The 57025-nt window shown below is 68.5% G+C and carries 54 protein-coding genes and 2 pseudogenes (1 of these 56 cut by a window edge); 27 read left to right on the top strand and 29 right to left on the bottom strand.

The window, feature by feature from the left end; genetic code table 11:
* Positions 1-830 precede the first annotated feature (830 nt).
* The 8 genes from J7I98_RS02550 to J7I98_RS02585 all read left to right on the top strand — a co-directional run bounded on the left by J7I98_RS02550 (position 831) and on the right by J7I98_RS02585 (position 11255).
* On the top strand, positions 831-3950 hold the full coding sequence (locus J7I98_RS02550; protein WP_214915779.1) for a toxin glutamine deamidase domain-containing protein: 3120 nt from the start codon (positions 831-833) through the stop codon (positions 3948-3950).
* A complete protein-coding gene (locus J7I98_RS02555) occupies positions 3931-4782 on the top strand; it encodes an immunity 49 family protein (protein ID WP_214915783.1) in 852 nt (283 codons plus the stop codon). The genes J7I98_RS02550 and J7I98_RS02555 overlap by 20 nt, the downstream gene beginning before the upstream one ends.
* 38 nt (positions 4783-4820) lie before the next feature.
* On the top strand, positions 4821-5147 hold the full coding sequence (locus tag J7I98_RS02560; protein ID WP_214915786.1) for a hypothetical protein: 327 nt from the start codon (positions 4821-4823) through the stop codon (positions 5145-5147).
* A 64-nt stretch (positions 5148-5211) separates the two neighbouring features.
* Complete coding sequence (locus J7I98_RS02565; protein ID WP_214915790.1) at positions 5212-7116, top strand: ATP-binding protein; 1905 nt, start codon at positions 5212-5214, stop codon at positions 7114-7116.
* Between the two features lie 92 nt (positions 7117-7208).
* Positions 7209-7757 (top strand): hypothetical protein, encoded by a 549-nt coding sequence (locus tag J7I98_RS02570; RefSeq protein WP_214915793.1) that lies wholly within the window; start codon positions 7209-7211, stop codon positions 7755-7757.
* Positions 7758-7782: 25 nt separating this feature from the next.
* Positions 7783-8544 (top strand): hypothetical protein, encoded by a 762-nt coding sequence (locus J7I98_RS02575; RefSeq protein ID WP_251020049.1) that lies wholly within the window; start codon positions 7783-7785, stop codon positions 8542-8544.
* Between the two features lie 2 nt (positions 8545-8546).
* The gene (locus tag J7I98_RS02580; protein ID WP_214915807.1) at positions 8547-9749 is read left to right on the top strand and encodes an immunity 49 family protein; all 1203 of its coding nucleotides are present in this window, start codon (positions 8547-8549) and stop codon (positions 9747-9749) included.
* Positions 9750-10649: 900 nt separating this feature from the next.
* Positions 10650-11255: an SUKH-4 family immunity protein gene (locus tag J7I98_RS02585; protein ID WP_308377658.1), complete on the top strand. Its 606-nt coding sequence runs from the start codon at positions 10650-10652 to the stop codon at positions 11253-11255.
* Positions 11256-11400: 145 nt separating this feature from the next.
* On the opposite strand, the gene J7I98_RS02590 is transcribed toward J7I98_RS02585, so the two are convergent.
* Positions 11401-11820, bottom strand: coding sequence for a hypothetical protein (locus J7I98_RS02590; RefSeq protein ID WP_214915810.1), 420 nt, complete (start codon positions 11818-11820; stop codon positions 11401-11403).
* A 228-nt stretch (positions 11821-12048) separates the two neighbouring features.
* Between J7I98_RS02590 and J7I98_RS02595 the strand changes: the two genes are divergently transcribed.
* Positions 12049-12693 carry a hypothetical protein gene (locus J7I98_RS02595; RefSeq protein WP_214915823.1) on the top strand — a complete coding sequence of 215 codons (645 nt, stop codon included), beginning with the start codon at positions 12049-12051 and terminating at the stop codon, positions 12691-12693.
* Between the two features lie 176 nt (positions 12694-12869).
* On the opposite strand, the gene J7I98_RS02600 is transcribed toward J7I98_RS02595, so the two are convergent.
* From J7I98_RS02600 to J7I98_RS40740, 3 genes and pseudogenes are all read right to left on the bottom strand, one after another.
* Positions 12870-13301, bottom strand: coding sequence for a hypothetical protein (locus J7I98_RS02600; RefSeq protein WP_214915836.1), 432 nt, complete (start codon positions 13299-13301; stop codon positions 12870-12872).
* Between the two features lie 145 nt (positions 13302-13446).
* Positions 13447-13914 carry a hypothetical protein gene (locus J7I98_RS02605; RefSeq protein ID WP_214915838.1) on the bottom strand — a complete coding sequence of 156 codons (468 nt, stop codon included), beginning with the start codon at positions 13912-13914 and terminating at the stop codon, positions 13447-13449.
* Positions 13915-14141: 227 nt separating this feature from the next.
* A pseudogene (locus J7I98_RS40740) lies at positions 14142-14335 on the bottom strand (hypothetical protein).
* Between the two features lie 436 nt (positions 14336-14771).
* Between J7I98_RS40740 and J7I98_RS02610 the strand changes: the two are divergent.
* The 5 genes from J7I98_RS02610 (at position 14772) to J7I98_RS42830 (ending at position 18227) form a co-directional block, all read left to right on the top strand.
* Positions 14772-15125: a type VII secretion target gene (locus J7I98_RS02610; protein ID WP_308377659.1), complete on the top strand. Its 354-nt coding sequence runs from the start codon at positions 14772-14774 to the stop codon at positions 15123-15125.
* A complete protein-coding gene (locus tag J7I98_RS02615; protein ID WP_214915841.1) occupies positions 15122-16513 on the top strand; it encodes a DUF4407 domain-containing protein in 1392 nt (463 codons plus the stop codon). The genes J7I98_RS02610 and J7I98_RS02615 overlap by 4 nt, the downstream gene beginning before the upstream one ends.
* A 62-nt stretch (positions 16514-16575) precedes the next feature.
* The gene (locus J7I98_RS02620; RefSeq protein ID WP_214915844.1) at positions 16576-17040 is read left to right on the top strand and encodes a hypothetical protein; all 465 of its coding nucleotides are present in this window, start codon (positions 16576-16578) and stop codon (positions 17038-17040) included.
* Positions 17040-17714: a hypothetical protein gene (locus J7I98_RS02625; RefSeq protein ID WP_214915847.1), complete on the top strand. Its 675-nt coding sequence runs from the start codon at positions 17040-17042 to the stop codon at positions 17712-17714. The genes J7I98_RS02620 and J7I98_RS02625 overlap by 1 nt, the downstream gene beginning before the upstream one ends.
* Before the next feature lie 156 nt (positions 17715-17870).
* A complete protein-coding gene (locus J7I98_RS42830) occupies positions 17871-18227 on the top strand; it encodes a transposase (RefSeq protein ID WP_374225060.1) in 357 nt (118 codons plus the stop codon).
* Between the two features lie 115 nt (positions 18228-18342).
* Here the strand turns inward: J7I98_RS42830 and J7I98_RS02635 are convergent, their stop codons facing one another.
* Together J7I98_RS02635 and J7I98_RS02640 are read right to left on the bottom strand one after the other, a co-directional pair.
* Positions 18343-18528, bottom strand: coding sequence for a DUF397 domain-containing protein (locus J7I98_RS02635; protein ID WP_214915853.1), 186 nt, complete (start codon positions 18526-18528; stop codon positions 18343-18345).
* Positions 18529-18532: 4 nt separating this feature from the next.
* Positions 18533-19337 (bottom strand): annotated as a pseudogene (locus tag J7I98_RS02640) (helix-turn-helix domain-containing protein).
* A 309-nt stretch (positions 19338-19646) separates the two neighbouring features.
* Here J7I98_RS02640 and J7I98_RS02645 point away from each other — a divergent pair.
* Complete coding sequence (locus tag J7I98_RS02645; RefSeq protein ID WP_214915858.1) at positions 19647-20057, top strand: ATP-binding protein; 411 nt, start codon at positions 19647-19649, stop codon at positions 20055-20057.
* A gap of 282 nt (positions 20058-20339) precedes the next feature.
* Here the strand turns inward: J7I98_RS02645 and J7I98_RS42140 are convergent, their stop codons facing one another.
* The 9 genes from J7I98_RS42140 to eccB all read right to left on the bottom strand — a co-directional run bounded on the left by J7I98_RS42140 (position 20340) and on the right by eccB (position 28495).
* Positions 20340-20462, bottom strand: coding sequence for a hypothetical protein (locus J7I98_RS42140; RefSeq protein WP_285437981.1), 123 nt, complete (start codon positions 20460-20462; stop codon positions 20340-20342).
* Between the two features lie 296 nt (positions 20463-20758).
* Entirely contained in the window at positions 20759-21247 is a 489-nt protein-coding gene (locus J7I98_RS02650; RefSeq protein ID WP_214915861.1) for a hypothetical protein, read from the bottom strand.
* A 29-nt stretch (positions 21248-21276) separates the two neighbouring features.
* On the bottom strand, positions 21277-22509 hold the full coding sequence (gene mycP, locus J7I98_RS02655) for a type VII secretion-associated serine protease mycosin (RefSeq protein ID WP_251020050.1): 1233 nt from the start codon (positions 22507-22509) through the stop codon (positions 21277-21279).
* Positions 22510-22713: 204 nt separating this feature from the next.
* Positions 22714-24171, bottom strand: a complete 1458-nt coding sequence (locus J7I98_RS42145; protein WP_214915867.1) for a hypothetical protein — start codon at positions 24169-24171, stop codon at positions 22714-22716.
* 38 nt (positions 24172-24209) lie between these two features.
* On the bottom strand, positions 24210-24563 hold the full coding sequence (locus J7I98_RS02665) for a hypothetical protein (protein ID WP_214915871.1): 354 nt from the start codon (positions 24561-24563) through the stop codon (positions 24210-24212).
* A 52-nt stretch (positions 24564-24615) separates the two neighbouring features.
* On the bottom strand, positions 24616-25884 hold the full coding sequence (gene mycP, locus J7I98_RS02670) for a type VII secretion-associated serine protease mycosin (protein WP_214915874.1): 1269 nt from the start codon (positions 25882-25884) through the stop codon (positions 24616-24618).
* A gap of 143 nt (positions 25885-26027) precedes the next feature.
* The gene (locus J7I98_RS02675) at positions 26028-26312 is read right to left on the bottom strand and encodes a WXG100 family type VII secretion target (RefSeq protein WP_214915877.1); all 285 of its coding nucleotides are present in this window, start codon (positions 26310-26312) and stop codon (positions 26028-26030) included.
* 76 nt (positions 26313-26388) lie between these two features.
* Positions 26389-26700, bottom strand: coding sequence for a WXG100 family type VII secretion target (locus tag J7I98_RS02680; protein WP_214915890.1), 312 nt, complete (start codon positions 26698-26700; stop codon positions 26389-26391).
* A 205-nt stretch (positions 26701-26905) separates the two neighbouring features.
* Positions 26906-28495, bottom strand: coding sequence for a type VII secretion protein EccB (gene eccB / locus J7I98_RS02685; RefSeq protein ID WP_214915892.1), 1590 nt, complete (start codon positions 28493-28495; stop codon positions 26906-26908).
* 303 nt (positions 28496-28798) lie between these two features.
* Between eccB and eccE the strand changes: the two genes are divergently transcribed.
* The 4 genes from eccE to J7I98_RS02705 all read left to right on the top strand — a co-directional run bounded on the left by eccE (position 28799) and on the right by J7I98_RS02705 (position 34553).
* On the top strand, positions 28799-30133 hold the full coding sequence (gene eccE, locus J7I98_RS02690; RefSeq protein WP_214915896.1) for a type VII secretion protein EccE: 1335 nt from the start codon (positions 28799-28801) through the stop codon (positions 30131-30133).
* Positions 30133-30972, top strand: a complete 840-nt coding sequence (locus tag J7I98_RS02695; protein ID WP_214915899.1) for a hypothetical protein — start codon at positions 30133-30135, stop codon at positions 30970-30972. Before eccE ends, J7I98_RS02695 begins: the two co-directional genes overlap by 1 nt.
* Positions 30973-31233: 261 nt before the next feature.
* Positions 31234-34203, top strand: a complete 2970-nt coding sequence (locus J7I98_RS42510; RefSeq protein ID WP_214915902.1) for an SCO5717 family growth-regulating ATPase — start codon at positions 31234-31236, stop codon at positions 34201-34203.
* 116 nt (positions 34204-34319) lie between these two features.
* Positions 34320-34553 carry a DUF397 domain-containing protein gene (locus tag J7I98_RS02705; RefSeq protein ID WP_214915906.1) on the top strand — a complete coding sequence of 78 codons (234 nt, stop codon included), beginning with the start codon at positions 34320-34322 and terminating at the stop codon, positions 34551-34553.
* An 81-nt stretch (positions 34554-34634) separates the two neighbouring features.
* On the opposite strand, the gene J7I98_RS02710 is transcribed toward J7I98_RS02705, so the two are convergent.
* Positions 34635-35267 (bottom strand): hypothetical protein, encoded by a 633-nt coding sequence (locus J7I98_RS02710; protein WP_214915909.1) that lies wholly within the window; start codon positions 35265-35267, stop codon positions 34635-34637.
* A 292-nt stretch (positions 35268-35559) separates the two neighbouring features.
* Between J7I98_RS02710 and J7I98_RS02715 the strand changes: the two genes are divergently transcribed.
* The 5 genes from J7I98_RS02715 to J7I98_RS02735 all read left to right on the top strand — a co-directional run bounded on the left by J7I98_RS02715 (position 35560) and on the right by J7I98_RS02735 (position 41683).
* Complete coding sequence (locus J7I98_RS02715; RefSeq protein ID WP_214915922.1) at positions 35560-37416, top strand: ABC transporter substrate-binding protein; 1857 nt, start codon at positions 35560-35562, stop codon at positions 37414-37416.
* Between the two features lie 3 nt (positions 37417-37419).
* On the top strand, positions 37420-38490 hold the full coding sequence (locus J7I98_RS02720) for an ABC transporter permease (protein ID WP_251020051.1): 1071 nt from the start codon (positions 37420-37422) through the stop codon (positions 38488-38490).
* Entirely contained in the window at positions 38487-39401 is a 915-nt protein-coding gene (locus J7I98_RS02725; protein ID WP_214915925.1) for an ABC transporter permease, read from the top strand. Before J7I98_RS02720 ends, J7I98_RS02725 begins: the two co-directional genes overlap by 4 nt.
* Positions 39398-40375, top strand: a complete 978-nt coding sequence (locus tag J7I98_RS02730; protein ID WP_214915938.1) for an ABC transporter ATP-binding protein — start codon at positions 39398-39400, stop codon at positions 40373-40375. The genes J7I98_RS02725 and J7I98_RS02730 overlap by 4 nt, the downstream gene beginning before the upstream one ends.
* A gap of 276 nt (positions 40376-40651) precedes the next feature.
* On the top strand, positions 40652-41683 hold the full coding sequence (locus J7I98_RS02735; RefSeq protein ID WP_214915941.1) for an ABC transporter ATP-binding protein: 1032 nt from the start codon (positions 40652-40654) through the stop codon (positions 41681-41683).
* A 9-nt stretch (positions 41684-41692) separates the two neighbouring features.
* Here J7I98_RS02735 and J7I98_RS02740 read toward each other — a convergent pair whose 3' ends face one another.
* From J7I98_RS02740 to rimP, 8 genes are all read right to left on the bottom strand, one after another.
* Positions 41693-42646, bottom strand: a complete 954-nt coding sequence (locus J7I98_RS02740) for a bifunctional riboflavin kinase/FAD synthetase (RefSeq protein WP_214915944.1) — start codon at positions 42644-42646, stop codon at positions 41693-41695.
* 374 nt (positions 42647-43020) lie between these two features.
* Complete coding sequence (gene truB / locus J7I98_RS02745; RefSeq protein WP_214915947.1) at positions 43021-43920, bottom strand: tRNA pseudouridine(55) synthase TruB; 900 nt, start codon at positions 43918-43920, stop codon at positions 43021-43023.
* Complete coding sequence (rbfA, locus tag J7I98_RS02750; protein WP_214915950.1) at positions 43917-44384, bottom strand: 30S ribosome-binding factor RbfA; 468 nt, start codon at positions 44382-44384, stop codon at positions 43917-43919. Before rbfA ends, truB begins: the two co-directional genes overlap by 4 nt.
* Before the next feature lie 33 nt (positions 44385-44417).
* The gene (locus J7I98_RS02755) at positions 44418-44711 is read right to left on the bottom strand and encodes a DUF503 domain-containing protein (protein WP_214915953.1); all 294 of its coding nucleotides are present in this window, start codon (positions 44709-44711) and stop codon (positions 44418-44420) included.
* 163 nt (positions 44712-44874) lie between these two features.
* The gene (gene infB, locus J7I98_RS42515) at positions 44875-47994 is read right to left on the bottom strand and encodes a translation initiation factor IF-2 (RefSeq protein WP_214915967.1); all 3120 of its coding nucleotides are present in this window, start codon (positions 47992-47994) and stop codon (positions 44875-44877) included.
* A 147-nt stretch (positions 47995-48141) separates the two neighbouring features.
* On the bottom strand, positions 48142-48420 hold the full coding sequence (locus tag J7I98_RS02765; RefSeq protein ID WP_214915970.1) for a YlxR family protein: 279 nt from the start codon (positions 48418-48420) through the stop codon (positions 48142-48144).
* A gap of 74 nt (positions 48421-48494) precedes the next feature.
* Positions 48495-49499 carry a transcription termination factor NusA gene (nusA, locus tag J7I98_RS02770; RefSeq protein WP_214915973.1) on the bottom strand — a complete coding sequence of 335 codons (1005 nt, stop codon included), beginning with the start codon at positions 49497-49499 and terminating at the stop codon, positions 48495-48497.
* A gap of 2 nt (positions 49500-49501) precedes the next feature.
* Complete coding sequence (gene rimP, locus J7I98_RS02775; protein WP_214915984.1) at positions 49502-50008, bottom strand: ribosome maturation factor RimP; 507 nt, start codon at positions 50006-50008, stop codon at positions 49502-49504.
* A gap of 154 nt (positions 50009-50162) precedes the next feature.
* Between rimP and J7I98_RS02780 the strand changes: the two genes are divergently transcribed.
* From J7I98_RS02780 to J7I98_RS02790, 3 genes are read left to right on the top strand one after another with little or no spacing between them, the layout of a single operon-like run.
* Complete coding sequence (locus tag J7I98_RS02780) at positions 50163-50702, top strand: twin-arginine translocation signal domain-containing protein (protein WP_214915987.1); 540 nt, start codon at positions 50163-50165, stop codon at positions 50700-50702.
* Between the two features lie 32 nt (positions 50703-50734).
* Positions 50735-51157, top strand: a complete 423-nt coding sequence (locus J7I98_RS02785; protein WP_214916126.1) for a ferritin-like domain-containing protein — start codon at positions 50735-50737, stop codon at positions 51155-51157.
* Between the two features lie 53 nt (positions 51158-51210).
* A complete protein-coding gene (locus J7I98_RS02790) occupies positions 51211-52107 on the top strand; it encodes an aminoglycoside phosphotransferase family protein (protein WP_214915990.1) in 897 nt (298 codons plus the stop codon).
* Between the two features lie 108 nt (positions 52108-52215).
* Here the strand turns inward: J7I98_RS02790 and J7I98_RS02795 are convergent, their stop codons facing one another.
* The 5 genes from J7I98_RS02795 to J7I98_RS02815 all read right to left on the bottom strand — a co-directional run.
* A complete protein-coding gene (locus J7I98_RS02795) occupies positions 52216-53922 on the bottom strand; it encodes a proline--tRNA ligase (protein ID WP_214915993.1) in 1707 nt (568 codons plus the stop codon).
* 69 nt (positions 53923-53991) lie between these two features.
* The gene (locus tag J7I98_RS02800) at positions 53992-54564 is read right to left on the bottom strand and encodes a GNAT family N-acetyltransferase (protein ID WP_214915996.1); all 573 of its coding nucleotides are present in this window, start codon (positions 54562-54564) and stop codon (positions 53992-53994) included.
* Positions 54565-54590: 26 nt separating this feature from the next.
* Complete coding sequence (locus J7I98_RS02805; RefSeq protein WP_214916011.1) at positions 54591-55436, bottom strand: GNAT family N-acetyltransferase; 846 nt, start codon at positions 55434-55436, stop codon at positions 54591-54593.
* A 148-nt stretch (positions 55437-55584) separates the two neighbouring features.
* Positions 55585-56763 carry a flavodoxin-dependent (E)-4-hydroxy-3-methylbut-2-enyl-diphosphate synthase gene (gene ispG / locus J7I98_RS02810; protein ID WP_214916014.1) on the bottom strand — a complete coding sequence of 393 codons (1179 nt, stop codon included), beginning with the start codon at positions 56761-56763 and terminating at the stop codon, positions 55585-55587.
* A 139-nt stretch (positions 56764-56902) separates the two neighbouring features.
* Positions 56903-57025, bottom strand: partial view of an RIP metalloprotease gene (locus tag J7I98_RS02815; RefSeq protein WP_214916052.1) — the 3' portion only. It continues 1179 nt past the right edge of the window; the window shows 123 of its 1302 coding nt (coding positions 1180-1302); its start codon lies off the right edge, out of view — the gene reads right to left on this strand; it ends in the stop codon at positions 56903-56905.

Below are 57025 nucleotides of genomic sequence, written 5' to 3' on the forward strand. Positions count from 1 at the left end.
GCCTCGCCGCAAGCACCCCCACAGTCTCGAATTCCGCACCCCCACCCACCACGGCCGACACTTCCTCCACCGCCCCCCGGTCGGACGGCAACTCCCCCATGCCGACCTCACCCACCTCCCCCACAACAGCGGACGGTGCGGCAGGCGCCCGTACAAGCACAAACACCCCAGGCAACTCCCCCTCCGGCACCAGCCCCACAAGCCCAAACCCCACATCGGGCCCGCCCAGGACCCCCTCCACCACCACCCCGGGAACCCCCAACCCCACCGGAACCGGCCCCGCTTCCACACCGAACCCGACTCCTTCCACGCCCCCGCGCAGTACGCCGACACCATCGACGGACGGCCGCACTCCTGGAACAACGGACGGGCGGCCCTCGAACCAGCATGCTCCCGGGGCTACGCCGCCCGGACGCAGTCCGGGGCCCAACCAGAACAGCGCGGGCTCGCCCGGCGGACGGACCCCCAGCCCGAGCCCCAACACCCCTGGTACGCCGGACGGCCGTACCCCCACGAACCAGAACCCGAGTCCGACCAACCCGGACCCGAGGCAGTCGGCCCCACCCAGGAGCGCAGCTCCTACCGCCAACCCCTCGACGTCGGCACCGGCCCACGGCACACCCGACGCCAACTCAGCTGGTCGTACACCGGGCCGGGCATCAGCTCCGGCCGGCAACCCCACGCCCCAGTCGCAGCCGGGTTCAGGCAACGCCCCCGCCAAGCCTCACCAGCCGTCAGGCGGTACGCCCAACACCCCGCAGCAGCCGAGCAGCAGCGCAAACCCCGGCACGCCGTCGAACACCCCGAACCAGCAGCAACAGCCGACGCCGGTGCCCGTACCCGTGCACACGGTCACGCCGACGCCGAGCCCCGCACAACAGACGCCGAACGGGAACCCGTCCACCGGCCCCGCGGCCCCCGGCTCACCCCAGAGCAACCCAGGGAACGACGCGAAGAACGACAATCCCAAGACCGACAGCGTCGAAGACATCCGCAACGACATGGATCACGAGCCGGGCGGCCTCGGCGAGGTCCACCCCGACGACCAGGACCGGCTGGAGGATTCCTTCCCCCAGAACCCGGACGGCACCCCGCAGCGGTTCCCCGACCCCTTCGGGGCGTGGGTCGGTCTGCAGAATGACGGCGGCGACGAGGTCCCGGGCCGCAGCAACAACTGTGCGGACTGCTCACGTTCATTCATCGAGAGTTACCGCGGCAACCCACAGGTCTCCGCTCCGCGCACGCTCGACACCGACGAACACGGCGTGCTGGACACCAGGCGCCCCGAGGACGACGCGAACGCCAACCAGATCCGTTGGGCAGGCGCCCCGCACACCTATGCCGGTACCGGGAGCGACCCCGACACCGCCGCCCGTATCGAGCAGGACCTGCTGCAGGCGGGGCACGGCTCCACGGCCATCGTGCAGGTCGACTGGCCAAATGGCGGCGGTCACGCCTTCGCCGCCATCAACCACAACGGCACCGTCGTCTGGGTGGACTCCCAGGGCGGCGAGGTCAGCTATGACCCGCTGCACCTCGCCAACGCCGACCACGTTTGGCACATCCCCATGGACCCCGACGGGAATCCGCTGCATCCCGTGCAGAACACTGCGGATGACTCCGAGGGCCAGAACGACGAGTCGCAGAACCAGAACAACGACGCGTCCCAGCCTGAGAACTCCGAGAGCAGCGGGCAGCCGGAAAGCTCTGAGAGCAACCCGCAGAACGACACCTCGAGCGACATCCCGAAGCAGGGCGACGCCCCCGACACGGACACCAACTCCCCCGCGACGGATCCGGCAACCCCGGACGCATCGAACAACGGGGTCCCCGAGCAGTCGTCCACGGCCGACCCGAACCCGACGCCGGACCCGACGAACGACAAGCCCGAGAGCGAGACCGGCCAGCTCCAGGGCGAGAGCGACAAACCGTCCCAGCCGGACAGCATGCCGGACGGCCAGGAGCCGTCCCAGGACACCGCCGACAGCCCTAAGTCGTCTCCGGACAACGGCAACGCTGATGCGCAGCCACAGCAGTCGCCCTCCCCCGAGACTCCCTCGGAGCAGAACCACCCGACGCCGGCCGAGACACCGAGCAGCACCCCCGACCAGCAGTCACACCCCGACGATCCGACACGTCCCGACGAGCAAGGCCGGGCCCCCGACAAGGAGTCCCAGCAGCCGACCTCCACGACGGACAGCACGGCACCCCCGCGGACCACGCCGGACAGCCAGAGCGACCCCACGACCAACCGGGACACGCCTCACCAGACCACCACGCCCTCGGACCCGCGTACGTCCATTCCGCATCAGCAGACCGGGGACCCGAGCACCACCGACCCTCGCGCCGCGGACCCCCGCACGACGGATCCGCGTACGTCCGATCCCCGCACTTCGGACCCTCGTACGCCGGACCCGAATCGGGACACCCCCACGCAGCAGAAGCCGGAGACCGGCGAGTGGCCCGACGGCCGGGACCCGAACACCTCGCCGCGGCCGGACCAGACGCGTCCAGATCACCTGGATGACCCGCGGTCTGAGACTCCGGACAAGGACCCGTCGGAGACCCCGGACCAGACACGGCCCGACGACTCGAACCGGCCGCCGGCCGAGGACCACCGCGACCGGCCGAGCGACATGAACAAGGACTCCGCGGTGCCGACGCGCGAGAGCCTTCCCGACGGCAAGAACGCCGACGCGGCCAACTACGTCAAGGACTCCGTCAACGGGAAGAAGCCGCTGTACGGGGACATCGCGCCCGAGAACCCGGCAGAGAATTCCCGGCCGAACCCCGAGCGTCCCTCCGGTCCTGCGGAGCCCGCGGGCAGCAGCCCCGACAATCAAGCGAGCCGTCGGCAGCGTGATCTGGACATGCTCGCGCGTGCCAACGAGGGAATGCGCGCGCGCAACAATGACGAGCAATCGGCCGCCAGAACCTGGTTCGAGAAGTACTACCACCCGAACAGCGGCCGCCGGCAGAGCCAGACAAACCCCGCGGAGGACGGTCGCCCCGTACCTCAGCTGCATCCCACGAACGACCCCAACGCTCCGTGGATGCTGGCCAACGACGCACCGGACGCCGACCCCGAGTCATACATCGACGACGGTGCAGGTTCCGGCAAGCGGCACGAAGGGATCTCTCAGAAGAACCTGGAGCATCTCGATGAGGCGGCGCTGGCCCGCCAGGAGGCGATCGACGCTGACGATCAGCCGCACAAGGACCGGCAGGCGGCGAAGGAAGCCTACGAGAAGAACAAGACCGAGGAGAACGAGAAGAAGTTCGAGGAAGCAGACGCGAAGCACAGCCCACTGCACGGAGAAATGGGAAGAGCCAGCGAGGAGTACGGCGAGCAGGTCGCCGAGTTCCACGCCATGCCCCGGCACTTCCCGACCTACACACGGATCGACGACCGGGGCACCGGAAGAGACCGGTTCGACCAGATATGGATGGACCCGAACACCGACCCGCCCGAGTTTGTCGTCGTGGAGGCCAAGGGTTCACTGAAGACGGGGCTCGGCGACCGGCGCGGACTCCCCGAGCACGCCGGCCCCGATCCCTCCGCCGGACAGGACAACAGCCCGGGCCAGGATCAGGGCGACAGCGATCAGAACGACCAGAATGACGACAGCGGGCAGGACGCACCAACCCCGAGCGTCCCGAAGGTCAAGCAGGGCACCCGTGCATACTTTGAGACGATCCTGCATGTAATGGAGGAGCGCGCAGACCGGAACGAGGACAAGGCCAAGACTGACGCCGAGCGGGAGGCCGCCAAGGCGGAGCGGAAGCTGGCACGCGACCTCAGGAAGGCTCTGGAAGCGAACCCGCCCAGAGTCAAGTACATACTCGTCAAGGGAAATTCCTCCGGAGGCCAGCACCAGGGCTACGAGATGAAGCAGTTCGATACCAGAACGGAAGCCGAGAAGCAGAGCGATGCAGATTCCACGACATGAGTTCCCGACACGAAACCTCGTAGGTATTCTCGAGTCCCGGACCGAGTATTTCTGGGAGGACGTTGAAGAGCTGCGAACCCAACCCGGGTGGTTCGCGAAACTTCCGGCCGACGCCATCAATCTCTTCGCCCGGCGTTGCGTCTTGGACCCTGAATCCGACAAGCTCGAGACGTGGGAAGCCTGCGTCATCGCCATGCAGGTCAGCTCAGCTCTCTTCGCATCGGCTCAGGCCACGACCGACAGCATCGAGTGTCGCATCGGCGACGAGATGCGCACCGTCCGTGCCGGTACCTTGCAGTGGGCCCACGCCGGTAAATGGCTCAACGCGTTCTGGCTTGCCTGTATCTGCCGCGAGAAGAAGCGGTTGAACGAGCTGTGCCAATTCCCGGTCGCACGGCTGCGGGAAGCCGACGGAGTTTTCGACGAGTACATCTACAACTGGGTGGAAGCCCTGCAGGCCTACTGGCTCAAGCGCCCCGACTTCGGCGACAAGCTGGTGGCCGCGGTGGACGGAACCGACCCCGAGGTCCTGAGGCATGCGCCACGCGACGGCGTCCTCAAGATCATGTATCCCCCCATGAACCTCCTCACTCAGCTCGCGCGCGGCGACGAGGAGAAGTTCAACACCGAGCTGGCCAAGGCCCTGGAGTGGCACAAGAGTTACTGGACCCGCGACGAGGACCGCGCACTGACCGCCGAAGGCCTGATTGCTTTGGGCCCGCTGGGCGTCACCTGCCTTGCCGTTCAGGCCGGCTTCACCATCACCGTCGAGTCCGAGTACCTGCCCAAGCATCTCGTCGCCGGTGCGTGGATCAACGAATTCCCCACGTAAGCCCCGGCCGGACACCGCAACAACAGATAAGGGAACCCATGGCCCCGGACACCCCCGCCCCAGCACCGCAAGGCCCACCCACCACACCCGACCAAGCCCTGGCCATCGTCCGCAGCCGCTACGCCGAGCCCAAACTCCCCGACGGCACCCCCATCGAGCTTCGCGTCCAGGAGTTCGACATCGGATACCTCGTGTACACGGTCATCCCACGCCGCACCGACCCTACGCCCCCTTCAGAACCCGCCCCACCCGGCGGCGCCAACATCGTGGTGTCCAAGGTGACCGGCGAAACCGTCGCCGTCCCTAACCTGCCCCCCGAGCTGGCCATTGCGCGCTACCGCAAGAAGCGCGGACTCGGGGCCTGACTCACACCCCACGCAGAGCAACTTCCCATCGCCCGCCATCCCCGGCACCCGAGGACCCCTGCTCATGACCGCCCCACCCAACGGCTACGCACCCCATCCCCACATAGGCGGCCGCGCCACCGTGCTGCGCGCTCTCTCCGCCTGGCGGATGGAGTGGCCGGGTGCGCCGCGTGTCGTCGTCCTCACCGGAAGCCCCGGCAGCGGGCGCTCGCACCTGCTCACCGGCTTCCTCATGCTGTGCGACCCGGAGTTCCGCAGGCGGCTTCCGCTGGCCGATCTCGACCCGTCGACCGTGCCGCCAGGGCTTCCCGCTCCCGCGGTCCCGAGCGCTGCAGGGCTGACCGCGGCGCAATTCGGGTGGCTGCTCGCCGGTCATTACGGTCTGCAGGCCACGCGCATCGAGGACGTGTACGCCGAACTGGCCGCCCTCGACCGGCCCGTGACCGTCGTCGTGCCGGACGTCGACCGGGCAGGCCCGGTACGGGCCACGGGCGAGCCCGCCCGCCTCGTACAGGAAGCGCTCAGGCCACTCGCGGGCACGGAAACCGTCCGGCTTCTCGCTGACGTACCGCGTGAGCTCGCCGCAAGCCTGGTTGAAGGGTTGCCGCCCGGCACCGCGCAGATCATTGACCTCGACGATCCGCAGTGGGCCGACCCTCATAGTCTGGTGCTGCAGGCCGAGGCCCTGCTCAGCCCCGAATTCGGGGCGCCGGAGCTGCCCTTCACCACCGACGCTCCCACCCGGCGAGCCCTCGCCGAGGCGATCGGCCGTCGTGCCGGGACCAGCCCCCTCACCGTGCAGCTCGCGGTCCAGAGCATCCTGTCGAATCCGTCGGGCGTCGTACCCATCGACGAGAGTCAACTGCCCACGTCTCTGGGCGAGGTGCTCGACCTGCACGCACGCCGCCTCGGAGCCGACCCGCAGACGCTACGCCAACTGCTCGTGCCCTTGGCCCTCGCCGAGGGAGAGGGTCTACCGGCCGAGCTGTGGGTACGGCTCGTCAGCACTCTGGCGGGCAAGGACATGACCGAGGCGATCGCGGGCAGTGGAGCCTTGGCCCGCCCCTTCGTGCAGTCGCTTCGAACGGGGGCCAACGGCGAGCGCACACTGCTTCAGCTACTCCACCCCTCCATTGCCGACGAGATCCGCTCCGGCCTTCCCAACGCCCGCGCCACTCAGTCCCAGATCGCCATGGCGCTCCTGGAATCCGTGCCTGGGCAGGACTGGAGCAAAGCCGATCCCTACGTACGCGACTACATCGCCGGGCACACCTTGGAAGCGGGTCTGCTTCCCCAACTCCTCACTGACCCGGGCTTGTTCGTGTACGCCGCCCCGGTGCCGCTGCGCGCGGCGGTCGAGGCCGTCCCAGAGCAAGCACTCGGCGCTCCGGCGCGTACGTATCTGCGTATCGCCCCCTTGCTGACTCGCACGCAGGCGCCCACACTGGCCCGCGCCGCCCTGTTGGAGAGCGCGTTCGTCGAGGACCAGCTGCCGGATTTCGCAGCAGCGGTGCACCGGCTCGGCCTGGATCTGCCCTGGCAGACCCTGTGGAGCATCCGCCTCCGCGACATCAGCGAAGTCGCTATCGGCACGCTCCCACGCCCTGCAGAAACCCCCGCGCCCATCGCCGCCCTCTCGGTACCGACCGGCACTCCCGGCGCCTTCCCTGTGGCCGGGAACAGTGATTCCGCGCTGCTCATGCACAGCCTCGTACAGCCGGCGCTCTTCAACGAGCCAGGACCGGAACAACTGCTGCCGCTCTCCGAGCAGGACCGCGCAGCCGCCCCGCTCGCACTCCGCCGAGGCACGGACCAGCTGCGGGTGTGGGACCGGTCACGCGAGACAGTCGTGGCTGCCCTCATCTCGGACTCCCCCTTCACCGGCGCCGACCTGTCGCCCGACGGCATCCTGGTCGCAGCGACCGAGTTCGGGGCGAGGGCTCTGCGAATCCGGCAGCAGCAACGCTGACTGGCGCCACCGTGCCGGTCCCCCTTCACTGCGGTGCCCAGCTGCCCTGGCGGTGAGGAACCATCAACGATCTTCAAGGCGTTACGACAAGCATGGACGAAATCCCACCGCAGCCGTCGCAGAGCCGCCCTGCAGCACCCGACAACTGGGAAGAGCTGCTCGAGGACTGGGAGGACCTACACCAGGGCTACTACCTCGGTGACAAGGACGAGGCCGTACTCGACTGCGTGCGGCAGCTGGACGCGGACACCACCGGTGAGCAGGCCCTGTTCTGGACCTTGGGGCTGGCGCTTCTCTCCCCGTACGTCGTCTGGGGCCACCCAGGCCCCGGAGTCGAGGCCGCTGTGGTCGAGGCACTCGCGAAGGTCGAGCGTGCCCTCGGCGCGTACACATGCGAACGCGATCGGCACCCGCACGAAGACGGGCTCGAAGCCCAGCTGAAGCTTCTGCCCCGCGTTCTCACGGCCCTGAGCAACCCCGGCGAGGCGGAGCTGGACGATCTCGCGATGGCGAAGGCCGGGAGGTCGAAGCCCGCAGCCCCCGAGGGTCAGCGTGCCGAACTGCTGAGCCACTGGGCTTGCCCACGAAACGTCGCAGGGTTCGCCCGCGCGATCATGGCGCATGTAGGCCCCGCACACTGACCGCCTCCCACATCTGGGATCCGCCGTGCCCGACACCATCGACGCTCTCGTACGAGGCCTCTCCGACGACGAGAGGAGCGTTTCGAGCGCCGCGGAGGACGGCCGGGTCGCACTGCGCCTGCGGGAGATCCGGCGGCAAGGCCCGGCGAGTCTGCGCAGCAGGGCCTTGGAGGTCCTCGTAGACCTGGACGGCGAAGAGTTCCTGGACGAGGCCCGACCAACGTTCCGTGGAACGCCTTGTGCAGATCAAGCTCCTGGACGAACATCCGCTCTCGGGCTGCACGATCTCCGGCCTGTCACGACCGCCATGGGCGTGGGCGCCGCCACTGAAGCCACCAACTCCCTGGAGTTCCAGGATTCCCAGGGTGAGACACAGACGGCCTACCGGGTCTTCATCACCCCGGAGTTCGAGAGCTGGCGCTCGAGCACGCGGATCAGGGAAGCCGCCATAGACGAGGACGAGGCCGAGGAGTACGGCGAGGGCGTTCCCTGCGCGAGCTCGGCAGCCGACAACCTCTCGGTCGAACCCGGCCCCATGCTCTCGGCCCCTACCCACGAGCACGGCTGGCTCGCCACCACCCACCCCGACGTACCCAACTCACGCTTCAAGGGCGCCCTGCCCATCTGCCCCCCTGATGCTCACCGCACCAAATACAACGCTGCGCTGCGCGAGGGCGCAACGGGAACAAGGCGCACACTCGCCAATGCCGCGCGAGCCATGACACAAGGGCCTCGCCCCGTTGGCAAACGTTCATCGGCCCACTGTCAAGCCCCTCGCGAAGGATGAAAATGATCAAGATTCGACGTCATGAATTCCCCACGGGGGCATTGCCTCAGGTGCTGAAGGTGCTGGAGCGAAGGCTGAACGGAGAGCTGGAGGACCTCAAGGAGAACGCCGAGTGGTTCTCCATGGCTCTGAGCTCTGCGACCACTGCCCTTGACAGGCGCTGCTCGGGGGATCCCAAGGCCGACAAGCTGGAGACCTGGGTGGCCTGTGTCACCGCGATGCAGATCGGCCACGCCCTCTTCGTCTCGGCCCGCGCGACGTCACCTACCGTCACCTGCCAGGTCGGCCATGACGAGCACGTCTTCCGTTCCGGCGCCGGTCCCTGGGCCCACGCGGGCAACTGGCTCACGGCCTTCTGGCTGTCCTGCGTATGCCGTGACAGGCAGCGTACGGACGACCTGTGCCAGGTACCCGTCTCCCTGCTGCGCGAAGCGGGTGGCTTCGACGAGTACATCTACTCCTGGGCCGAAGCACTACAGGCGTACTGGCTCAAGCAGCCGGAACTCGGCGACAAACTGCTCGCTGCCGTGGACGGCACCGACCCTGAAGTACTCCGGCCCGCCTCGCGAAGCGCCGTACTGAACCTCATGTATCCGCCCATGAACCTCTTGACCCAGGTGGTGCGCGGAGACCAGGACAGGTTCACCACTGAGCTGGCCAAGACCGTCGAATGGCACAAGGACTACTGGACCCGCGACGAGGAGCTGGAGCGCGATTCCGACGGGCTCATCGCGCTGGGCCCCCTGGCCGTCGCCTGCCTGGCCCTGGACTCGGGTTTCACCGTGGAAGTCGAATCGGAGTACCTGCCCAAGTACCTGCTCGACGGTGGTTGGGTGGGCGAGTTCCCCACATCGTCAACGCGCTGCCCCAGCACAGTCCAACCGACGAACAGGACCCGTATGACCCCCGGCGCCCCACCCACCACGCCTGACGAGGCCATCGCCATCGTCCGCGCCCGCTACGCCCAGCCCAAGCTCCCGGACGGCACCCCCGCCGAACTCCGCGTCCACGAGTTCGACATCGGCTACCTGGTGTACGCCGCCTTCCCACCCCGCACCGACGCGGCGGGCCGCCCGGAGCCCGCCCCGCCCGGCGGAGCCAAGATCCTGGTGTCGAAGGAGACGGGCGAGACCGTCACCGTCCCCAACTACCCGCCCGAGCAGGCAATCGCGCTCTACCGCAAGAACCTCGAACACAACGCCTAGCCTTCGTCCGTATCCCCGGCACACACAAAGACGCACACCCATGACCGCTCCGACCACCGGCTATGCACCACATCCCCACATAGGCGGCCGCGCCACCGTGCTGCGTGCCCTCGCCGCCTGGTGGATGGAGTGGCCAGGAACGCCGCGCGTCATCGTCCTCACCGGGAGCCCGGGCAGCGGGCGTTCGCGCCTGCTCACCGGCTTCCTCATGCTGTGCGACCCGGAGTTCCGTAACCGGCTTCCGCTGGCCGACCTCGACCCGTCGACCGTGCCACCCGAGCTCCCCGCCCCCGCGGTCCCGAGCGCGGCAGGGCTGACCGCTGCACAGATCGGATGGCTGCTCGCAGACCATTACGGCCTGCAGGCCACGCGCATCGAGGACGTGTACGCCGAACTGGCCGCCCTCGACCGGACCGTGACCGTCGTCGTACCGGACGTCGACCAGGCAGGGCCGGTACGGACGACCGGCGAACCGGCCCGGGTCGTACAGGAAGTACTCAAGCCGCTCGCCACCACGGCCAACGTCCGGCTTCTGGCCTGCACCTCAGCCTGCTCCCCGGCGGCTACACCGCCTGGTCGCACTCGGAGGAGCCAGGTCGTTGACCGCCTGCTGCCTTTGATCCGCGACGGCAAACCGGCTCATCCGCGTGCCGAGTCCGCCTTCCAGCGCATGGCCCCAAGGACAATGCCACGCTTCCGAGAAATCCGACGCCGGGGTCCACAGCACGGCCGGCTCGCCACCACTCATCCCCAGATCCCGAACTCGCGCTTCGAGGGCGCCCTGCCCAAGGGAACGGGTGATCCTCTTCGCAGCGTGCCCGGCCGGGGGGCTGCGTCCCGTTGTCAGTGCTGTGCGGTTGACTGGTTTCATCGTCAGAGCGTGAGCCCCGGGGGGAACCAGTGCACAAGACCGAGCTGCTCGCCAAAGCAGAGGAGCCGACCGCCGAATGGCTCGAGTCCATTTTCGGCGTGGGATCGCTCTGGCGTCCCACGGAGACAGAGATTCCGGTTCGCCTTGAGGACAAGGAAGCCAGGAAGTTTCTGACCACGGTGGGCTTCCCGGCCGTGCGGATCGACTTCATAGATTTCACGTCGGCGGGCCTGCCCAAGGACGGACTGTGGGAAGAGGACCCCGACGAGCTGTTCGGCCGTAGATACCCCGACGATGACACTCCGCCGACGAGCTACTGCTACGGCTTCGGGACGTACGGCGGCGGATTCCACGTGCTGCTGAACGGCCCCACCGGAGATGTCGACGTCTACGACCCCAACGGCTGGGATCACGCAGCTGGTTACGCAGGCTGGGCGGTCTCCTCCCTGCCCAAGCTCGCGGGTGCACTGGGACTGCTCAAGGCCTACGAGGACCGGCTGGCAGGCCCGGAGCCGGCGGTAGCGGCGCAAGAGCTGCGCTTGCTCGTCGAACAGCTGGAAGCAGGCGGGGAGTCGGCCTTCTGGGAGCACGTCTTGGAGCAGTTGGAAGACGAGTACGGGCCCTGGGAGGACTAGGACGTCCCACGTGCAAAGGGGGGTCGGAAGCCGGACGAGCCGATGAAGCCCGTCCGGGCGCCCCACCGGTCCCGTCCCACCAGCCCTCTCTACCGGTCCCCGCACCGGCCGGTCGGTGAGGGGACGTGGCACACGGGCTGCGTGCTCAGTACAGAGAGAAGCCGCCGCTGTGCCGGCCCTTGCTCGTCTTGGGGGTCTGCGAGGGCTCTCCCTGGGAGCGTCCGGGCTCGGACCCGTCCGAGGACGGGTCGCTGTTCGCCGGTACCTCACCGTGCCGGATCTCGTCGCGCTCGTCGTCGGACAGCGACTCCCACTCGCTGCGCAGGGATGCCAGACCGCCGCCCAGGGCGCGTGACGCCGAAGGGTCGTCCATGGCGTCGCGCAGGGTGATTTGGCCGGACAGCATCTTCTTGGCCATGTCCTGCATTTCCTTGCTCGCGTTACCGTTGTCGGCCAGCTTGCGCAGCGCGGAGTTCACTGAGCGGACCTGCTCCGGTTCGAGCGCTTCGTCCCACACGCCGCGGTCGGAGGACGGTCCCTGGGGTTTCTGGGGTTGCTGGGCCATGTCGCTTCTCCTCACCTCTCGTCCCCTCAAGTATCTCTCGTCACCCGAAGTCGCTACGGATACGGTCGGTTGTTGACACATCCGGGACCCGGAGGCCGCTCGTTGGGCAGCCCATTCCGTCGCGGCGTAGCGCACCGAAGTGATAGGAAAGCCTTTCGAATAGCGCTTGAGCTAGCGCCCGAATGGCGCGCGCCTCCCCTCCACACGGAAAAGACAGACACAGTCGCCATGCCCCGCTCGCAGCCCGCAGGGATCGACCGCTGGCTCCGAGGCCTCGTCGGAAGCACCCTCGGCCGACTCGGGCGCGCGGGCGGTGTCGTGTTTCTCCTCGCGGGCCTCGCCTTGACCGGCGTAGGCGCGTACCAAGGGGCGTACGCAGCAGGGTGGGCCGGTACGCACGGCACCCTGACGGTCGAAAGCTGCGAGGTGACCTCCCCGCACAATGTCTCTCGGAGCAGCCGCAAGAACCGCAGCACCATCCGCTGCTGCGGCACTTTCGCGTCCGACGACGGCAAGGCCAAGGACATCAACGCCGCGCTGGAGGGCAAGCGCGGGTATCTCCAGGGCACAGAGGTCTCCGTTCAGCAGACGGACGCTCCGACGGCTGACGCCGACACAGACGCCGACTACGTCGTCGCAGGCCTGAACCGAGCCATGCACTGGTTCGCGGCCTTCTTCGCAGGCTGGGTCCTCACCGGCCTCGGCGTCTTCTGCGTCGCCACCGGCTACGCACCCTTCGGCAGCAGCCGGATCTCGTACGGCGCGGCATGGGACGCGGCGGGACGGAATGCGACGCGGCCGACCACGATCGGGATGATCGGCGTGGGCATCGTGGGGGCTGGACTGTCGTACTTGGTCAGTCTCTTCATTTGACGGGTTGTAACCCCTCGGCAGCAGCTCCACAGCACGGGTCTGGGACCGCATCTGGAGGTCAAATGGCGATGCTTGCAGTGGACTCGGCGGCATGCTGGCCGGGCTTGGGCGTCGGGTGTCATCTGGCCCGCTCCAAGCACTGGCGCTTCCGATACGTGCGTTTCACAACCTTGCGGTCACTGCCGATGCAGAGTCATCAGCCCGTGCCCGCCCGGCAGGGCGATGACGCCACCCCGGTCAGCGTTGCCCGCGAACCAGGCCCCGTGCTCGAACTCTCCCGACCAGCGCGTGCGCCGACGCCACGTACGAGCGGCCAGCACCGGCGTCCAGTCCGCGTCGTCACCCCCGTCACCGAGCCTGAGCTGCACGGCGGTACCCGCACCGGCTTTGGCGTCCGGCCTGCGGACCGCGGAGCAGTACCGCCAGGGGCCGGACTTCAGAACGCTCTCGACGGCGCGCAGCCAGCGCAATGCCTTGGCTGGCCCCGCCAGCAAAAAGGCAGCGGGTATCAGCAGAAAGGATGCGGTGCCCGAGACAAGCTGCGTCTCCTCTTCCTTGAACGCCTTCGCCACGATGAGCAGAGCAAGGAACACGGCGACCCTGATCAACAAACTGACGAGAGCCCTGCGTCGGGCATTCTCATACGCCTGCCGGGTGGCGGGATCGTCGAAGGCACACTTGGCCAAGGGGAGGGGGACAGAGAGACCGGACTTCACGCGGACAACTCCTCGTCATTTGATTCAGCAAACGAAATTATGGGCGAAGGCCCGCACTCAGAGTTCCGATACCGGCCCTCTTGGCCCGCGCCATGCGGTCCTTGTCGCGGGCGATCTCCCGGTACTCCTCAACGGGCGTCCGGCTGCCACGCTCAAGAGTCATGAGGTCCCTGCCCCCGGGCACCGCGATCACACCACCGAATTCAGGGTCACCGGCGAACCAGGCACCCTGCTCCATCGCCCCCGTCCAGCGCTTCCTCCGCAGAGGGTTGACCGCCCGCATGGTCTTGGACCAGTCGCTGTCCGCGTCAGCCTTGAGCTGCACAACGAGCGCCATCGTGTCCTTGACATCGTGGCAAGGACGTACGGAAGAGCGGTACTCCCAGGGATACTCGCGGAGCACCTTCCGGATCCTGCGCAGCCGGAGGACCGGCCCAAACGAGTACAGCACGAGGGCGAAGATGAGCGGAGCCGCGATCACGCACACGAAGCCCGCGATGCGCATCCACATAGGCTGCGCTCTGGGCCGATCCCCCAGCATCCCCATCACCACCAGGGTCGCCAACAGCAGAATCATGACCAGCGGCAGAACCACTACCGCGCGCAGTCGTGCTCGCCTCCAATTTCGCCTCGTCTGAGGTTGATCGAAGGCGCACTTATCCGGTGGGACCTGGACTGCGGGTGTCATCTGGCTGGCTCCTGCTTCGGGGTCCCGAGAGTGTAGGCCACCCGTCACCGCAGCAGATGATCGGCCTTACCGGCCTTGATGTCGCGGATCAGGGTGCGGAGGGCTTCGCAGGTTTCGGTGAGTAAATGGTCCTCCTGGTCGGCGATGGCGCTGCAGCTGTGCCGTGGCTGTCGGTTCCTATGCGGAAGTAGTCGTTGCCTCGGCTGCAGTACGGCTCTTCCCAGTTGATGTCCGTCACGGTGACCTCGCGAGAGAGCGATTGCGATGCTGTGGATGACGTCGTGCGAAGCTGTGGACCAACAGCACCGCATCCTCCATCAGGCCCAAGTGCGTGCGGTACGCCTCGTCGACATTGAGCATCCTGTGCACCACCAAGCCCGTGTCGAACTAGAGCTGCAGGTGCCGTACTGGGGAGAAGCGCCCGCCATGCGTTCCACGACGCGCATCCCAACACAGCCAGAGCCGCTGGGCTTTCGTCCTCCCGACGACGCCGGTGCGACAACGCTGCCACGAGTCGCCGGGCAAGGTGGCGCCGATCGCGTCGGGCGGACGCCTGTTCCTCGCCGGGCGTCGAGTACGTAACGAACGTTGTGGAGCGCCGGATGCTGCACTGTGAAGGTTTGGCGAACGGGCAGGCCCCCCTTGCCGACCCCATGTCACCTGCTGATTAACGTGTGACCAGGGTTGACGACTGCAAAATCCGAGACAACGGGGAGTACGGCGCGATGGGGGCAGGCTTCAAAGTCGAGATTACCGAGCTCGACGGGCTCGTCAGGGAACTCCACCGGAGCCAGGAGGAAATGCGCTCGGCGCTTAACGCGCTGCGCGACACCGGCCCGAAGACCACAGGCAGCAAGGAACTCGACAACGCCTGTGATGAGTTCCACGACAGCTGGGACGACGCGATCAAGAAGATCGCCGACGGTACGCAGACCATCGAGGACAAGCTCAAGCAGACCCGTGACGTCTACCGGGATGTCGACGCGGCCATCCGCGACGGCTTCGGCGGGAAAGGTGGCGGGAAGTGAGCGACAAGTACCCCTCCCTCGGCTTCGACCCGGCGCCGGGCGACGTTGGCAACGTGGGGACGCTCGCGGACCGTACCAAGAAGGCGGCGACCGCGCTCGACCATGCGCAGGACAGCATCAAACGCCTCACCGGGAACGTGAGTTGGGCCGGAGATGCCGCCTCCGCGTTCTCGAAGAAGGTCGGGGAGCTGCCGCGCTATCTGAAGGACAGCCACGAGGCAATGCAGACCGCGTCGTCGGAACTGTCGAAGTGGCGCGAGGGACTCACCCACTACCAGAGCGCGGCCCGTACGTACGAGGTTCGGGCCAAGGAAGCCAAAGGCAAGGTGGCTTCGGCGGAGAAGGCCAACGACGCCGCGGCCGGCCGCTACAACCAGGCCGCGGCCGACCCCGCGTTCCGACTGAGCGGCCAGGTCTTCACGGGCCCCGCGCTGCAAGATGCCCAGGCGAAGGTCGATGCGGCGAACGCGCGGCTGAAGCAGGCGGACGGTGACCTCTCGGGAGCCTCCGCGCAGTTGGAGCAGGCGCAGCGCGAGCTCGAGGAGATCATCAAACGGGCTGAGCAGCTGCTGGAGGACCACCAGGCCGAGGCCCGCGGGATCGCGGGGCACATACGCAAGGCAACTGACGGCGCCCCCGATCCGGGGTTCTGGGAGCGGCTCGGCGACAAGTTCAAAGAGATCGGGCACTCGATCCAGGAATGGTGCGCCCGGCACAAGGACCTGCTGAACAAGATCGGCGACTGGCTGAGCAACATCTCCGCCGTGCTCGGCATTCTGGCGCTGCTGACTCTGTGGTGTCCCCCGTTGTCCGGCGCACTCGCGTTGGCGAGTGCGGGGTTCTCGGCGGGCGCGCTGCTCTCGCACGGTGCGGCGAAGCTCGGCGGGGCTGACGTCAGCCTGATGACCCTCGCCGGCGACGCGATCGGCATCCTTCCTGGAGCTGGGTTCGCGAAAGTCGCGATCTCGGGTTCGGTGAAGGTCGCGGTACGTGCGGAAAGGGTCGGTGATGCGGTGGTTTCAAACATCGACGACCTGCAAAAGATCAGCCGGTTGGATCGTGCCGCCTCGGCAGGCATCGCCGAAGCGCGCGATCTCGCCGACAACGTCGGTGGCCGCGTCTACGACGCAGCAGGTGGCGTCGGAAACCGGCTGAAGCTCGCCTGGGAGAATTCAGTCGCTCACAATCTCGGCGCCCCGCTCACTGAAGGCAAGCTCAACGACATCATCGCCAACACCCCAGTACTCAAGGACCTCGACTCCCTGAAGGCAGCCATCCGTCCCGACGGCAGCCTGGACCCGATGTCCTGGTGGTCGAAGGGGCCTCAGCTTGCCCAGTCCTTGCCGGGCACAGTCAGCGGGATCTACGACAGTGTGACGGGAGAGTAGGCATGGTTTCCGCGCCCCACCCACATTCGCTCGACGACCCGGTTCTGCCCCACCCTTCGAGGTTGGGGCTCCTCCTGTGGTTCGTCGTGCAATGGGTCCTGATTCCCCTGGACTTCGTCGTCCGGGCTGTCTGGCTTGTCATGGTCGCCCTCGGAAACGGCGACCCCGACCTGATCGGGCGGTTGCGGAACGCAACTGCGCGATTCCTGTCCCCGAGCAAGCTCTGGGTCCGTATGTCCCGGAACCCCGCCCGGCAAGAGGCCTACTTGGACGAGCAGTTCGCCCGCCTGGCCCCGGAGCTCGTGCAGCAGCGTTTCAGCTGGCGCACAGGATTCTACCACCGTGTGGACACCCTGGGAGCTGACCGCGACCACCTGAGTGGTGTCGTCCTGCATCCCCGGGAGTACCGAGGGGTTCCGTCCAGCACCGTAATCCGTATCGCGCACAGGCATCACCTCACCGTCGGGTTGGCGTGGTCAACGGGACTCACCGACGGCCTGATCCTCGGCCCGGAGGAGAGGTCGTAATGCAGTCCACGCCCGAGCTTTACCTGGACATACCCGGGGGATTTCATTCCCTGGGCCTCGACCTCGACGGCGAAGAACGCCTCGAACAGCTCTGGTCCGTCGCCGAGGAGATCTGGCCGGCCGGAACCGACTTCCAACGCGAAGTCGCCTTCCACTCCTACCGCGAAATGGCCGACCACGCCCTCACAGAGAATTCCTTCTACGCGGGCTTCTGCCTGGACGAGGCACCGGACGGCCGCGTCACCACCGCCTCGCTGCTGGCCCGCCTCGACCCTCTGGACGAGGCCGATGCCGAGTTGTCCGCGCGCGGCCTTTTCGAGGCGCTCTCCGCGAACGAGAACAACACGGTCGAGGACATCCGCGTTCCAGCAGGACCGGGCGTGCTCGTGCTGTGCGGGCTGAGATGGCAGGCGGAGCCGGACGACGACACTGCGCCGTCCCTGCCCCTCGCGCGGGCCGATGTCTACCTCCCCCTCCCTCGCATGCGTCGGCTCCTCGTCATGAGCCTGACCACTCCGTCGCTGCCGGATCTACCCTTCTACGTCTCGCTGTTGTCGAAGTCGGCCCACGACCTCACGGTCTCCAGCGACGCAGAGCCGCCTCCCTCCGGCCCTGTGAACGGCGGTGAGAGGAGAGCCAGCATCTCCGATCAGGTCAGGGCTGACTTCGGTTAGTGGGCAGGTGCGCGACGCCCATACGGCGAACATGACGACGCCAGTGCCTCAGCGTCCAGTAGACGGTTCGCGCCGTGAGGGGGCTTTGACCCCGAATCTTGGACACCCCGAGGTACTTGGCTCTTGAAAGTCCAGGAGTACGGATGTCCCGTGATCATGAAGCACTGTCCGCCCAAGTTCAAGGCGGATGCGGTCGCGCTGTACGAGTCGCGGGCGGGAGCGGCGATCAAGTCGGTCGCCGCTGATCTGGGCGTCAACCCGGAGACGCTGCGGAACTGGATCCGGGCGGCCGGAGTGGGTAGCTGGCCGACGAAGGCCGAACCGACGCCGGTGCCCTTTCCGGCAATTCCCTTGGCGGCGCCAACCACGCCGCCACGGGACTTCGCGAGGGCTCCACGGCCACCGGTGCCAGCGCCACCTCGACCGGCGGCGCCTGCACCAGCCCCACCGCCCGACCCGCACGGACCCCACGGCCGCCAGGCACGCCAATGCCGCTGCGTGCGGCACGGCTGAGACCGGGGGCACGTCCCGGGAGAGCGATGCTGCCACCCGGCACGCCACCTTGAGCTTCACGCCTTGCAGCTGCGCTTCAGCACCGGTTCGACGGCACGGGCCTCGGGCAGGCTCGTCAACTGAAGATTCCGTGCGCCTGAAATGCGAATGCCTGCCACGCAGCCGGGCCGAAGCGGAGTATCTCGCCATCCGGGTCCTTGGAGTCCCGTACCGCGATGGTGCCGGGGATGTTCATAGCGACCTCGACGCACTCCCCACTGCCCGTGCTGTAGGTCGACTTCACGAATTTGAACTGGTCCATCAGGCTAGAGCTCCTCGATCACACGCCGGATGAGCGATCGCGAGTCTGCCTGGGCCAATGAATTCCGCGCGATGCGGTCGAAAATGGCCGTGTGGCGAGCCGCGTCCTGCTCACTCTCCAGCCACAGGCTAGACGAGGGTGTGTCCAGGTAGACGACGTCCAGTGCCTCGAGTTCGGCAAACGAGATGATGTTGAAGGCTCCCTCCAGTGCCGGCGTGGGCACCGGCCTGGAAGGGGAGGACCTGGATCTTCACGTTCGGCCGCTCCGTCAGCTTCAGCAGGTGATCGAGCTGGCCACACATGACGTCTCGGCCGCCGACGTGTTGCCGCAGCGCGCCTTCACCTATCACTGCCCAGAGCTGGAGAGGGGGCGTGTCATTGATGCGGTCCTGGCGGGCGATGCGTGCTTCCACGAACCGTTCGACCTCGTCCGGGTCCTCCCAGACGCCACACCCAACCGCCAACGCGCGTGCGTAGTCGGGTGTTTGGAGCAGTCCGGGAACGACGGTGACCTGATGGGTACGCACTCGTGCCGCAACATCTTCCAGTGCGACGTACTCGACCTGAGCGCCCAGCACTGGGTACTGATTCCACCAGCCCTTGGCCTTTCTGCGTTCCCGGTCCGCCTTCGCCAGACCCAGGAGACGGGCAATAGCCTGGGCGTCACCCACGCCGTACAGATGGCACAGCGCCCGAATGTCCGGATCGCGGACGGGGACCAGGCCCCGCTCAAGCTTGGTGACCTTCGCTACTGATGCTGTGAGGGCCTGCGCCGCCTGTGGCTGCTTCATGCCGCACGCCTCGCGCATGCGCAGCAGTTCACCGCCCAGCCTGCGGGCGAGGACGGTGGAGACCGAGACGCCTCGATCAGCCTGACTGCGTGTCACTGGTGCATCGCCTCCACGTGGGTTGCCTCAGTGTGCAACCGATCTCCGGCCAGGAACAAGTGACCTTGAGTCAATATTTCTGCATAACGAAGTTGATGGCATCGCACTAGTAACCGTCGATACTCAACCGCTCGCACAGCGGCGCCGACTGACGGAAGTGCACCGCTCCGCCCTGCGCGGGCGCGGCATGCCACCGTTTCGCGGCCCGCTCGCACAAGGAGGTGCGTGTGCATGGAGGCATCGGCGAACGCCCGCTACGACGTGATCACCTACCGACCCCGGCTGGAGTCCGTCCCCGCCGCCCGCAGACGAATCGCGTGGCTGGCCGGCGAATGGGGACATCCTGAAGTCGCTGGGGACGCGGCCCTCGTCACCAGCGAGCTGGTGACGAACGCCCTGCTCCACGGCTGCCTCAGGGATCGGCTCTTCCGAGTGGAGGCAGTCCTCGCCAAATCGGTCTTACGGATCTCCGTCACCGATCCCAAGGGGGAGCGCAGACCGGCTCTCCGCTCTGCCGAGTGCGAGGACCAGTTCGGGCGTGGGCTCGTCATCGTCCATGCGCTCGCCGCGCGTTGGGACGTGGAAGCGCTCACGGTTGGGAAAACCGTTTGGGCGGAGCTGGAGCTGAAGGGGTGCGGATAGGACGGAACCGCAACGGTGCCGGGCTGTGGAGCCCGGCACCGTTGTCATGACGTGGCGGCTATAGGCCGTACATCGTCCTCGGTTCCTTCTCGATGCTTAGTGATCCCGGCCTGCTCCGCTTGCACGATGCCTGTGGCATCGGCCTGTTCGCGCTCCTGCGTGAACTTCTGCCAGTCCGAGGGCTGCATGAACAGCATGTCGTTCGTTCCGGGCACAAATCATGACTCCACCGAAGGCTAGATCGCCAGCGACCCACGCGCCGCGGCCCTCAGCACCCTTGAGTCAGCGGCGGACTGTTGACGCGTTGAGAGCCCGCATCTGGGGTGCTCCGTGCTGACCGCGAGTGGAGAGCTTGATGGTGAATACATTGCCGATCAGCGACCACTGCTCGCGCTTCTTGTCCACACGCGTGCGGTAATCGAGGGGGTAGGTCCGCAACACTCTCTCGCACACGGCGAGACGCCTGCCATTCCCGGTCCGGATGAACAGAAAGAGAAGGACGAAGAGCCCCTGGACGATAGGAAGGGCCGTGAGGATGAGTTCGGGCCCCCAACGCGTGCGTCACGAACGGCACGACGAGCAAGGCCACACCGAGGGCGATGCGGCCACTGACGTGCTTGGCCAAAACGCACTTGGTGTGCTTCAGCACCTGATCGATGTCAGAGGCCTCGGGTGGGTTCGCCACCTGGAGTTCTCCGTTCTCATCCGAAGTCGTTCCGCACCGCCGCAGCCGCAGAACCCGGCTCTGGCTCCCCAGCGTTGGCATCGCCAGTCGTTCCCGGAAGCGAAGGATCGGTGAACGTCAGAGTGTGAGCGACGCCAAGCAGAATGTCCCGGCAGTCACCAGCGAGTTCGACAGCGGGTGTCACCATCTGGATCACGATTAGGTCGGCATTGTTGGCGCCGGTCGCCGCCACCGTACCTTGCCAAACAGCCTCCATGGCTGGGCCGCTGCCCTCGGGCGTTCGGCCCGGCGCGGCCATGTTCCGCTTCTCCTCGACGAGGAAGCCAAGACCACACGGCAGCTCGAGCGGGCGTATGCCCTCGTCCGGGGAGTCGGCAGCAGTTCCCGCCATGCCAGCGATGAGCAGCTTCGCACCGCCGCCGGAGGCCGGGATCGTCGAGAACGTGAGCACCGAGAAGGTGACCCCGTCCGCGTGCTGAGCTTCGTGGCTGACCGCACATTCCACCGCGAGGTCGGATCAGGCGACTCTTCGAGTTACTGGCCTTGGTGTGGAGGCTGTTGGCCGTAAGGGTTGGGGTTCCGGACCTGTCCCGGTTCCGCGGCGGGATACGGCTGCTGGGCCGTCGGGTACGGCGGTTGGTTCGGGTAGCCCATGCCCTGGGGGAAACTTCCGCCGTTGGGGCCACCGGGGCCGGGGCCGCCGTTGCCACGGTTTCCGCGGCTGCGAAGTACGGCGAAGATGATGCCGCCGATGACTACGACTGCTGCGACGCCGCCGATGACGAGGGGCAGGCTGACCGATGAGGACTTCTTCTTAGCCCGGGTTGAGCTGTCATCGCTGCCTGCGGAAGCGCTGCCGGCCTTCGATGAGGTGTCCGACGGCAACTGCAACTTGCCCAGGGGGCCTGCCTTCGGGCCCTTGGGCATGTCCATCGTGACAGCCTGGTAGGGGCGGATAATCCCGTAGCCGTATTCCTCGTCGGGCGCCTTCAGACCCTTATTGCCGAGGAAAGAAGCCGACTTAACGAGGCGGTTGATTACCTGGCCTGCGGTGAGATCGGGGTACTTTGCGCGAACCAACGCGGCGGTGGCGGACACAAAGGCGGTTGAATTCGATGTGCCGCTACTCATGCTGTATCCATTCGACCGCGAGGGATCCGCGGAGACGATTTTCTCTCCAGGAGCCGCAAGCACTACCTCCTTCCCGGTATTAGATTTCTCCCAGCGAATGGCATCTTCGTTGACAGCACCCACAGCAACGACTCCGGGCAGCGCCGCTGGATAGCCAACATCCCCCATGTTATTTCCCGTGCCTGCTACGACAACCACATCGTGTGCCTGCGCATAGGCAATTGCTTCGCGCCCGACGCTCAGAGTCTTGCCATACTCATTGGCAAAGGACAGGTTAATGACCTTCGCACCCTGGTCCACTGCGTATCGAACTGCAGCAGCCCATTTCTCATCCGGGTTCTTGTCGTTTTCATCCTGAAGCGTACGCAGCGGCAAGATTTTCGCCTTCGGCGCGAGCCCCGTCACTCCGGATGCGTTCGCCGCACCGTGACCGTGTCCAGCGATAAGACTCGCCATACCGGTTCCATGCCCTTGCTTGTCCTCTTGGGCATTGCCGCCACCGGTGAAGTCTTTCCCCTCAAGGACCTGACCAGTCAGGTCAGGGTGGCTGGCATCCACGCCAGTATCAACGACAGCAACAGTCACACCCTCACCCTGGGACTCGGCCCAGGTGTCTTTCATGGCGAATACATCCAAGACCCACTGCTCGTCTCTGATGTAGTCGGCTGAGGCAGTCGGGGCTGAAGTGAGGAGCAAGGCTCCTGTCAACGCCACGACTCCCGCCGTGGACCAGACTCGTTTGGCACCCAATTCCTTGCTCCTCACTCAACTACGACTGGTTACGCCAGTCTTCATACACGCGAGCCGCACGGACGTTCCGTGCGGCTCGCTCTTGTGTGACTACTCGATGTTGCGCGGCACGTTCCGGTTGCGGTCCTCTTCCGAGATCCAGGTCTCTTCGTCTTCGACAAGGTAGTCGGGACGGTCGCCCCGCTCATTCTCGTCTCCCTGGCGACGTCCGTTGCGGCCGCCCATGCCTCCAGCCATGCCACCCGGCATGCCGCCGCGCTGAGTTCCGCCACGGCTACCGTGCAGGCCCGCACCGCCGCCGGCGCCCTTGCCGGCAATGCCCTTGGCCGCGCCGACTACGCCGCCGCGAGCCTTAGCGAGGGCCCCGCGGCCACCGGCACCAGCGCCTCCACGGCCAGCCGCGCCAGCTCCCGCGCCACCGCCCATGCCGCCCATGCCGGGTCGGCCTCCGCCGCGGCCAGTACCTCCGGCGCCACTCGGGACGCCGACTCGACCGCCACGGCCATTAACGGGGCTGATCCCGCCGCGACCACCGGCCGGACGGATACCACCTTGCGTGCCGCCCGGGGCTACGAGGCCAGGGCCTGTGTTGCCACCACCTCCACCGCCACCGCCACCGCCGGGACCCGGGCCAAGGCCAGGTCCAGTCAGGCCGGGCTTGATGCTGTCCACGTTCGTGCCCGTCGAGGGCGGGAGCGGGAGCGGTGCGCCTCCCGTGATGCCCTTGGGACGGGGAACCTGCGGGGCCGCACCAATACCCTTGGGCGGACCAGCGCTCCACGGCTTATTGGCTGAGCCTGCGCCGCCCGGCCTGGATGCACCACCAACACCGCCCGGGGTGACAGGCGGCGGGTACTCCACATCCCGGTTGGGTTCCTTGATGTTGCCGTCGGGGTCCTTAATGATGCGGTTTCTTTCCAAGTTCCCAGTGACCCGCATGTATTGAGCCCCAAGGCTCTCCATGACCGCAACACCGTTGAGGTGCGCTTCTCGGCTCGCACCGATCTTGCCCTCATTGATTTCCGCCACCTGCTTGGCGGTCAACTTTTGGTCGCCGAGGTCCTTGGCCGTCGACTCGCCCTCATCCCACTTCCAGTCGCTGAGAGCGTCACCGACCTTTGCCCAGCCACTGGGTTCCTTGATGTCGTCCAGTTGCGGCTTGTAGTTCCGCAACTGCCTGGCCGCGTCAGCCATCTGGGTGCTGTTGAGATCGGCATGCCAAGCCGCGTTTCTGATGCTCTGTGCGATGCCACGAGCCGTCTTCTCGAATGCCCTGGCGGCTTCGCCTTCCCAGTGCTCCAGTACATTGTTGACCGCCTTGTCGAGCAGGCCGGCGATCCCCTCTCCGTCCTTGCCGCCGACGAGGATCTCATTGACCTTGCCCCAGTGGCGGCCGGTCTCCTCAATTGGCTCCGGCTTGACGCCGTCAAGCATCTGCTTGAGCTCTTTGAGCGAGTAATCAATGAATTGAGTCTTGGTCTGAGGTCGTCCCGCAATGCAGGTCTCACCCTCAAGTACTGGCTTGGGCTGCTCTTTGTCACCGGCCATTTTGAACCCTTCCCCTCAGTAGGTGATTCTCGATCGGACTACTTTTTGTCCCACTTGCCGCTCGAGTCCCCCGGGCCACCACCCATTTGAGTCTTGTTCGCATACTCTTGCTCGGTGTATTTGTCCTTGACCTTGGAGGTGCTCTTGCCGAACTTTTCGATCAGTCCGTGCAGCCCCTTGATCGCGCCCTCAAGGTCGCCCTTGGTTTCCTTGTGAGCGTTGAAGAGGTCCCCCGCCTCAAGGAACATGCACCCGTTCCCGAACGCGTCCAGCGGGATGTCCGTCCGATACCGCGACGTCTCCCCCGCCTTGTCCATGTCGTCCAGCAGCGTCCAGAGCTTCTTGATCACTTCATCGAGTGCACTCAAGTCCACCCGCATTCCGTCACTCATACCCCGTGTCCTCTCCCCTGTTTCTAAGTTCTCAGTGCCTCAACGGGCCCAACTACCTTGACTGGCGCGTCCGTTTCTTGCGCCAGTCCCGCACAGCCACCCCGCTCCCGCCGGCCACGAACACCAGCAGCAGCCCCGTCCCCATCACATACATGGCGACCCGGCGCTCCTGCTCCGCCTCCGTCTCCCCCATCGTCACCGCCATGGGGATCACCTCACCGGCGCCCGCCTTCACCGGCGGGTCCTCCTTCGGCCGGGTGCCCGGGGTGGACTCGTCCGACAGGGCCGCTACCGGGTCGACTACGCCCCAGCCCAGGTAGCGGTTCGGGCCGCGGCCCGGGCGGATGGCGGTTTCCTGGAGGCGGGTGGTGATTTGGGACGCCGTCCACGTTGGGTGCTTTTCCTTGAGTAGCGCCGCTACGCCCGCTACGTACGGGGCCGCGAAGCTTGTGCCGTCCGCCGTGCACTGGCCGCCCTGCGGGACCGTCGAGACCATGCCGACGCCGGGGGCAGCGATGTCTACGAATTTGCCCGCCTGCGAGAAGAAGGCTCGTTCGTCATTGCGGTCGGAGGCCGCTACCGCCAGGACTCCCGGGTACGAAGCCGGGTATGTGTTCTCGGACTTGCCGTCGGCGCCGTCGTTGCCGGAGGCCGCGACGATCAGGACGCCCTCGCTCACGGCCGCGGCCACCGTGTTCCGCAGCTTCGTGTTGTCCTGCTTCTTCGCGGTGTCCGAGGAGATGTTGATGATCTTGGCGCCCTTGGCGACCGCGTCGCTGATCGCGGCGGACATGGTGCCCGAGTCGCCCTGCTTGTCCTCCGCGCCGGTGTAGCGGAGCGAGAGGATCTTGGCCTTCGGGGCTATGCCCGCGAAGCCTGTGTCCTTGATCGCGCGCGCCGCGATGATGCCCGCGACCCTGGTGCCGTGGCCCTCGACGTCCTCGGTGCCGTCCTTCGACTTGCCGACGTAGTCCTTGCCGCCGGGGGCCATCGCGCCGCGCAGCTGGTCGTTCGAGTCGTCGACGCCGGTGTCGATGACAGCAACCGTCACGCCCTTGCCCGTCGCCTGCTCGCGCAGCTGGTCCAGGAGTACGCGCTGGAGTGACCACGGCGTGGACTTGATGATGTTGCCGCCGAAGACGCATTCGGAGCTGGAGGACAGCCCGAATTCGGGTTCGGGGCGATTGGGTGGTGCCGGAGCGGCCAGTGCCGTAGGGGCGCAGGCGAGGCAGACGCCTGTGACCGCGAGTACGCCAAAGACCCGCTGCAGTGCGCGGGTTCCACTCGTGCGCGTACGCGGACGGGGTGTCAGGACCCCCATGTTCAGGCTCCCCAGGGCTTTTCTTGCTTCCATCGGAATCGAAGCTGTGTGTCAAGCAAAAGTGTGCGGTCCACAGAAGTGGGTCGGCCCAGCGGACGCCTTGGCGTCGGCCGGGCCGTCCCACTTCGTCCTACCTGGGCGGATTAGCCCCAGGTGTTGGCGTTGCTCTTCTCCGTGGCCTCGTAGTTCTCGGCCGAGTTCTGCAGCGCCGTGGCAATCTTCATCAGCGTCTGGTGCAGGTCGGCGGCAGTCTTGTCCCAGTCGCGCTGCTTGCGCTGGTAACCCTCCTGCGCCGCACCTTCCCAGGTGGTGGCTACGCGCTTGACCGCGGTCTCGAGGTCGTCCAGCTGCTGCTTGATGCGGCCGGCGGTGCTGCGCACGTCCGTGGACGCGTTGGTGATGGTGGCGTAATTGACGAGAATCGACATCGTCGCTCCCTTTCAGGAAGAGGTTCGGAAAGACTGGGGAGAGCCCGGCCGGCGAGCCGGGCTCAGAGCGGCTTGCTCAGCCGAAGTCAGACATGATCTTGCTGACTTCAGCGTTCTGCTGCTCTTCCGACGCGGTGTAGTTGCTCCGCGTGGAGTCCACGGCTTCCTTGATGTCGGCGAGGATGTCGCTCATCCTCTTCGCATCCTGGTTCCACCGCTCCTGGAGCTGGTGGTAGGACTTGGCCGCCTGGCCCTGCCAGCCGCCCGCGACCTGCTCGATAACTCCGGTGAGGCGGCGGATCTCCCCCTGGATCTGACCATTCGCCGTGGTGATGTCGCCCGAGAGCTTGGTCAGATCATCTTCTGTTACCCGAAACTGGCCGGCCATGGTGACCCTTCCCCCATGTCGTCGATGGTCCGGAAAGCCTGTGCCACTCCCCGGATATGCGTCACATCAATGATCGCTGCAAACACTCTATCGTCCGTCCGTCACACAATCGCTTGTGGCGGCCATCAGTTACAGACTTCACACACATGCGCGACGGCCCTGTGATCGAATACACCAAGTCGCGCCGCGACCAGGAGCGTTGGACTCACTGGCTCTGCGGCTGCGCCGCGCTGCCGGTGTCCAGCATCGGCCCCTTCGGGATGAACTTCGCCCATGTCTGCGGGACGATCGCGGGGTTGGCGACCTTCTCGTATCCCAGGCGCGTGCGGGCCTTGTCCGTCTCGCTCGGCTCGCCGCCCTGCGATGAGCTCTGCGACGAGCCCTTGCCGGTCTTGTCCGCCGCGCTGTCGTTGCCCGCCGGCAGCGAGTAGCGCAGGCCCGTGTCCGTCAGCAGGTACGTCGCCCCGCCGCCCCCCGCCGCGCCCGTGACCTCCTGGAAGAGGAGACCCGAGCCGGAAGAGACGTACGCGCTCAGCGAGTCGGCGATGACCTTCTTGGGGTACGTGGTCCCGGCCCAGGCGGCGAGCTTCGGCTTCTTGTCCGCGCCGATCGTGCCGCTGTAGACGCTGCACGAGGTGGTGTTGACCGAGCCGTTCGCCGTGGAGGCTGAGTTGGCCTGCTGCGGGACCGTCTGCGGCCAGCCCTTGTCGTCGTAGAACTTGTTTGCCGGGCCGCCGTTGGCCTCGATGATGTCCGACGTGTCGGCCTTGATGTAGGCGATGTCGTCGTTTCCGTACGCCTGGTCGGCCGACGGCGAGCTCTTGATCAGTTCGGCCACGAATGGCGTGACCCGGGCGACCTCGTCCTTCAGTACGACGTAGTACTGATCACCCTGGGCATCCGGCGCCTTGAGCACCTGGCCGACCGTCCCCGCCTCCGCGGGAAGCCCTTCGACCCCGGTCGCCTGCCCAATGGACGGCACCGTCGGGAACGTGATGACGCCGCCCTCGTTCAAGGTCTGCAGCCACTCCGTGCTCACCGGCTGCGGAACAAGCCCCGTGCCGATGACGGCCGCGCGCAGCTGCTCCATCTCCGTAACGTCAAGACCCGAAGTGCCGCCCAGCCAGAAGCGGTTGCCCTTGCCGTCGACCAGGTATTCCAGCTTGGTCTTGGTGTCGACGACGTACAGCGCCTCGCGCTCGTCGACCTTCCCCTTGTTCTCGACCGACTTCGCGTCCTCGCCGTCGAGTACGAAGACGGCGCGGTCGATGGAGGTGCCCGAGCCGGGAGCCGGCTGTTCGCAGACCGCCCACGCCTTCGCCTTCTCGGCGTCTTCCTTGGAAGGCAACCGGTCAGGGGCGTAGGGGATCCCGATCGTCGCGCCGTGCCGGATGCCGCTCTTGTCGATCTCCTTGGCCGGGACCTCGATGACACTGCCCTTGCCCTTGTCGAGCAGGAGCCTCGCGGAGGTGTAGTTGAGGACCGGGTGGAGCACCCGGTCCACTTTGTTGTCATCCGGGTCCGGATCGAGAACCACGTAGCGCGTCGTGGAATCGCTGTCGACGATGATGTATTCGCCCGGTGTGTCCCAGCCCTTGGGCGCCGAGGGCTTGATCACACCCCAGGCGATGAAGCCCACCACCAGCACAACACCCACCGCCAAGCTGGGCATTACCGTACGAACCGGGCGCGGAGCACCTTCGTCCGAGCCCCCTGGCGATGGTGCCAAAAACGCTGCGACGGTGCGCTTGCGAGCGAACGTGTAGGCGGCGAGCTCATCCCGACGCTTTGCCATGGTCCTGGCTCTCCCGTTTTGTCGTACTCAGTCGTACTCAAAGGCTGCTTCAGCCCGAACAGGGCACCCACTATGCACTGCGCCACCCGACGTCGATCAACCAGGTACGGGTCCCCGCCGCATCTTCACAGGCCCTGCCATGTTCGTAGCCCTGCACCTGTGTCGCCCCAGGTTCATCAGCGGGTACCGTGACCACTCGCACAACTGTTGTGGGCAATCGGAGCCCCTGGCCCCGTCGCTGAGATCTGTATCGACGATCTCCACCGGCGACGGCGCCACTTCGCGAAAGGGATGTCCCGGGGGATGACCAGCGCTACGAGCACTCGGCGCGGACGCCGCGCAGCGGCACAGCAGCAACCGGGCCGTCGCCGCAGACCCGCGCAGGCCCCGGCGGCTCCCGCGGCCACCGCCTCCGCGGCGCCGCGTACGCTGCCCAGCCCCGGCGGCATGGGCCCGCTGCGGCTGCAGCAGCTCATCCTGGTGGAGCTCGCGGCCGCCATCATGCTGGCCGCGTGGGTCACCGACCGTCGCTGGCTGCTCGCACCCGCCGGCGCCGTGGCCGCGCTGCTGCTGCTCCTGGCGATCCTGCGCCGCCACCACCGGCCGTTGCCCGAGTGGTACGAAACGACGCGCGCTCTCAAGCGCCGCCGCCGCGAGGCCAAGTTGCCCGTTCCACCGGGTACGGATCCGATGCTGGCACCCACGGTGGAGTGCGACCCCGCTTTGCGGACGTACAGCTTCGTGTCCCGTGACGACCGTTCGATCGGCATGATCGGCGACGGGTCGTTCCTGACCGCGGTGCTCTTCGTGCAGCCGGGCGACGAGCCGCTGCGCCCCGGCTTCGCCGGGCGGCAACTCCCGCTCCAGCTGGTCCGGGACGCCCTCGAGGTCGACGGCATACGGCTCGCCTCCGCGCAGGTGGTGCAGCACACCCAGCCGGCGCCCGCGCCGCATCTGCCCCAGCAGTCCGTCGCCGCACGGTCGTACGGGCCTCTCCAGGCCCAGGCCGGGTCTCCCGCGCTGCGGCTCACCTGGGTCGCCCTCAAGCTCGACCCCGAGCTGTGCCCGGAGGCGGTGGAGGCGCGCGGCGACGGCGTCCCCGGCGCCCAGCGCGCGCTGCTGCGGGTGGCGGACCAGCTGGCGAGCCGGCTGGCCGGAGCGGGCTTCGAGGCGACCATCCTGGACGAGAACGAGCTCGTACAGGCGCTCGCGACGTCGAGCTGCCTCAACCCCCGGGCCAATGCGCAGCAGCGCGGTCAGGAGGGGCGGCCGACTCAGCGGCGTACGGTCGAGTCGGTACGGAGCTGGCGCGTCGACGACCGGTGGCACTCCACGTACTGGATCTCCCGCTGGCCGCAGTTGGGCGACGGCGGTGTCGCACTGCCGCAGATGGTCACGCAGTTCACCTCGCTGCCCGTGCTCGCGACGACGTTCAGCATGACCCTGAGCAAGGCAGGCAACCGGGGCATCTCGGTCGCCGGGCATCTGCGCATCACCGGCCGTGGCGAGAACGAACTCGGCCAGGTCCGCCGGGAGTTGGAGCGTGCCGCCGGCGCGTCCAAGGTCGGCCTCGTGCGCCTCGACCGCGAACAGGTCCCCGGAGCTCTCGCCACCCTGCCTCTCGGAGGTACGTACTGATGTCTTACCCCACGCCGACCATGAACCCGGGGCAGCGGCAGGAACCCACCCGCACGCCCGCGCACGTGGCCTCGCCCACCGACACGGGCCTGATCCCGATCATCCAGCAGCCCGAAGCGCGCCAGCAGCAACGGCGCATCTTCAGCCCGGGGTTCGGGCTGCGCGGACCGCGCCGTAACCGTCATGTCGTCACCGCCGAGGAAATCGCGGCGATCAGCATGCCCATCGGCGACGACGGCGTGATCATCGGCATCGACACGGAGTCCCAGCCGGCGGTGCTCGGCCTGGCCCGTCCGACGCCCTTCGACGTCGTACTCGTGGGCGGTCTGTGGATGGCCCAGGTGCTCGCGCTGCGCGCCGCCGCGACCGGTGCGCGCGTGGGCGTCGAAACGGGACGTCCGCAGGCCTGGCAGCAGCTCGCCCAGGCGGCGGGCGGCGGCCAGCCGTGCATGACGGTCTACCCGGTGGGGCGGGTGCCCGCGCAGGGACCGTCGGTTTCCAGCCCCGTTGTGCTGATCCGCGACTGTGGCGTACGTCCGCCTCGTGGGCGTGTGACGTCGCTGCCGTGGCAGGCCGTGGTGACCGTGCTTCCGTTCGTCAGCGAACACGCGCCGCGCTGGCTGGCGCAGGCGCAGTTGGTCGGAATCCAGCAGATTTCGCCTCAGGAGACCGAGGTCGTACGGGAGATCCTCGGCATCCCGGCCGAGCATCTCCAGATGCTGCCGACGCTTTCCGACAACGTCGCACTGTGGTGCACTCGTAAGCACCGCAAGTACGTCATGACCGATCCCACGGACGCGGAGACGGGCCTGCTCGGCATGGCCCGCCGCGTGGACTGAGCGTCGTCGACTGGGCGTCGGCCGCGGGGGCGGCCGGGGGTTGGTCGGCGGTCTGCCAGGGGCAGCGCCGGCGCCGGCCGGGCGCAGTCGCCGGAGGGGCAGTGAAGTGGGTCCGCACGCAAGGGCGCTTTTCCGTACCGCGCTGCTAAAGCTTAGGCTTCTGGTGATGCGGTGAACGTCGCAGCCGCGTAGGACGCGCCACCCCATCCGCCCGACCGCGACGACGCATTCAGCAGCAGTGGCTGACCAGGAGGCAAAGCAGTGAACAGGGATCGGTCCGAGTACCACGGCGACGGCCAGTCCTCGGACGGGGACGACCGCGAGCTGGATCTCACCGGCGAGTTCGAAATCGTCTACGAGCCTCCTGCCTGGTACGACCAGAGCACGCGGGGTGGCTCCGCGCAGGGCGGGCAGCGGGACGCCGGGCAGGCGTCTCCGCCGCCGCCGACCGGTCCACCGCTGGGGCCGACGGGTGGTCCCGTTCATCAGGCGCCGTCCGCCCCTCAGGTCCCTTCCCAGGCGCAGCCGTACGCGCAGGGCGCACCGCAGCAGCCGGGTCCTGGCGCACCTGAGGCGAATCAGTACGGAACGGGTGGCTATGGGTTCCCTCAGCAGGTGACGCCTCAGCAGACCGATGGATACGGCTCCCCGCAGCAGGCGGCGCCGGGTGGTTACGGGTACCCCCAGCAGCAGCCCGCCCCGGCCGCACCGCAGTACGTCGCACCGCAGCAGCCCGCGCCGGGTACGCCGCAGCCGGGCCAGGACACTTCGGGCGGTTACGGGTATCCGCAGCAGCCGGCCCCGTCCGCGCCGCAGCAGCCCGCGCCGGGTACGCCGCAACCGGGCCAGGACACCTCGGGCGGTTACGGGTACCCGCAGCAGCCGGCCCCGGCCCAGCCGCAAGCGGTCACGCCGCCTGCGCCGGCCCCCGGCTTCCCCGTGCTGCGTCCGGTCGAGGACGACGCACAGAGCAACACGCCCCAGGCCGAGGCCCCGGCGGCGAACGTGCCCGAACAGCAGGCCCCCGCACAGCAGATCCCCGAGCAGCAGATCTCCGAGCCGAATTACGCCGCCGCCGATGCCGAAGCGGCAGCGCTGTTCGGCGACGACGACGATGCCGATGAGCCTGAGCAGCAGCAGGAGCACGGCGACGTGGCGGAGTCGGGTGACTCCGAGGCCGTGTCCGGCGCCGAAGGTGATGCCAACTCCGGCTCCGCGACGGATGCCGGTGCCGATGGCGAGGCCGAGCCCGAGACCGATTCGGCAGCGGCGGCAGCATCAGCGGCGCCCGCCGCAGCCGAGCCCGCACCGGAGTCCGGTGCCCAGCCCGCAGCGCAGGTTCCGCCGCAGGCTCCCGCGCCGCAGGCCGTCGCGCCTCACGCAGACCCGTCCGTGCAGGCACCGCAGGAGCTCCCCCCGCTGCCGCAGGGCTACCAGCCCGCACAGCAGCCCGTTCAGGGTGCACCGCAGCAGGCGGCGCAGCCGGACCAGCAGGCCGCCGCCGCAGCGGCAGCCCAGGCCGCCGGTTACGGCTACCCCCAGCCCGCTGCCCAGCAGCCGATGCCGCAGCCGCAGTACCAGACGCCCCCGCAGGGCACGTTCGGCGCGGCTCAGCCTCTGCCCCAGGCGCAGCAGCAGCCCGCCCCGCAGCAGCACCCGGGGTACCCGGCGCAGGGGCAGCCCGCACCTGGCTACCCGCAGCCGAACCAGCAGCAGGCGCCGCAGGCCGGACAACCGCAGCCCCAGCAGCAGCCCGGCCAGCAGCAGGCGCAGGCGCCCGTACAGCAGCAGCCCGTACAGCCGCAGCAGCCCCAGCCCGGCTACAACTACCCGCCGCAGCAGGCCGGTTACGGCTACCCGCAGGCCGCGCAGCCCGCGCCCCCGCAGCAGCCCGTACAGCAGCAGCCGCAGCAGGGCCAGCAGCAACCGCAGGCCCAGCAACCGCAGGCCCAACAGCCGCAGTACCAGCAGCAGCCCCAGCAGCCGAACCCCGCGGCCCCGCCCGCCTACGGCTCCCAGGGCGGCTGGACCGCCCCGACCGGACCGCAGGCCGGTGCCCCCCAGCAGCAGGCCGCGCCCGGGACCCCGCTCGGTTACAACGCCGCCGTCGAGCTTTCCTCCGACCGGCTGCTGCGCAACCAGCCCAAGGCCCGTAAGAACAACGCGGGTCCGTCCCGCTTCAAGCTCGGCGCCAAGAAGGAAGAGGAAGAGCGGCAGCGGAAGCTGGCTCTGATCCGTACGCCGGTGATGTCCTGCTACCGGATCGCCGTGATCAGCCTCAAGGGCGGCGTCGGCAAGACCACGACGACCATGTCGCTCGGCGCCACGCTCGCCTCCGAGCGCCAGGACAAGATCCTGGCGATCGACGCCAACCCGGACGCCGGCACCCTCGGCCGACGGGTGCGGCGCGAGACCGGTGCCACCATCCGCGACCTGGTGCAGGCGATCCCGCAGCTGAACAGCTACATGGACATCCGCCGCTTCACTTCGCAGGCGCCGTCCGGTCTTGAGATCATCGCCAACGACGTGGACCCCGCGGTCTCGACGACGTTCAACGACCAGGACTACCGCAGTGCGCTCGAAGTCCTGGGCAGGCAGTACCCGATCATCCTCACCGACTCGGGCACCGGACTGCTCTACAGCGCGATGCGCGGGGTCCTCGACCTCGCCGACCAGCTGATCATCATCTCGACCCCGTCCGTGGACGGTGCGAGCAGTGCGTCGACGACGCTCGACTGGCTCTCCGCGAACGGTTTCGCCGACCTCGTCCAGCGATCGCTCACCGTGATCTCCGGGGTCCGCGAGACGGGCAAGATGATCAAGGTGGACGACATCGTCGCGCACTTCGAGACCCGCTGCCGCGGCGTCGTCGTGGTGCCCTTCGACGAACACCTCGCGGCGGGCGCCGAGGTCGACCTCAACATGATGCGTCCCAAGACCCGCGAGGCGTACTTCCACATCGCGGCCCTCGTCGCCGAGGACATCGCCCGCACCCAGCAGGGCCAGGGCTTCGCCGCCCAGCAGCAGGCTCCGCAACAGCAGCCGCCGCAGGGGTACGCGCCTCAGCAGCACCCCGGCGCCGCGCCCCAGCCGGGACAGGGCTGGCAGCAGCAGGGCCAGCAGCAGCAGCCCCCGCAGGGTCAAGGCTGGCAGCAGCAGGCACCGCAGCAGCAGCCTCCGCAGGGCCAGGGCTGGCAGCAGCAACCGCCCGAGGGCTGGACGCAGCAGTAACAGGTGAGCTGTCCCGTCTTCCCTCGTGCGAGTGAATGACTGCCCGCATGACTCTCGCCCTCTGTCCTAAGATGCCCGGAACGACGTCCGGCCGTTGCCGAAAGGGAGTTTGACTGATGGGGAGCGCACAGGAGAAGGAAGAGCTGTACGCCCTCGACATCTCTGGCGTCGAGTGGCACAGCGCTCCTGGCACGAGCGAGAACGAGGAGCGGGTCGAGATCGCGTACCTGCCCGAAGGGGCCGTAGCGATGAGGTCGTCCGTGGACCCGGACACCGTCCTGCGGTACACCGAAGCCGAGTGGCGGGCGTTCGTACTCGGTGCGCGCGACGGTGAGTTCGATCTGACCTGAGCACTGGACAGACAGCACTGTGCCCCGCCGGATGAGAATCCGGCGGGGCACAGTGCTGTGTGCTGTGTGCTGTGTGCTGCGTCAGCGGCGGTTTCTGCCGATGACGAACGCGAGACCCCAGGCCGCTGCCGCGGCAGCGAGGAGACCGAGCAGCGAGTGCCACTCGGAATCGGTCTGACTGCCCCACCAGTTCTTGGCCGGGAAGAACGGGTCGAACACCATCATGTCGCTGAAGCCGCTGAGTCCGCCGGCGTCGATGGAGATGAGCGCAATTCCGTTGGTGTAACCGAAGAAGGTGCCGAGCATCGCCACGACGGCACCACTGATGTGCGCGCCGACCCGGCCGTGGGCCAGCAGGCCGACCACGGTGCCGACGGCCGCTCCGTTGAGGAGCGCGTGGACCACGTACATGGTCAGCGCCGTGTTCCTCGATGCGTCTTTGTACGTGGCGTACATGACGAGGCTGTAGATCGCCGCGACGACGACCGAGACCAGGAGCCCGAGGAAGAACGCGGCGACCGGCTTTCCGGAGGAGGGCTGCTGCTGCCCGTACGGCGCCGGATATGCCTGGTACGGGTAGCCGGGCTGCGGCGGGTACTGCCCCTGGGCCGGCGGCGGGCCGCCGAACCCCGGTGGCGGCCCCGGCGGCTGCTGGGGCATCGGCGGCTGGTTGCCCGGGTTGTACTGGGGCTGGGGCTGCCAGGGCTGGCTCAAAACGGGTCCCCCGAGAAGCAGAAGATGGAACCGCCCAAATTACCAAACGGGCTCGCACGGGCTCCGTCAGCCCCTCAACAGTAGGGCAACAAGGGTTTAGACCAATGAGGGCTCGCGCCGGCCGCGCCTGCGGGATCCCGGGCGTTCTCCTGGGGCATTCCCGCAGCCCACACCGGGTATACAGCATCGTTGACGCAGCCGTGCAGCGCTGATAAACCTTCGCTTCACCAGCTGGACAGCAGTGATCAACACGCCTTCTCCGTGCGAGTGATGACGCGAGGTCAAACGCCCCATGGACACCACCACCGTTCCGCGAAATGCCCGGCCGTACCCCCGTATCCGCATGCTGCTCACCGTCGGCGCCACCGCCCTGGTGGTCGCCGCCGCAGCCGCGACCCCGCTGAACCCCGCACCGCAGCAGGCGAAGGCCGCGGGCAGCGACGGCAAGCGGACGCTGACCGTCGCCGTCTCCCAGAGCGTCGATTCCCTCAGCCCGTTCCTGGCTCAGCGTCTGGTCTCCACCAGCGTCCACCGGTTGGTCTACGAGAACCTGACGAATTACGACGTCAAGGACAACCACGCGATCCCCGGCCTGGCCACCAAGTGGGAGCCGTCGCCGGACAAGCTGACGTGGACGTACACCATCCGCGAGAACTCCAAGTGGTCCGACGGCCGGCAGGCCACCGCCGAGGACGCCGCCTGGACGTTCAACACGATGATGAGCGACGAGGGCGCCGCCACCGCCAACGGCAGCTTCGTCGCCAACTTCAAGAAGGTCACCGCCCCCAGCCCCACCAAGCTGGTCATCGAGCTGAAGAAGCCGCAGGCCACCATGGCCGCGCTCGATGTGCCGATCGTCCCCAAGCACGCATGGGAGCAGGTCGGGGACTTCTCGAAGTTCAACAACGACAAGAAGTTCCCGATCGTCGGCAACGGGCCCTTCATCCTGACCGACTACAAGGTCGACCAATTCGTCAAGCTCAAGCCGAACAAGCAGTTCTGGCGCGGCGCCCCGAAGTTCGACGAGCTTGTCCTGAAGTACTACAAGGACGGTGACGCGGCCGTCGCCGCGCTCCAGAAGGGTGAGGTGTCCTTCGCGGCCAACCTGACCCCCGCCCAGGCCGCGTCCCTCTCCAAGGCCAAGAACATCAAGGTCAACGACGCACCGGGCCGCCGCTTCTACGCGCTGGCCACCAACCCCGGCGCCAAGTCCAAGAACGGCAAGAAGTTCGGCAACGGCCACCCCGCGCTGCTCGACCCGAAGGTGCGCCAGGCCCTCTTCGCCGCCACCGACCGCAAGGCCATCATCGACAAGGTCTTCCAGGGCCACGCCGTCGAGGGCGAGGGCTACATCCCGCCGCGCTTCTCGGCGTACCACTGGAAGCCGGCCGACGGTCAGAAGATCGCGTACGACCCGGCGAAGGCGGCCGCGCTCCTCGACGAGGCGGGCTACAAGAAGAACAGCGCGGGCAAGCGCGTCGGCAAGAACGGCAAGCCGCTCGACTTCCGCATCCTGTGCCACGCCACCGACCCGAACGACAAGGCCATCGGCAAGTACATGCAGGAGTGGTGGGGCGAGCTCGGCATCGGGCTGAAGGTCGACTGCCTCGACAATGTCTCCGATCCCTGGCTGGCGGGCGAGTACGACCTGGCCTTCGACGGCTGGTCGGTCAACCCCGATCCGGACTTCGTCCTCTCCATTCACACATGCGCCGCGCTGCCGGCCACGCCCAAGGACACCGGCGCGACCGACAACTTCATCTGCGACAAGAAGTTCGACGAGCTCTACGCGCAGCAGACCGCGGAGTACGACGAGACCAAGCGCACCGACCTCGTCAAGCAGATGCAGTCGCGGCTGTACGACACCGGGTACATGAATGTCATGGCGTACCCGAACGCGGTCGAGGCGTACCGTACCGACCAGATCAAGTCGATCACGACGATGCCCGCGTCCGGCGGCAACCTCTGGGGCCAGGACGGCTATTGGAGCTGGTGGTCGGCCGTGCCCGCGGACGGGAGCGGATCCAGTGAGGACAGCGGTTCCTCCACCGGTCTCTTCGTCGGCATCGGCGCGGTCGTCGTGCTCGCCGCAGGGCTCGGCGTCTTCGTCGCCCTGCGCCGCCGCTCCACCGCGGAAGACCGTGAGTAGTCCATGAGCACTGCAAGCACCACCCCCCTCGCGGAGGGTACGGCCGACGGCCCGGTCCCGGTGAAGACCGGGCCGTCCGGCCCCCGCGCCCGCTCCGCACGCGCCTATCTGCTGTACGTCGCCGGGAAGCTGGGCGGCGCGGCCGTCTCGCTCTTCGCCGTCCTCGTCACCAGCTTCTTCCTCTTCCGGATCATCCCCGGCGACCCGGTGCGCACAATGACGCACGGCCGCCAGGTGTCCGCCGAACAACTCGCGTCGCTGCGCCGCCAGTTCGGGCTCGACCTCCCCATGTGGCAGCAGTTCACGGACTACTGCGGCAAGGCACTGAGCGGCGACCTCGGCACCTCGTACCAGTTCCACGCCCCGGTGGGCGAGCTGATCAGCGAGAAGCTGCCTGCGACCCTGCTGCTGACCGGCGTCGCCGTCGTCATCTACTCGATGCTCGGCCTGTGGCTCGGCACCCGCTCGGCCTGGCGCCACGGTCAGCTGGGCGACAAGGTCAACACCGGGGTTGCGCTGACACTGTGGTCCGTGCCGTCGTTCTGGCTCGGCCTGCTGCTGATCATCACCTTCTCGGTGGGCATCGGCCCGATTCCCGGCATGTTCCCGACGGGCGGCATGGAGTCGGGCGACGCGTCCGGTTTCGCGTACGTCGCCGATGTCGCGCACCACATGGTGCTGCCGGTCGTCACACTGGTCGCGGTCGGGTACGCCCAGACGCTGCTGGTCATGCGGTCGTCACTGCTCGACGAGATGGGCAGCGACTACCTGACGACCGCGCGCGCGAAGGGACTGCGCGACGACCTCGTGCGGCGCAACCACGCCGTGCCGAATGCCCTGCTGCCGACCGTCACCATGGTGTTCATCAACCTCGGTCATGTGGCGGCCGGCTCGATCCTCGTCGAGACGGTCTTCTCCTGGCCGGGGCTCGGCGGGCTGTTCTACCAGGCGCTGAGCGTGCCCGACCTGCCGCTCGTGCAGGGGCTTTTCGTCGTCTTCGCCGGAGCGATGATCCTGATGAATCTCCTGGCCGACCTGCTCTATCCGCTGCTCGATCCCCGGGTGGGCCGATGACTGCGACGACCTCTGCTCAGACCGCCTCGTCGCTCGCGTGGGCGCGGCGCCGGCACTCCGTGGCCCGGTTCTGGCGTTCGTACCGTACGCACCGGGCCGGGCTCTTCGGTCTCGGCGCCCTCGCCCTGATCGCGCTGGTCGCGCTCGCCGCGCCGCTGCTCGTCGGCAGCGACGTACAGAGTGTTACGGACGCTCCCGGCTCGGCGCTGGAGCCGCCGAGCGGTGAATTCCCGCTCGGGACCGACCAGTTCGGGCGCTCGCTGCTCGGGCTGCTGATCTGGGGCGCGCGGATCTCACTGACCGTGGGGCTGATGGCGGCCGCGCTGTCGGTGGCCATCGGTACGCTGGTGGGCATCGTCGCCGGGCACTTCGGCGGGTGGCTCTCGACCGTGGTCATGCGCATCACGGACTGGTTCCTGGTGATGCCGACGCTGGTGCTCGCGATCGTGCTGGCCACGGTGATGTCGCGCAGCGTGTGGACGGTGATCCTGGCGATCGGCGTCACGAGCTGGCCGACGACGGCCCGGCTCGTGCGGGCGCAGACCCTCGCCGTCGAGTCGCGTCCGTACATCGAACGAGCGACGGCGCTCGGCGGCGGCCACGGCCACATCATGACCCGCCACGTCCTGCCCAACGTCATGCCGCTCGTCCTCGCCCAGACCACTCTCGGCATCTCCAACGCCATCCTCACCGAGGCGACGCTCGCCTTCCTCGGGCTCGGCGACCCGGACGTCGTCTCGTGGGGCGGCATGCTCCAGGATGCGCGGGAGGCGGGCGCGGTGTCGTCCGGGCACTGGTGGTACCTGGCGCCGCCGGGCATCGCCATCGCGATCGTCGCCCTGGCGTTCACGCTGTGCGGGCGCGCGGTGGAGTCCGTGCTCAACCCGAAGCTGGGGGTGTCGGCCCGATGAGTCCACGGAGCACGCTGCTCGAAGTGAAGGACCTGCATGTCACGTACGGAGCGGGGACGCGCGCTGTACGTGGCGTGGACCTGACCGTTTCCGCCGGCCAGAAGCTCGGCCTCGCGGGCGAGTCCGGCTGCGGCAAGTCGACCCTGGCGCTGGCGCTGCTGCGCCTGCTGCCGGCGTCGGCCAGGCTCAGCGGGGAGATTCTGCTCGACGGCGAGGACGTCCTCACCATGAAGTGGGGCAGGCTGCGGGCCGTACGGTGGGCGGGCGCTTCGATCGTCTTCCAGGGCGCGATGCATTCGCTGAACGCCGTGCACCGGATCGGGGACCAGATCGCCGAGCCGGTGCTGCTGCACCGCCGGTCCACTCCGGCGGCCGCGCGCAAGCGGGTCGCCGAGCTGCTGGAGCAGGTGGGGCTGCCGGGCGCGCGCGCCGACGCGTATCCGCACGAGCTGTCCGGCGGGCAGCGTCAGCGCGTGATGATCGCGATGGCGCTGGCGTGCGATCCGCGGCTGATCGTGGCGGACGAGCCGACGACCGCGCTGGATGTGATGATCCAGGCGCAGATTCTGCGGCTGATCGAGGGGCTGGTCGCGGAGCAGGGCATCAGCCTGCTGATGATCAGCCATGACCTGTCGGTGCTGGCCGACACGTGTGACCGGCTCGCGGTGATGTACGCGGGGCGTGTGGTGGAGGAGGGGCCGGCGAGGCAGGTGTTCGACGAGGCGCAGCATCCGTACGGCGTGGCGCTGTCGGCGGCGTTCCCGCGCATCGGCGACCCGGGTTCGCGACTGGCCCCGCGCGGCCTGCGCGGCGATCCGCCGGATCCGACGGCGCTGCCGTCCGGCTGTACGTTCCATCCGCGCTGCGCGGTGGCCCTGGACACGTGCGCCACGGAGGACCAGGCGCTGCGGGAGGCGGGGGCGGGCCGGAGGGCGGCGTGCGTGCGGGTGGGGGTGGCGCAGCCGCTGCCCTGACGGGAGGCTCCCCTACCCGCCCCTTCCCGGCTGTGACATTTGCGGCTGCCGCCGCGTGGGGGCAAGCCCCAGACCCCGGACGGGCTGAAACACCCAGCCCCTGGGGCCCCCTGGACGTAGTCCTTGGGGGAGTTTGAGGAACGGGGTCTGGGGCGGAGCCCCTCACGCGGCGGCAGCCGCAAAATGTCGCAGCGGGAAGGGGCGGGGTGGGGAAACAAGCCCCGCGCAGCGGCCCGCCCGCACAACCACCCCACCAACCCACCGGAGTCGGACAACATGAACCCCACCCCCCTCCTCACCGCCACCGCCCTGCACGTCACCTTCCCCGGCCGCCGCGGCGCCCCCGCCGCCCGCGCCGTCGACGGCGTAGACCTCGACATCCGCCCCGGCGAAATCGTCGCGCTCGTAGGCGAATCAGGCTGCGGCAAGACCACCCTCGCCCGTTCGCTCCTCGGCCTGGTCCCACCCACCTCCGGCCGCGTCACCTTCGCCGGCAAGCCCCTCGACTACGGCTCACGCGCCCTCAAGGCGTACCGCAAGCGCGTACAGCTCGTGCTCCAGGACCCGAGCGGTTCGCTCAATCCGCGCCACACCGTGTACGACGCCGTGGCGGAGGGTCTGCGCATCCACGGTTACGCGGGCGACGAGCGCGAGGCCGTCGCCGAGGCGCTGTCGCGCGCCGGTCTGCGTCCCCCCGAGCGGTTCTTCCTTCGCTACCCGCACGAGCTCTCGGGCGGCCAGCGCCAGCGCGTCGTCATCGCGGGCGCGCTCGTCCTGAACCCCGAACTCATCGTCGCCGACGAGCCGGTGGCGTCACTGGACGCGTCCGTACGCGGCGAGATCCTGGCCCTGCTGCTGTCGCTGCGCGACGAACTCGGGCTCTCCGCCCTGGTGGTGACCCACGACCTCGGTCTCGCATGGAACATCGCCGACCGGGTCGCGGTGATGTACCTGGGCCGGATCGTCGAGACCGGCCCCGCCGAAAAAGTACTGACGGAACCTCAGCACCCGTACACACAGGCCCTCTTGTCCGTACTCCCCGAATCCGGCGCGGAACCCGTCGTCCTGACGGGCGAGCCGCCGGACCCGTCCCGCATCCCCGCTGGCTGCCGTTTCCATGCCCGCTGCCACGTGCTGGCCTCCGGCGAGGCCGGGCGTACGGGCGTCGACGCCGACTGCCGTACGACGCTCCTGCCGGTCCTGGCCGGCGGCGACGAGGCGCAGGTCGCCTGCCACTGGGCGACGGCCCACACCACCCGGTCAGGCGCCGGGGCAGGGACAGAGACGAGTGCCGTGGGCGACGCCTGAGCGCGGCCGTTACTTCGCCTCGTACGCCTCGATCAGCTCGCGCGAGCGCTTGACGTCGTCCGCGATCGCCACCAGCAGCGCCTCGATCGAATCGAACTTGGCCTGGCCGCGTACGTACGCCAGGAAGTCGACGCCGACGTGCAGCCCGTACAGGTCGAGGCCCACCCGGTCGATGGCGTACGCCTCGACCGTCCGCTCCGTGCCGTCGAACTGCGGGTTCGTGCCGACCGAGATCGCGGCGGGCATCGCCTCGCCCTCCACCGTCAGCCAGCCCGCGTACACGCCGTCGGCGGGAATCGCGGTGTGCGGCAGCGTCTCGACGTTCGCCGTCGGGTAACCGAGCTCGCGGCCCCGCTGGGCGCCGCGCACCACCACGCCCTCGACGCGGTGCGGCCGGCCAAGGATCTCCGCGGCGCCTTCGACGTCGCCCTCGGCGACCAGGCGCCGGGTCAGCGTGGAGGAGAACGGCTCGCCGCCGCCCGCCTCGCCGCGCACGTACAGGTCCACGACCTCGACCTCGTAGTCGTACGTCGGACCGAGCTCGGAGAGGAATGCGACATCGCCCGCCGCCCGGTGTCCGAAGCGGAAGTTCGGGCCCTCGATGACCGCCTTCGCGTGCAGCTTGTCGACCAGCACCTTCACGATGAAGTCGGCCGGCGACAGCTTCGAGAACTCGGCGGTGAAAGGCAGGATCAGCAGCGCGTCCACACCCAGCTCGGCCATCAGCTCGGCACGCCGGTGGTGCGGGGCGAGCAGCGGCGGGTGACTGCCGGGCCGCACGACCTCGCTCGGGTGGGGATCGAAGGTGACGACCACCGAAGGCACGCCGAGCTCGCGGGCGCGGTCCACCGCGCGTCCGATGATCAGCTGGTGTCCGCGGTGCACCCCGTCGTAGGAGCCGATGGTGACGACGCTGCGTCCCCAGTCCTGGGGGATGTCCTCCAAGCCACGCCAGCGCTGCACTGTGACCGCTCTCCTCGCCCGAACTCGAACCCGAACCTGTGTACGTGAGATTGCTGATTACGCAGGTCTAAGACTGCCATGCCCGCGGCCTGTGCCTCGCATCGGGCATCGGAGTCCCCAGCGCCGAAGCAGGCGGCGGCGCTCGGTGGTACGGACGAGCACCGCCCCGCAGTGATCAGCAGGAGAAGGACGCCGGGCGAAAAGCGCCCCCCAGTACACCCGCCATTCACTCCGAGCGCCTGCCCGAAGGGGTGAATCGGAGGGGCTGGGTGGACAGACCACCTGCGAGGGGGATCGTGGAGCGGACAGCCGACGGGCTGCCCGCTCCACGGTGGGCCCACGAGGTGGGCCGGCGCGCAGCGTTCGCGCGAGCCTCAGCCGAAAACTGCGAGGCTCTTCGCCTTGCCGCGGTTCTCCTCGACGAGTGCGAGGAAGCGCCCCTCGGGGCCGAAGACCGCGACCGGGCTCGTCTCGTACGCCGGCATGTCGATCCGTACGCCGTTCGTCACCAGGGCCGCCCGCCGCTCGTCCACGTCCCAGCGCGCGAACGCGGCCGCGGCCGCGTCGGCGATGGGCATGACGGTGAGCTCCTCCTGGAGCTGCTCCAGCGTCTTCGCCGCGTCGAGCCCGTACGGGCCGACCCGGGTCCGGCGCAGTGCGGTCAGATGCCCACCGACGCCGAGTCCCGCCCCGAGGTCACGGGCGAGGGCGCGGATGTAAGTACCGGAGGAGCAGACGACGGAGACGACCAGGTCGACGACGGGCGTCCCGTCCTCGGCCACCGCCTCGCGCACGTCGTACACCTGGAAGGAGGAGACGGTGACCGGCCTGGCCGGGATCTCGAACTCCTCGCCCTCGCGCACCCGCGAGTACGACCGCTTGCCGTTTATCTTGATCGCGCTGACCTTCGACGGCACCTGCATTATGGCGCCGGTCAGTTCGGCGACGCCCGCGTCGATGCCTTCCCTGGTCACACCGGAAGCGACGGCGGACGTCGTGATCTCGCCCTCCGCGTCGTCGGTGACCGTGGTCTGGCCGAGCCGGATCGTACCGAGGTACTCCTTCTCGGTCAGGGCGAGATGACCCAGCAGCTTGGTGGCCCTTTCGACGCCGAGGACGAGAACGCCCGTCGCCATGGGGTCGAGCGTGCCGGCGTGGCCGACGCGACGGGTCTTGGCGATCCCGCGCATCTTGGCCACGACGTCGTGCGAAGTGAAGCCGGACGGCTTGTCGACGATGACAAGGCCGTCCGGCGTCGTGGTGGTGCGCTTCATTCGGCGGTTTCGCCCTCGCCCTCGGCATCCGCTTCGGCTTCGTCGTCCTCGGGCTTGCGGTACGGGTCGGCCTCGCCGGCGTACGTCTTGCCGGTCGACACCTCGCGCACCTCCGCGTCCTTGGCGCGCGCCTTGTCGAGGAGGTCCTCGATGGTGCGCGCGTTGTCCGGCAGGGCGTCCGCGACGAAGGCCAGCGACGGCGTGTGGCGTACGCCGGTCTGCCGGCCGACCTCGGAGCGGAGGATGCCCTTGGCGCTCTCCAGTGCGGCAGCCGAGGCGGCGCGCTCTTCGTCGTCGCCGTAGACCGTGTAGAAGACCGTGGCCTCCCGCAGGTCACCGGTGACCCGGGCATCCGTGATGGTCACGAAGCCCAGCCGCGGATCCTTGATACGCCGGTCCAGGGTCTCCGCGACCACGACCTGGATGCGATCGGCCAGCTTACGGGCCCGCGCTTTGTCGGTCACCGGTCCTACTCCTCTTTCTGCTGCTGCGATACGTCAGTCTTCGTCTGTGTGCAGCCGCCGTCGAACGGACAGCAACTCCACTTCGGGCCGGGCGGCGACCATGCGCTCGCACCGGTCCAGTACGTCTGTGAGGTGCCCCGTTTCCCCTGACGCCACCGCGACGCCGATCTTGACTCTGCGGTAGACGTCCTGGTCGCCGACTTCCGCCGCACTCACCGCGAATTTGCGCTGGAGCTCGGCGACGATCGGTCGTACGACGGAGCGTTTCTCCTTCAGCGACCGTACGTCGCCGAGGAGCAGGTCGAAGGACAGTGTCCCCACATACATGGATGTCCGGATGTCCCGCCGGTTCGGGGTCGTGCCCCGCCAACCACTTGGCAGGGACACAAGAACCGTACACGCAACGGCCGGAGCCGCTCGACGGAAATATCTCCGCCGAGCGGCTCCGACCGATGCTGTACGGACCAGCCGTACGGATCAGCTGTGCGGACTAGCCGCGCGGCTTCTCGCGCATCTCGTACGTCGCGATGACGTCGTCGATCTTGATGTCGTTGAAGTTGCCGAGGTTGATACCACCCTCGAACCCTTCGCGGATCTCGGTGACGTCGTCCTTGAAGCGGCGCAGACCCTGGATGTTGAGGTCCTCGGCCACGACCTTGCCGTCGCGGATGAGGCGCGCCTTGGTGTTGCGCTTGACCTCGCCGGAGCGGATGAGAACACCCGCGATGTTGCCCAGCTTGGACGAGCGGAAGACCTCGCGGATCTCCGCCGTACCGAGCTCGACCTCTTCGTACTCCGGCTTGAGCATGCCCTTGAGGGCCGCTTCGATCTCTTCGATCGCCTGGTAGATGACCGAGTAGTACCGGACGTCCACACCCTCGCGCTCGGCCATCTGCGCGGCACGCCCTGCGGCGCGCACGTTGAAGCCGATCACGATGGCGTCGGAGCCCATCGCCAGGTCGATGTCGGATTCGGTGACCGCACCCACACCGCGGTGCAGGACCCGGATGTCGACCTCTTCACCGACGTCGAGCTGGAGCAGCGAGGACTCGAGAGCCTCCACCGAACCGGACGCGTCGCCCTTGATGATGAGGTTGAGCTCCTGGACCAGACCGGCCTTGAGCACCTTGTCGAGGTCCTCGAGGGACACCCGGCGGGTGCGCTTGGCGAAGGCGGCGTTGCGCTCACGCGCAGCACGCTTCTCGGCGATCTGGCGGGCCGTACGGTCCTCGTCGACGACCAGGAAGTTGTCGCCGGCACCGGGGACGTTGGTGAGACCCAGGACCAGGACGGGGGTCGACGGACCCGCTTCCTCGATGTTGTTGCCGTTGTCGTCGAGCATGGCGCGGACTCGGCCGTACGCGTCACCGGCGACCATCGTGTCACCGACGCGGAGCGTTCCGCGCTGGACGAGCACAGTGGCGACGGCGCCGCGACCGCGGTCGAGGTGAGCCTCGATCGCAATACCCTGCGCGTCCATTTCGGCGTTCGCACGGAGGTCGAGCGACGCGTCCGCGGTGAGGACCACGGCTTCGAGCAGCTGCTCGATGTTGAGGCCCTGTCGCGCGGAGATGTCGACGAACATCGTGTCGCCGCCGTACTCCTCCGCCACCAGACCGAACTCGGTGAGCTGACCGCGCACCTTGACCGGGTCGGCACCCTCGACGTCGATCTTGTTGACCGCGACCACGATCGGCACGTCGGCCGCCTTGGCGTGGTTCAGCGCCTCGATCGTCTGCGGCATCACACCGTCGTTCGCCGCGACCACGAGGATCGCGATGTCGGTGGACTTCGCACCACGGGCACGCATGGCGGTGAACGCCTCGTGACCGGGGGTGTCGATGAAGGTGATGGCGCGCTCTTCACCGTTGACCTCGGTGGCGACCTGGTACGCACCGATGTGCTGCGTAATACCGCCGGCCTCGCCCGCAACGACGTTCGTCTTGCGGATCGCGTCCAGCAGTCGGGTCTTACCGTGGTCGACGTGACCCATGACGGTCACGACCGGCGGACGGGAGACGAGCATTTCCTCGCCGCCCTCGTCCTCACCGAACTCGATGGAGAAGGACTCGAGAAGCTCGCGGTCCTCTTCCTCCGGGCTGACGATCTCGAGGATGAAGTTCATCTCGTCCGCGAGCAGCTTCAGCGTCTCGTCGGAGACGGACTGCGTGGCAGTCACCATCTCGCCGAGGTTCATCATCACGCCGACGAGCGACGCCGGGTTGGCGTTGATCTTCTCGGCGAAGTCGGTCAGCGAGGCACCGCGCGACAGGCGGACGGTCTGTCCGTTGCCGCGAGGCAGCATGACGCCGCCCACCGACGGGGCCTGCATGGCCTCGTACTCCTGGCGCCTCTGACGCTTCGACTTGCGACCACGACGCGCGGGACCGCCGGGACGGCCGAACGCACCCTGCGTGCCACCACGGGCACCGGGACCGCCGGGACGTCCACCGAAGCCGGGACGACCGCCGAAGCCGCCGCCACCACCGGGACGGCCTGCGCCGCCACCGCCGCCGGGACCACCGGGACGGCCGGCGAAGCCGCCACCGCCACCGCCGGGACCGGCCGGACGACCGGCGAAGCCGCCGCCACCGGGACGACCGCCGCCACCGCCACCCGGACGGCCACCGGGGCCACCGGGACCACGGCCGCCGCCGCCAGGACCGCCACCGGGACGGGGGCTGGCTGCGGGACGCTGCGGCATCATGCCGGGGTTCGGACGGTTACCGCCCGGAGCACCACCCGGTCGCGGGGCGCCGCCCTGCGGACGGGGCATGCCACCGGGGGTCGGACGTGCGCCACCCTGGCCGCCCTGCGGACGCGGAGCGCCTGCGGGACCACCCTGCGGACGCGGGGCGCCACCGGGGGCACCGGCACCGCCGGGTCGCGGTGCGCCGCCGGGACGGGGCGCCTGGGGGCGCGCCATACCGGTGGAGCCACCAGAGGTGAACGGGTTGTTGCCGGGACGCGGGCCTGCGGGACGGGCACCACCGGGACGCGGGGCCTGCTGGCCACCGGGACGGGCGGGACGCTCGCCACCGCGCTCGCCACCACGGCCGCCTTCGCGCTGGCCACCGTCACGCTGACCGGCCGGGGCCGGACGGGCGGGACGCGGGCCAGGCGTGGCACCTGCGGGACGCGGGGCCTGCTGGGGCTGCGGGGAAGCCGGCTGAGCCGGAGCCGGAGCCGAGAATTCTGCCGCGGGGACCGGAGCCGCCGGAGCGGGCTTGGCCGGTGCGGGCTTGGGACCGGGACGCGGCCCTGCGGCCGGCGCGGTCTCTGCGGGGGCGCTGCTCTTCGGGGCCTCGGCGGCGGCCGGCTTGGGGGCCGGGGTGCCGGGCTTCGGGGCAGCGGGACGTGCCGCAGCGGCCGGGGAGGGCGCTGCGGGCTTGGCAGGCGCGGCCTTGCGGGGCGCGCCGGGCTTGGCAGCGGACTTGCCGGCGTTGCCGCCGGGCCCCTGCAGTGCGTCAGTCAATTTGCGTACAACCGGCGCCTCGATTGTCGAGGACGCCGAACGGACGAATTCACCGAGTTCTTGGAGCTTGGCCATGACGACCTTGCTCTCTACGCCGAACTCCTTGGCGAGTTCGTATACCCGGACCTTAGCCACTTCGCTCCTTTTAGGTCCGGGTTACCGCCGGACCGTCGCTACTTCATGGGCGTACTCATCGCGTACTCATCGAGTGCTCATCGCAATCTCGACCTACTTCCAACTCGCGAGGTACCTGACCGCACGGTTATCCGTGCCGTTCTCTTCTTACGGTGTCGCCTGCTCGACAAACTGGCTCAGCGCCGATGTGTCGAGCGGCCCCTTGCCCCGGAAGGCCCGGGGAAATGCCCGGCGGCGGACCGCCAGGTCGAGGCAGGCAGAGGCGGGGTGAACGTACGCACCCCGGCCGGGCAGCGTACCGCGTGGATCGGGGACACATTCACCCTCGATCACCACGATCCGCAGCAGATCGCTCTTGGCCGCTCGCTCCCGGCATCCCACACAGGTTCGCTCAGGGCACACGCGGGCATGCGTCCGGCCAGACACTATTAAGTCTACCTCCCCGTAGCGACCTCACCCCATTGGGGCAAAAATCGAACGGTTGTTGTCGTAAAAGTTGCTCAGTCCCGGTCCGGCGCCTGGTCCGACGGCTGCTCGGTGTCGGGACGGATGTCGATGCGCCAGCCGGTCAGCCGGGCGGCGAGGCGGGCGTTCTGCCCCTCCTTGCCGATGGCCAGCGACAGCTGGTAGTCGGGCACGGTCACGCGGGCGGAGCGGGTCGACATGTCCACGATCTCGACCTTGCTGACACGGGCGGGCGACAGGGCGTTGGCCACCATCTCGGCCGGGTCGTCCGACCAGTCGACGATGTCGATCTTCTCGCCGTGCAGCTCGGCCATGACATTGCGCACGCGGCCGCCCATCGGGCCGATGCAGGCGCCCTTGGGGTTCAGACCGGAACGCGTCGACCGTACGGCGATCTTGGAACGGTGACCGGCCTCGCGGGCGATGGCCTCGATGACGACCGAGCCGTCGGCGATCTCCGGGACCTCCAGGGCGAAGAGCTTCTTCACCAGGTTCGGGTGGGTACGGGACAGCGTCACGGACGGGCCGCGCACGCCCTTGGCGACCCGCACGACGTACGTACGCAGACGCAGACCGTGCGTGTACTCCTCGCCGGGCACCTGCTCCTGCACGGGCAGGATGGCTTCCAGCTTGCCGATGTCGACGAGGACGTTCTTGGGGTCCCTGCCCTGCTGCACGACGCCGGTGACGACATCGCCCTCGTGGCCCGCGTACTCGCCGAACGTGCGGTCGTCCTCGGCGTCGCGCAGACGCTGGAGGATGACCTGCTTGGCGGTGCTGGCCGCGATCCGTCCGAAGTCGGACGGGGTGTCGTCGAACTCCTTGGGCTCCTGGCCCTCTTCGAGATCGGCCGGGTCTTCCTTCGCCCAGACCGTCACATGACCGGATTCCCGGTCGAGCTGCACGCGCGCGTGGCGGCTGCTGCCCTCGGTGCGGTGGTACGCGATGAGGAGGGCGGACTCAATCGCCCCGACCAGCAGGTCGAAGGAAATCTCCTTTTCCTTCGCCAAGCCCTTCAGAAGCTTTACGTCGATGTCCATGGCTACGCCTCCTCTTCCTTCTTGTCCTTGCGGCTGAATTCGATCTCCACACGCGCCTTGGCGATGTCCGCGAAAGCGACCCGGCGGGCGGTGGGCTTGCGGCCCTTCACGCCCGGCACTTCGAGGTCGAGTCCCTCGTCGTCCACGGTCAGAATGCGCGCGATCAGCTCGCTGGCTGCACCGTCGGCGTGTAGCTGCAGCTTGACCAGGCGGCCGGTAGCCCTTACGTAGTGGCGGTGCTCCGACAGCGGGCGGTCGGCGCCCGGGGAGCTGACTTCGAGGACGTACTCGTCCTCACCCATCACGTCCGTCTCGTCGAGCTTCTCGGAGACGGCGCGGCTCAGCTCGGCACAGGTGTCGAGTTCCACGCCTTCGTCGGAGTCGACAACGATCCGCAGCATGCGGCGCCTGCCTGCCCGGGACACCTCGATGTCTTCCAGATCGAGGCCCTCTGCGCTGACCAGTGGTTCCAGGAGTGCGCGCAGCCTGTCGCTCTGGGTGGTGCTCATCCGGGTGACTCCTCGGCCGCGTGTGCTGTTGTATGGATCGTCGCGTGTCAGATCAAAGGGTATCCGGTCCCGAGGGGTGTTGCCGTCCGCCTCCCGCAGACCCGCAGGTACGCTCGCCTGCGGTGATCACCGCAGAAGCCCGAGGGAGACACACGTGCGGCGTACGGGAACCACACGCAGGCGTGCCCTTGGGGCGTCCGGGGCCGCGGCCGTCGCTCTGCTGACCGGCGCATGTGCTGAGGATGCCGCTCCGCACGGCGGGGAAGGCCCCGGCGCAGGCGGCCGGAACGCCCCGAAGGCCGACCCTGCCCGGATCGAGACCGCGCTGCGCACGCGTGCCGCGCAGGCCCGCAGGTCGCTCCTCGCTCACTACGACGCTGTCGCCGCCGCCCACCCCGACGTCGCAGAGCGGCTGAAGCCGATGCGCGAAGCGGTGGCCAGGCAGGCGGACGTGCTGCGGACGGAAGGGGCCGGGGCGCAGGCGAAGCCGGGCGGGCGCCTGCCGTCTCCGCCGCCGGTCGACTCCGGCCGCAAGGACGCCCTCAAGGCACTGGCCGCCGCGGAGCGCCGTATCGCCGACGAACACAGTGCGGCGCTCGTCGAGGCCCCGCCGGAGCTTGCGCGACTGCTGGCCTCCGTCGCGGCGGCCGGCGCCGCCCACGCGTATCTGCTGATCGAAGGGGACCGCACGTGAGCCGCAGCGGTACGTCGTCCGCCGTGCAGGCCATGCAGGCCGCGCTCGCCGCCGAGCACGCCGCTGTGTACGGGTACGGAGTCGTCGGCGGCCGGGTCGCCGACGCCCGCAGGGACGAGGCGCGGGAGGCGTACGACGCCCACCGGTCGCGGCGTGACGCCCTGGAGCGGACCGTGCGCGACCTGGGCGGCACGCCGGTAGCCGCGGCCGCCGCGTACGCCCTGCCGTTCCCGGTGCCGGACGCGGCGGCAGCCCTGCGGCTGGCCGCCGAGCTGGAGGACCGGGTGGCCGGCGTGTACTCCGACGTCGTACGGGCCGCCGGGGGCCCACTGCGGCGCGAGGCGGCGGGGGCGCTGCGGGAGGCGGCGGTGCGGGCCGTGCGCTGGCGGGGACGCAGCGTAACCTTTCCTGGGCTCGCCGAGCTGACCACTTCGGCGGTGAGCCGCACACAGTGAGCTCCGGGCTTGGCTCCCGGCTTACGACTGGCCTTGAAGGGGACACCACACGCATGGGTTTCGAACCGCCGCAGCGTCTCGTACGAGCGCTCGGCGAGGCGCACGGGGAAGAGGCCGCCGACTGGCTCGGCCGACTGCCCGATATCGCCGAACAGGCAGTGTCCCGGCGGAAGTTGGACGTCGAGCGGGTGCAGGCTCCGGGCGGCCGGAGCAGCCTGGTCGTGCTCGTGCGGCAGCAGGACGGCACCCCCGCCGCGCTCAAAATCGCCCCTGCGACGGCCCGGCCCGACCTGGAGCGGGCGGCGCTGGCGCACTGGAACGGCTGGGGCGCGGTCCAGCTCCTCGACGACACCGATGTCCACAGCGGTGAGCTTCTCCTGGAGCGCCTGCACTCCGAGGTGTCGCTGCGCTCCCTGCCGGAGGCGAAGGCCCTGCTGGAGGCGGCCGGGATCGTACGGCGCCTGTGGATCGAGCCGCCCCCCGGCCACGCCTTCGAAACCGTCGCCGAGCGCACCGCCCGCCAGGCCGAGCCCATGCGGAGCGCCGACCCGTCGCTCGCCCCGCTGGCCGAAGCGGCCCTCGCGGCGCGCGACGAACTGACGGCGTCCGACGCCGAACTCCTGCTCCTCCACGGCAACTTCCGCCAGGGCAAGGTGCTCGCGGGCGACCGGGCGCCGTGGCTGGCGGTCGGGCCCGAGCCGCTGGTCGGCGAGCGGGCGTACGACCTGGCCCGCCTGGTGCGCGACCGCGTCGAGGACCTGGTCGCCTCCACCGGGGGCGCGTCGGCGGCCCGCCGCCGGGTGAACAAGCTCGCCGACTCGCTGGACGTGGACCGGGCGAGGCTGCACGGCTGGACGCTGTTCCGGGCGGTGGAGTCGGGCGTACGGGCGAGCGCGGCGGGCCGCCACCAGGACGCGGAACTGCTCTTGGAGTTCGCGGGCTGGCTGTAGGGCGCGCACGATTTTGCGGCTCCGCCGCGGGCCCTCGAACGCCGGACGGGCTGAATATCAGCCCGTCCGGCGTTCGAGGACACTCCCGAAGGGCGTCCGGGGGCCTCGTCAGGCGGTCAGGCGGGCGATCGCCTCGTCGACCGTCAGCTCCTCGCGCTCCCCCGTCCGGCGGTCCTTGAGCTCCACAACGCCCTCTGCACTGCGGCGCCCCGCCACCAGGATCTTCGGTACGCCGATGAGCTCCGCGTCCGTGAACTTCACGCCCGGCGACACACCCGGCCGCTCGTCGACCAGCACGCGCAGACCCGCCGCGGCCAGCTTGTCCGCGACCTCGACGGCCAGTTCGGTCTGGAGCGCCTTGCCCGCGGCGACGACGTGGACGTCGGCCGGGGCGACCTCGGCCGACCAGCACAGGCCCTTGTCGTCGGCGGACTGCTCGGCGAGTGCGGCGACGGCGCGGGAGACGCCGATGCCGTACGAGCCCATGGTCACGCGGACCGGCTTGCCCTGCTGGCCGAGCACGTCGAGCTGGAAGGTGTCGGCGTACTTGCGGCCGAGCTGGAAGATGTGGCCGATCTCGATCGCGCGGTCGAGCTTGAGGCCGGTGCCGCAGTTCGGGCAGGGGTCGCCCTCTTCGACGACGACGACGTCCAGGTAGTCGTCGACCTCGAAGTCGCGGCCCGCGACGACGTTCTTGGCGTGGGTGTCGGCCTTGTTCGCGCCGGTGATCCACGCGGTGCCGGCGGCGACGCGCGGGTCGGCGATGTAGCGGACCTTGTCGAGGCCCTGCGGGCCGACGTAGCCGCGTACGAGATCGTCGCGGCCCTCGAAGTCCTCGGCGGTGACCAGCTCGACGACGGCCGGGGCGAGGTGCTCGCCGAGCTTGCCCAGGTCGACCTCGCGGTCACCGGGGATGCCGACGGCGACGATCTCGCCGTCGACCTTGACGAGGAGGTTCTTGAGGGTCGCCGACGCCGGTACGCCGAGGTGCTCGGCGAGGGTCTCGATGGTCGGGGTGTCGGGGGTGTCCAGCTCCTCGACCGGGCCGTGCTCCGAGCCGTCGTACGCGGCGGCGACAGCGGCGGCGCTGAACGTGACGGCCTCCGTGTTGGCCGCGTAGTCGCAGGCCGGGCAGTCGACGAAGGTGTCCTCGCCGGCCGGGGCCGGGGCCAGGAACTCCTCGGACGCCGAGCCGCCCATCGCGCCGGAGACGGCGGAGACGATGCGGAAATCGAGGCCGAGGCGCTCGAAGATCTTCTGGTACGCGGCGCGGTGCAGCGCGTACGACTCGGCGAGGCCCTCGTCCGTCGTGTCGAAGGAGTACGAGTCCTTCATCTGGAACTCACGGCCGCGCAGCACGCCGGAGCGCGGACGCGCCTCGTCGCGGTACTTGGTCTGGATCTGGTACAGCATCACCGGCAGGTCCTTGTAGGACGTGCACTGGTCCTTGACGGTCTGCGTGAAGACCTCTTCGTGCGTCGGGCCGAGCAGGTAGTCGGCGCCCTTGCGGTCCTTGAGGCGGAACAGCAGGTCGCCGTACTCCTCCCAGCGGCCGCTCGCCTCGTACGGCTCCCGGGGCAGAAGCGCGGGAAGCAGGACCTCCTGGGCGCCGATGGCGTCCATCTCCTCGCGCACGACGCGCGAGATGTTGTCGAGGACCTTCTTGCCCAGCGGCAGCCAGGTCCAGATCCCGGCTGCGTTCCGACGGACGTATCCGGCGCGCACCAGCAGCTTGTGGCTGAGCGTCTCGGCGTCCGCCGGGTCGTCACGCAATGTCTTGACCATCAGACGGGACATGCGCTGGACCTGGGCCATGGTGAACTCCTGCGAAGAAAAGTGTGATGGCAGGAGGTTAGCCGTGTCGCACAGGCCCCGGGAAATCCGTTACGCAGGGTGACGCCGCAGCGGGAGCGGTGCGCCCATCACGGCGTACGGCATCGGCGCGCTCGGGAAGTGGACCTGGCGGGCCAGGTCGACGTATCCCAGTGAGCGGTAGAGGCCGCGGGCCGGGCTCTCTATGTCGATCGCCGAGAGGATCGAACGCGGCTGGGCCACGGCGTCCGTGATGGTGGTGATCAGCGCGCGGCCGATGCCGCGTGCCTGGTGGTGGGGCTCGACGTGCAGCTCGGTGATGACGAACGAGTCGTCCAGCCAGCCCTCGGTTCCGGTGTTGCGCAGGTACGGCTCAACCACGGTCGACCACCAGTGCGTGCGGTCGTTGGGCATCCCGTAGACGAAGCCGACGAGGCGGCCTCCGGGCGTCGTCGCGCCGAGTGCCAGCGCGCCGGGGTTGAGGAGATGCCGCAGCACGATGTGACGGCGTACGCCGACCTCGTCGTCGCTGAGACCGAAGGCATTGGCCTGCACGGCCAGGGCCTCGTCCACCCGCGCCGCGAGGTCGACCGGCCCGATCAGGACGGCGGGGGGCTGGGGGTGGCCCCCGGTATGAGCTGCCATGGAGCGCACCCTACTGCGCGGTCCCGTCAGAACAACACGCTCATAAACGCGCCAACCTCGCGGAAACCGACCCGCCGGTACGCCGCGCGGGCCGCCGTGTTGAAGTCATTGACGTAGAGGCTGACCACGGGGGCGACATCGGCCAGCGCATAGCGCAGCACGGCCGCCATGCCGGTCTCCGAGTGCCCGCGGCCCCGGTATTCGGGGGCGACCCAGACGCCCTGGATCTGGCAGGCCTGGGACGTCGCGGCGCCGACCTCCGCCTTGAAGACGACCTTGCCGTCCTCGATACGGGCGAACGACCGCCCGGCGGCGACCAGTTCGGCCACCCGCGCCTGGTAGAGCAGCCCGCCGTCGCCGGCGAGCGGCGAGACGCCGACCTCCTCGGTGAACATCGACACGCACGCCGGCATGATCACGTCGATCTCGGCCTTGTCGATGCGACGGACCAGGGAGTCGGGCTCGACGCCCCGCGAGAGCTCTTCGGTGACCATGAGCGGCTGGTTCGAGCGTACGTCGCGGGCGGGGCCCCAGCTCGGTTCGAGGAGGCGCCACAGCTGGGCGGTGGTCTGGGCGGGGCCGACGATCGAGGAGCAGCGGCGGCCGGCCCTGCGGGCGCGGTCGGCGAAGGCGCGTACCGCTTCGGGGGTGGCGCAGATCGGGACGAGGTTGGCGCCGGAGTAGCAGAGCGAGCGCAGTCGTCCTTCGGCGTACCAGCCCCACATCTCGCCGCCGAGCCGCCACGGGTCGAGGCCGGCGGACTGGACGCGGGAGGTCACAAAGGCGTTGGCGACGGGCTCGCTTTCGAGGATGGCGAGCGCGGCGCCTAGTTCGCCGGGGTCGAGGACCCGGGTTGTGGTCTGAGTCAACACGTGAGGGGCCTCACCGTACGGGCTTCTGATCCACGAACTGTACCTGGCCCTTCCGGCGAGCGCCGCAAACGCAGGAGGAGCCCCGCCCGAGGGCGAGGCTCCTTTTGCACCGTCTTGTGCACACGTCTTGTGCGGATATCCGCCGGTGTCAGCTGACGGAGACCTCGGGCTCGCCCGACGCTGTGACAACCGGGGCGCCAGAGGCGACGCCGTCCTTCTCCATCTGCTCGGCGATCTTCAGCGCCTCTTCGATGAGGGTCTCGACGATCTTCGACTCGGGGACGGTCTTGATGACCTCGCCCTTGACGAAGATCTGGCCCTTGCCGTTGCCGGAGGCGACACCGAGGTCGGCCTCACGGGCCTCGCCGGGACCGTTGACGACGCAGCCCATGACGGCGACGCGCAGCGGCACCTCCATGCCGTCGAGCCCGGCCGCCACCTGGTCGGCGAGCTTGTAGACGTCGACCTGGGCGCGGCCGCAGGACGGGCAGGACACGATCTCCAGGCGGCGCTGCTTGAGGTTCAGCGACTCCAGGATCTGGAGGCCGACCTTGACCTCCTCGGCGGGAGGGGCCGACAGGGACACGCGGATGGTGTCGCCGATGCCCTCGCTGAGCAGCGCGCCGAAGGCGACCGCGGACTTGATGGTGCCCTGGAAGGCGGGGCCCGCCTCGGTGACGCCGAGGTGCAGCGGGTAGTCGCTCTGGGCGGCGAGCTGCCGGTAGGCGTTGACCATCACGACCGGGTCGTTGTGCTTGACCGAGATCTTGATGTCGCCGAAGCCGTGCTCCTCGAAGAGGGAGGCTTCCCACAGGGCGGACTCGACGAGCGCCTCCGGGGTGGCCTTGCCGTACTTCTGGAGCAGGCGGGCGTCGAGCGATCCGGCGTTCACGCCGATACGGATCGGGATGCCGCTCGCGGAGGCCGCCTTGGCGATCTCCTTGACCTTGTCGTCGAACTGCTTGATGTTGCCCGGGTTCACCCGGACCGCCGCGCAGCCCGCGTCGATGGCCGCGAAGACATACTTCGGCTGGAAGTGGATGTCCGCGATCACCGGGATCTGCGACTTGCGCGCAATGGTCGCCAGCGCGTCGGCGTCGTCCTGGGTCGGGCAGGCCACTCGTACGATCTGGCAGCCGGACGCGGTCAGCTCCGCGATCTGCTGCAGCGTCGCGCCGATGTCGGACGTCCTGGTGGTCGTCATCGACTGCACCGAGACGGGCGCGTCCCCGCCTACAGCCACCGATCCGACCTGGATCTTGCGGCTGACCCTACGGTCGGCGAGCTTCGTCGGAACGGACGGCATTCCGAGAGAAATTGCAGTCATCTGCTGTGCAACCCCAAGGTGTGGATCAAGGTCCCGAGATCGGCGGGCTCCGGACTTCGAGGTTACGTCACCGCGAAAGCCCGGAGCACACCACGTCGGCAAACCCACTCAATGGTGGGCCGCCGGTGAGCCGCACGTGTCAGGAGATTCGGACGGGGTTCACCACGTCCGCCACCAGCACCAGCGCGGTGAAGCAGATGAAGATCCCGGCGACGACGTACGCGACGGGCATCAGCTTCGCGACGTCGAAGGGGCCCGGGTC

Source organism: Streptomyces sp. ISL-98 (genome assembly GCF_018614055.1).
GTDB lineage: Bacteria > Actinomycetota > Actinomycetes > Streptomycetales > Streptomycetaceae > Streptomyces > Streptomyces spiramyceticus.

What these genes read in the sequence shown, in the direction of transcription:
- J7I98_RS02555 (WP_214915783.1), top strand. Translation starts at nt 3,931, where the DNA reads ATGCAGATTCCACGACATGAGTTCCCGACACGAAACCTCGTAGGTATT.
- J7I98_RS02560 (WP_214915786.1), top strand. Translation starts at nt 4,821, where the DNA reads ATGGCCCCGGACACCCCCGCCCCAGCACCGCAAGGCCCACCCACCACA.
- J7I98_RS02565 (WP_214915790.1), top strand. Translation starts at nt 5,212, where the DNA reads ATGACCGCCCCACCCAACGGCTACGCACCCCATCCCCACATAGGCGGC.
- J7I98_RS02570 (WP_214915793.1), top strand. Translation starts at nt 7,209, where the DNA reads ATGGACGAAATCCCACCGCAGCCGTCGCAGAGCCGCCCTGCAGCACCC.
- J7I98_RS02580 (WP_214915807.1), top strand. Translation starts at nt 8,547, where the DNA reads ATGATCAAGATTCGACGTCATGAATTCCCCACGGGGGCATTGCCTCAG.
- J7I98_RS02590 (WP_214915810.1), bottom strand. Translation starts at nt 11,820, where the DNA reads ATGGCCCAGCAACCCCAGAAACCCCAGGGACCGTCCTCCGACCGCGGC.
- J7I98_RS02595 (WP_214915823.1), top strand. Translation starts at nt 12,049, where the DNA reads ATGCCCCGCTCGCAGCCCGCAGGGATCGACCGCTGGCTCCGAGGCCTC.
- J7I98_RS02605 (WP_214915838.1), bottom strand. Translation starts at nt 13,914, where the DNA reads ATGCGCATCGCGGGCTTCGTGTGCGTGATCGCGGCTCCGCTCATCTTC.
- J7I98_RS02625 (WP_214915847.1), top strand. Translation starts at nt 17,040, where the DNA reads ATGCAGTCCACGCCCGAGCTTTACCTGGACATACCCGGGGGATTTCAT.
- J7I98_RS42830 (WP_374225060.1), top strand. Translation starts at nt 17,871, where the DNA reads ATGAAGCACTGTCCGCCCAAGTTCAAGGCGGATGCGGTCGCGCTGTAC.
- J7I98_RS02635 (WP_214915853.1), bottom strand. Translation starts at nt 18,528, where the DNA reads ATGGACCAGTTCAAATTCGTGAAGTCGACCTACAGCACGGGCAGTGGG.
- J7I98_RS02645 (WP_214915858.1), top strand. Translation starts at nt 19,647, where the DNA reads ATGGAGGCATCGGCGAACGCCCGCTACGACGTGATCACCTACCGACCC.
- J7I98_RS42145 (WP_214915867.1), bottom strand. Translation starts at nt 24,171, where the DNA reads ATGGCCGGTGACAAAGAGCAGCCCAAGCCAGTACTTGAGGGTGAGACC.
- J7I98_RS02665 (WP_214915871.1), bottom strand. Translation starts at nt 24,563, where the DNA reads ATGAGTGACGGAATGCGGGTGGACTTGAGTGCACTCGATGAAGTGATC.
- mycP (WP_214915874.1), bottom strand. Translation starts at nt 25,884, where the DNA reads ATGGGGGTCCTGACACCCCGTCCGCGTACGCGCACGAGTGGAACCCGC.
- J7I98_RS02675 (WP_214915877.1), bottom strand. Translation starts at nt 26,312, where the DNA reads ATGTCGATTCTCGTCAATTACGCCACCATCACCAACGCGTCCACGGAC.
- J7I98_RS02680 (WP_214915890.1), bottom strand. Translation starts at nt 26,700, where the DNA reads ATGGCCGGCCAGTTTCGGGTAACAGAAGATGATCTGACCAAGCTCTCG.
- eccB (WP_214915892.1), bottom strand. Translation starts at nt 28,495, where the DNA reads ATGGCAAAGCGTCGGGATGAGCTCGCCGCCTACACGTTCGCTCGCAAG.
- eccE (WP_214915896.1), top strand. Translation starts at nt 28,799, where the DNA reads ATGACCAGCGCTACGAGCACTCGGCGCGGACGCCGCGCAGCGGCACAG.
- J7I98_RS02695 (WP_214915899.1), top strand. Translation starts at nt 30,133, where the DNA reads ATGTCTTACCCCACGCCGACCATGAACCCGGGGCAGCGGCAGGAACCC.
- J7I98_RS02705 (WP_214915906.1), top strand. Translation starts at nt 34,320, where the DNA reads ATGGGGAGCGCACAGGAGAAGGAAGAGCTGTACGCCCTCGACATCTCT.
- J7I98_RS02715 (WP_214915922.1), top strand. Translation starts at nt 35,560, where the DNA reads ATGGACACCACCACCGTTCCGCGAAATGCCCGGCCGTACCCCCGTATC.
- J7I98_RS02720 (WP_251020051.1), top strand. Translation starts at nt 37,420, where the DNA reads ATGAGCACTGCAAGCACCACCCCCCTCGCGGAGGGTACGGCCGACGGC.
- J7I98_RS02725 (WP_214915925.1), top strand. Translation starts at nt 38,487, where the DNA reads ATGACTGCGACGACCTCTGCTCAGACCGCCTCGTCGCTCGCGTGGGCG.
- J7I98_RS02730 (WP_214915938.1), top strand. Translation starts at nt 39,398, where the DNA reads ATGAGTCCACGGAGCACGCTGCTCGAAGTGAAGGACCTGCATGTCACG.
- J7I98_RS02735 (WP_214915941.1), top strand. Translation starts at nt 40,652, where the DNA reads ATGAACCCCACCCCCCTCCTCACCGCCACCGCCCTGCACGTCACCTTC.
- truB (WP_214915947.1), bottom strand. Translation starts at nt 43,920, where the DNA reads ATGAAGCGCACCACCACGACGCCGGACGGCCTTGTCATCGTCGACAAG.
- J7I98_RS02755 (WP_214915953.1), bottom strand. Translation starts at nt 44,711, where the DNA reads ATGTATGTGGGGACACTGTCCTTCGACCTGCTCCTCGGCGACGTACGG.
- nusA (WP_214915973.1), bottom strand. Translation starts at nt 49,499, where the DNA reads ATGGACATCGACGTAAAGCTTCTGAAGGGCTTGGCGAAGGAAAAGGAG.
- rimP (WP_214915984.1), bottom strand. Translation starts at nt 50,008, where the DNA reads ATGAGCACCACCCAGAGCGACAGGCTGCGCGCACTCCTGGAACCACTG.
- J7I98_RS02785 (WP_214916126.1), top strand. Translation starts at nt 50,735, where the DNA reads ATGCAGGCCGCGCTCGCCGCCGAGCACGCCGCTGTGTACGGGTACGGA.
- J7I98_RS02790 (WP_214915990.1), top strand. Translation starts at nt 51,211, where the DNA reads ATGGGTTTCGAACCGCCGCAGCGTCTCGTACGAGCGCTCGGCGAGGCG.
- J7I98_RS02795 (WP_214915993.1), bottom strand. Translation starts at nt 53,922, where the DNA reads ATGGCCCAGGTCCAGCGCATGTCCCGTCTGATGGTCAAGACATTGCGT.
- J7I98_RS02800 (WP_214915996.1), bottom strand. Translation starts at nt 54,564, where the DNA reads ATGGCAGCTCATACCGGGGGCCACCCCCAGCCCCCCGCCGTCCTGATC.
- ispG (WP_214916014.1), bottom strand. Translation starts at nt 56,763, where the DNA reads ATGACTGCAATTTCTCTCGGAATGCCGTCCGTTCCGACGAAGCTCGCC.